This window comes from Photobacterium sp., assembly GCF_057456235.1.
In genome coordinates this window covers 57,672-115,342 of the sequence record NZ_JBVCPH010000011.1, presented here as the reverse complement: position 1 = coordinate 115,342, position 57,671 = coordinate 57,672, and the positions used below count along the sequence as shown (strand labels likewise).

Genomic DNA, 57,671 nt, shown 5'->3' with positions numbered 1-57,671 from the left:
CTGCAATACGCAGGGCTTTCACGTTACCCGCCTCATCACCGATGAACTCTTTAGTCAGAATATTCCAATGACGCTCACAGCCTTCTTCATGTGACGTGGATGTTTTCATTATCATCGGGTAAGACGGCCAGGGTTGGTGAGCTGGACGCTTCTCTGGCGGGATCGGCATGATCTCCACCTGAGTAACACTGACCGCGCCGTGACGGTTAGAGGTTCCGACACAGTCCGAGCCGGTATCACCGCCGCCGATAACCACAACATGCTTGCCTGTAGCGTGAATTTCTTCACCCTTAAGATCCATGTCGTTGGCACGGCGGTTATTTTGCGCAAGGAATTCCATTGCATAATGAACGCCCTTAAGCTCACGGCCGGGAATTGGCAGGTTACGTGGTACGGTTGAGCCGCCCGTTAGCAGGACAACATCAAAATCCTGCCGAAGCTGCTGTGCATTAATCTCAACACCGATATGGGCGTTAACCTCGAACTTAATTCCCGCTTCGGCCATTAAGTCGATTTTACGGTCAATGATATCCATGCCCAGTTTGAAATCCGGAATACCAAAACGCAGCAGACCGCCGACTTTTTCATCGCGTTCAAACACTGTGACGCAGTGACCGGCACTGTTCAGCTGTTCGGCTGCGGATAAACCCGCCGGGCCTGAACCGATAATCGCTATGGTTTTACCGGTACGAGAACGTGGTGTTTTCGGTTTAGCGTATCCTTCGCGATATGCCGTCTCGACGATTGTTTTTTCGATATTACAGATAGTGATCGGGTCTTGGTTAATCCCCAATACACAGCCACTCTCACAAGGGGCCGGGCATACACGACCGGTAAACTCAGGGAAGTTATTGGTAGAACTTAAAATGTTCCACGCTTCTTCCCAGCTGTCACGATAAACCGCATCATTGAACTCGGGAATGATGTTGCCAATCGGGCATGAGTTATGACAGAAAGGCACACCGCAATCCATACAACGTGATGCCTGTTTGTTGATCTTAGCGCCAAACTCCTTATTTAAGACAAACTCTTTATTGTCTTGAATTCGAACGCTTGGATCTAACTTCTGTGGCAGTTCACGGCCAACTTCTAAAAATCCTGTAGGCTTACCCATTTACGGCCTCCAACTCTTCCTTGTTTTCTGCATCAGCTTTACGCTGCTGCAGTACAGCTTTGTAATCCCTTGGCATCACTTTCACCATTTTTTGAAGGTTTACTTCAAAGTTGGAAAGGAAAGTTTCAGCCACTGTACTGCCCGTCAGCTCAATATGCTTGGTAAGCATCTCTTTGAGCAAGTCCTGATCTTCTTGTTCAATCGGGTCAAGATCAACAAGCTCTGGATTCAGCTTGGTTTCGAAATCTTCAAATTGGTCCCAAACATACGCTACACCGCCACTCATACCGGCTGCGAAGTTACGCCCTGTCTGGCCCAGGATAACGGCCACACCGCCGGTCATGTATTCACAGCCGTGATCACCCACACCTTCCACCACGACTCTCGCGCCGGAGTTTCGGACACAGAATCGCTCGCCAGCTAGGCCGCGGATGTAAGACTCTCCCGAGGTCGCACCGTAGAAGCAGACGTTACCCACAACGATGTTATCTTCCGGGATAATGTCGGATTTGGCGTTCGGATAAAGTACCAGTGTTCCACCAGAGAGGCCTTTACCCCAGTAATCGTTGGCATCGCCTTCGACTTCGAAGTTCACGCCTTTCGCGAGGAAGGCACCGAAGCTCTGGCCTGCTGAACCATTGAACTTGACGTTCATGGGTTGTGGTAACCCCTGGTCTTTATAGATTTTTGAAATCTCGTTCGACAGCATGGTACCGGTACTGCGGTCGGTATTGATGATGTCAAATTCAACGTCGACTTGCTTGCCTTCGTAAAGTGCAGGTGCTGCAGCTTTAATCAGTTTACGGTCAAGGACATTTTCTAAGTTATGTTCTTGCTGGCGCTGATTGTAGATCCCGTCGTCTTCACGTGCCGGTTCGTTAAATAGCACAGGGCTGAGATCAAGGTTCTTGTATTTCCAGTGACTGATATCATCACGGATTTTCAGTTTGTGGGATTGGCCCACCATCTCTTCGATAGTGCGGAAGCCTAGCTCTGCCATCACTTCACGCAGACCTTCGGCCATGTACTGGAAGAAGGTAACCACATCATCTACGCGACCATCAAAGCGCTCGCGTAGTGTTTTGTTTTGGGTCGCGATACCGACAGGACAGGTATTCTTATGACACTTACGCATCATGATACAGCCTTCAACAACCAATGCAGCGGTTGCGACACCCCACTCTTCAGCCCCCAGCAGTGTGGCTACTGCAAGGTCGCGCGGTGTTTTCATCTGACCGTCTGACTGGACAACGATACGGTTGCGCAGGCCGTTTTTCAGCAGGGTCTGGTGGGTTTCAGCCAGACCCAGTTCCCAAGGTAAACCGGTGTGGCGAATTGATGAGATTGGCGAGGCGCCGGTACCGCCATCAAAACCGGCAATCAGTACCACGTCAGCTTTGGCTTTCGCGACACCCGAGGCAATCGTACCGACACCGGCTTCTGATACCAGCTTGACGTTTACGCGCCCCTTGCGGTTAGCATTCTTCAAATCGAAGATCAGCTGAGCCAAATCTTCGATTGAATAAATATCGTGGTGTGGCGGTGGTGAAATCAGGCCGACTCCAGGGGTGGAGTGACGGGTAGCGCCGATCCAGTCATCGACTTTATCACCCGGTAGCTGACCCCCTTCACCAGGCTTCGCGCCCTGCGCCATCTTGATCTGAATTTCGTCAGAATTAGTCAGGTAGTAAGAGGTGACACCAAATCGACCTGAAGCGACCTGCTTGATCGCAGAGCGTTCCCAGTCACCGTTGTCTTTCTTCTCGAAGCGATCCGGATCTTCACCGCCTTCACCTGAGTTAGATTTCGCACCGATGCGGTTCATGGCAACGGCCAGTGTTGAGTGTGCTTCGTACGAAATAGAGCCAAAGCTCATTGCACCTGTTGCGAAACGCTTCAGGATGCTTTCAATGGGCTCGACTTCCGCCAGCGGAATAGAACCTGCCGGATTTTTAATGAACTCAAGCTGGCTACGCAGGGTTGCCGCGTGGTCACCCTGAGAATCAACCGCATGGCAATATTCTTTAAACTGGCTGTAATCCTTGCCGCGGGTGGATTGCTGCAGCAGTGAAATCGTTTCAGGGTTGAACAGGTGTTTTTCACCACGCTGTTTCCACTGGTAGACGCCGCCCACATCCAGCATTTGGACTGGGATCTCGCGCGTCGGGTAACCGACACGGTGACGAATTAGGACTTCCTGGGCAATGTCATCGATGGTCAGCCCCTGAATCCGGGACACGGTACCGGTGAAGTATTTATCAACAACGGCTTTGCTGATCCCCAGCGCTTCAAAGATTTGCGCACCGTGGTATGACTGCAGGGTTGAAATACCCATCTTCGAGAAGATCTTAAGCAGGCCGCCATTCACACCTTTACGGTAGTTATTGAATAACTCGTCTGTTGGCAGCTCCGGGTCTAGCTTGCGCTTTTTCTGCAAATCAACCAGCGTTTCTGTTACCAGGTACGGGTTAACCGCGTTAGCACCGTAACCGACCAGGGTGGCAAAGTGGTGCGTTTCACGTGCGTCGCCGGTTTCAACAATGATGTCACACTTGGCTCGCAGGCCTTTGCGGATCAGGTGGTGATGCACCGCGCCTACCGCAAGCATCGCAGGGATCGCGGCATGGTTTGAGTTAACTGCCCGGTCCGTCAGAATGATGATGGAGTAGCCGTCAAGCACGGCATCTTCTGAGTACTGACAAATACGCTTTAGCGCGCGTTCTAATTTGCCCTGCTCACCATTGGCGCGGAATACGATATCCAGCGTTTTAGCCTGCAGGTGCTCTTTATCGATAGCCCGCAGCTTTTCAAGCTCTGCGTTTGAGAGTACCGGTGATTCCAGCTCTACTTTCTGGCAGTGCTCGGGGGTTTCTGTCAGCAGGTTCTGATCTTTACCGAGGTAGGTGTTCAGCGACATCACCATCCGCTCACGGATCGGATCGATCGGCGGGTTGGTGACCTGGGCAAATAGCTGTTTGAAGTAGTTTGACAGATGTTGTGACTGGTGCGAAAGAATCGCCAGTGGCCAGTCGGCCCCCATTGCCCCGAGAGGCTCGTAAGCTGTTTTTGCCAGTGGAACGATGATCTCGTTCACTTCTTCAGAACTCATACCAAACGCTTGTTGATGGTGAAGAAGGCGTTCTGGTGTTGGCTGGTGGTGCATGTTATCAGCTTCAGGCAGCGCTTTGAGGGTCAGCAGGTTGTCTTTAATCCACTGCTCATAAGGCTGTGCTGTTGCAATGCTGTCTTTTACCTCGTCATCGGAAATAATCCGACCTTGTTCCAGATCGGCAACGAAGATACGGCCAGGTTGCAGACGACCACGGAACTGAACGTTTTCCGGTTCGATTTTAACCACGCCTGTTTCTGACGCCATCACCAGGAAGTCATCTTTGGTCACGGTATAACGTGACGGGCGCAGACCGTTACGGTCAAGTGTTGCACCGACCTGAACACCATCGGTGAAACAGACAGACGCCGGGCCATCCCAAGGTTCCATCACGTTAGCGTGGTACTGATAGAACGCACGACGTTTTGGATCCATGTTTTTGTTTTCTTGCCACGCTTCGGGGATCAGCATCATCAATGCATGGGGCAGGCTGCGGCCAGACAGAACCAGAAGCTCCAGCGCCATGTCGAAGTTAGATGAATCTGAACTGCCTTCCTGGCAGATAGGAAGGAGCATGTCGATTTCTTGCTGGCTGAACAGGTCAGATTCAAGGATCGCTTCACGCGCTTTCATCCAGTTCAGGTTACCGCGAACAGTATTGATTTCACCGTTGTGGGCAATATAACGGAATGGTTGCGCCAGGCGCCACCTTGGGAAGGTGTTGGTCGAGAAACGAGAATGCACCAATGCCAGCGCGGTAACCATAGATGGGTTTTGCAAGTCTAAGAAATACAGCGGTACTTGCTCAGTAGTCAACTGCCCCTTATAGACCAAGGTTTTATACGACAATGAGTTGATGTAGAAATCATCGCCGATATTTGAAATGCTTTCGAGGCAAACACGAACGGTATAGTTACGCAGTACATACAGTTTTCGTTCAAGTACGGCGGGGTCTAAGTTGGCACCGCCGGTAATAAAGACGTGTTCAAACTGTGGTTCAGTGCTGAGTGGATCTTCACCGATCATTGAGTTGTCGACTGGCAATACGCGATAGCCAATCACTTCAAGATCAAGGCGTTTTGCATTACGCTCTAAAATATCGCGACATTGCTGGCGTTTGTGCTCGTCTTTAGGGAATAGCACAACACCGACACCGTATTTATCAAATGACGGTAATTTAATGCCTTGTTTTACAGTTTCTTCTAATAAAAACTCATGGGGCTTTTGCAGAAGAATACCGGCACCGTCACCACTGCATGGATCGCAACCCTGGCCACCGCGGTGCTCCATACGCGCGAGCATGTCGAGGGCTTGAGTTACAATCTCGTGAGATTTACGGTTTTTCAGGTGGGCGACAAAGCCGATACCGCAGGCATCGTGTTCCAATTCAGGCACATAGAGTCCCTGGGCGTTAAGCTCTTGATCTGTCATAGATACATCCTTCCAGTTTTCAACAAGCCCTTATCCAAAGGCTTGGTTATCCCTAATATTATTGTCACCTCTTCATCGAGCTTTATAGCGGACAGTCTGTCCGGCTCATTGATGAGATGCTGTTTGCTATGGGATGAAGTTCTTATTCATTAGCAAACTAAATTCTGAAGTGCTTTTGATCTGGTATGCAAAAACACTGCAGTTTTGCCAAAAGGGTGGCATAAATCACTATTTTAAGAGTAGATTTAGTCACATTTGTTGTTCATATTTTGCACACAAGTGTAACTATCCTACATTTTTGATACATTAATTACCAACAAAAATTAGCACCAGAACAGCATTAAATCACCGCCATCTGCATTTAAACCGTTTCAATATGACTGGATATTCGATAATGGTTATTACTATGAATACTGTCCGGCCTGAGTGCACACTAACCCTTATTTTTTTTATGTTTTATCGTGGGGTTGAAGAATAATATCTGTAGTTTTTTATCAACAATAAAAAGGCATTACATTGGTGGTATCAGATATACGTTTTTTCTTGCTTTGGCACAACATTCAGTGGCGGCTGTGATGTTACTCTGCGCGACTTTAAAATGCCCCTGCACAGTGGTTGCAGGTTATTATCGCATGCTCCTTATGGGCTACTGGCGACAATGCATACAGAGATAAAAACGTAGGTGAAATGATGCAGCTGCACGAATTAGTCAATACATTTGGACAAGACCTCCAGCGTCGCTACGGGGAGAAGGTGCATAAATTGACCCTGCATGGCGGCTTTAGTTGTCCAAATCGCGATGGCACGATCGGACGGGGCGGTTGTACTTTTTGTAATGTGGCTTCTTTTGCGGACGAACAGGCCCAGTATTTACCTATTCGCCAGCAACTTGCTCAACGTGCCGCTCAAACGGACAGGGCGAAGCGTTATCTGGCTTATTTCCAGGCCTATACCAATACCTATGCTGAAGTTCAGCTGCTGAAAAACATGTATGAAGAGGCATTACAAGCTGCAGATATTGTTGGTCTGTGTGTGGGAACCCGTCCCGATTGTGTGCCCGATGCGGTATTAGCGTTATTGGCGGGGTACTGTCAGCAAGGGTATGAAATCTGGCTTGAGCTTGGATTGCAAACCGCCAACGATAAAACCTTAAAACGGATTAATCGCGGGCATGATTTTGCTTGTTATGAGCAAGTCACAAAGCGTGCTCGTGCAATGGGGATCAAAGTGTGTACCCATTTAATTGTCGGGCTGCCGGGCGATACGAAAGATGATAATCTCGAGACCATCAGGCGCACAATAGCCGTTGGTGTTGATGGCATTAAGCTTCATCCGTTGCATATTGTGGAAGGCAGTAAAATGGGACAAGCCTGGAAAGCCGGGCGCCTTGAAGCGCTCAGCCTTGAAAAATATGTCGACATTGCTTCTGACATGATCCGTCTGACTCCCCCTGATGTGGTTTATCATCGTGTATCAGCCAGCGCACGCCGCCCCACATTGCTCGCCCCTACGTGGTGTGAAAACCGCTGGTTAGCGATGACTGATATTGGTCGCAACCTGGACCAGCTCGGCGCGCAGGGGACGGCTTTGAACCAGCCTTTCGTGTATCAGCCTGTCACCCCTAAAAAACCGCGACAGGTGTAATGCTTATCTCATCGCGGTCTTCCCGTCCGGTATGCCTTCTCTTTGCTTTTTAATAAAATAGTGGCATAAACATACTGAGTAATTGCAATTATGTTAGATTAGCCTGGTGCCATCAATTAACTGATTAATAACAGCTTGTTATATTCTTGGTTGTTTTAGATTGGTTGTATATGCCTGTTGGTATGATCAGGTGAGTTGTTATTACTGTCCGGGAATGCGCGATGCTTTTGAGTCGTAGTTTGATCATTTTATCCTTATTGCTCAGCCCTTTTTCGGGCTGGGCTGCTTTGTCCGCTGCGGAGATGGCCAGTCCGATCCTTGTTTTTACCCTGACGGTCCTGCTGCTTTTTCTGGGTAGCGCGGTGCTTGTACTCGTCTTGCATAATATTGAAGCCTCTTCATTTAAAAAAATGTATGCCACTCTGACGAATATGCCCGTGGCGGTAGTGATCGTCAGAAGTAAAGACGGCGCGCTGTTATATGCCAATAAAACCTGCAGGGAGCTGACCGGTGCACGTAAAGTCGGCAGCAGCTATTTTTATCCGGATGATATCGACCCCCAGATGATCTGCGATGTGTTACGTCCTTATAGCCATGGTAAAAGGGGGCGGGGCACAAGTGAGGTATTGCAGTTATCGGATCGGATGGCATTGAAGTTACAGGTTTCAGGTCAGCAGGTTCGCTATAAATGGCAGTCTGCCTGGATGCTGTTTTTGTTCAAGCCCCAAGATCAACCGTCAACCCAGACCCAGCTTGAGCAAGAGCAGCGGGTCTTCCAGAGCGTACTTAACTCGCTGTCGGAGTTAGTCTACTTCCAGGATAATGCGGGCAATATTCTCGGAACTAATAAAGCGTTTGACCGATTCTGGCGCGGGCGCGTTAATGAAGGCATGATTGACGGTGATGAAATGTCATCATCAGCCGAAGCGTCATTATCCGACAATAACTCAACCCATACCTGGACGACCTCGCCAGATGGTTCAAGTCGGCTACTGGAAACGAATAAGACGTTACTTATTGATGATCTCGGCGAAACCATCGGTACCTTGAGTATCAGCCATGATGTGACCGACTGGCATGAGATGCAGGAAAGTCTGAAACTGGAAATTGAGAAACGGGAAGTCACAGAGCAAGCACTTGCCCAGCGAAATAACCTATTGGACACGATCTTAAGTGCGAGCCAGGATCCTATTGGTCTGTTTAACGAGCACTGGGTCTATGTCGGTTGTAACGAACCGTTTGCTCAATCGCTCGGTTATACCCAGGAAGAGTTGCTGGGCAAAGTGGCTTCTGATGTGCTTGAACCTGACAAATGGGAAATATTTGAAGGTATCGATCGCGAGGTGATGGAAAAAGGCGTCACCAGTAAAACCGAAGATTACGTTATCTTAGAAGACGGTACACCGATTTGGTACGAGGTCGCCAAGTCTCCCTATTGTGATCCGACGGATGGTTCGGTGGGGGTCTTGATCATGGCTCGCGATGTCACGGAGCGTAAAATGGCGGAGCAACAACTAGCTGATGCGATCATGGAACTCCAGGAGCTCAGCTTTGTTGACAGCCTGACAAAAGTTGCCAACCGACGTAGTTTTGATGAGCTGTTGCGCCGAATGTGGCATGATCATGTCCGTGAGCAAAAGTCGCTGACGTTGATTTTATGCGATATCGACTATTTTAAAGCTTTTAATGATAACTATGGCCATCAGCAAGGTGATTTTGCCCTGCGGGAAGTGGCAAAAGTGCTGCGGAGTGTCATCCATCGTGAAACTGACGAGGTCGCCCGTTACGGCGGGGAAGAGTTTGCTTTCCTGCTGCCAAATACGGATTTAACCGGCGGCGAAGTCGTGGCCGAAAATATTCACCGGCAACTGGCAGCCAAGGGTATTATTCATCACTATTCGGATGTGGGCACGAAACTGACGGTTAGCCTTGGAGTGGCAACGCTTATTCCGCAGCCGTCACAGGACTATGGCGAGCTGGTCGAAATGGCTGATGTTGCGATGTATAAAGCGAAAGCTGCAGGGCGAAACTGTACCATGTCGCTGTCTGAGAACGACAAATGGAACCGTGACAGTAAGTATACCAACGCAATGTAATGTTAAGCGGGACAACTATCCCGAAGGGGATGTCGACATGTGATTTAAAGCCTGCGCATGCAGGCTTTTTTGGGCAGGAATAACAACATTAGAGTATAACTGTGGGGCTTGTCCTTTGGATCGGTCACTGCGCACGATATTATCGAATGAAGCACTTTTGGGTTACGGGTTGAATAATGAAACAAATCAAAGTATTGGCTCAGTTTTATGTCGACTTGCTGGTCAAGTTAGGCATTGTACGGTTCAGTATGTTGCTGGCGCTGGCCTTGGTGGCACTTGCTGTGGTGGTTCAGGTCAGTGTGACCTTAGTGCTTCAGGGGGAAGTGCTTGACATTGATATTGTCCGATCGGTATTTTTCGGTCTGTTGATCACACCATGGGCTGTTTACTTCTTATCAGTGGTGGTCGATCAGTTAGAAGACTCCCGCCAGCGCCTGTCTAAACTTGTGACCAAGCTGGAAGAGATGCGCTCGCGTGATATGCAGCTGCATAAACAGCTACAGAGCAATATCACGCAGCTGAATCAGGAAATTGAAGAACGAGAGAAAGCGGAAGAAGCCCGCCAGCTCGCGATGCAAGATTTAGAAAATGAGGTATACCAGCGTGAAAATGCTCAGCTTGAGTTGGCAGAGCAGAGCGCACTGGTCAAGTCATTCCTCGATGCTTCACCGGATCTGATCTATTACCGCAATGAAAAAGGCGAATTTTCCGGTTGTAACCGGGCGATGGAAGAGCTGACGGGTAAAACAGAAAAACAGTTGGTGGGTTTGACCCCGTGGGATGTCTACAGCCAAGAAGTTGCCACCAAAATCGCTGAAACCGATCAGCAGGTGTTTAAGCAAAATGTTTCTCTCACTTATGAGCAGTGGCTGGAATATCCTGACGGCGGAAAAGCGATATTTGAATTACGTAAAGTCCCGTTTTACAGCCGTGACGGACGCCGGTTGGGATTGATGGGATTTGGCCGCGATATTACCGAGCGTAAGCAGTATCAGGACGCGCAGGAAAAAGCCAGTCGCGATAAGACTGCCTTCATTTCAACCATTAGCCATGAATTACGTACGCCGTTAAATGGTATTGTCGGTTTAAGCCGTATGTTGCTGGACACCAAGCTGGATGACGAGCAGCGCGGCTACATGCGAACCGTTCATGTCAGTGCTATCACCTTAGGTAATATTTTTAACGATATTATCGATATGGATAAGTCGGATCGCCGTCGTTTGGAGTTGTTGCCTAAGCCCTTGGACTTTCATGAATTTGTTGCCGATATGGAAAATATTTCCAGTTTAATGGCAGAGCAGAAAGGGCTGCGTTTTGATTTAGAGCGGCTAACGGAATTGCCTGCATGCATTGAAGTCGACAGTACCCGCCTACGCCAGGTGTTGTGGAACCTGATCGGTAATGCCACCAAATTCACCAAAGAAGGGGGAGTGGTGCTGTCGATCAGTAGCGAGCTCCACGATAACGAGGCGGAGATCATCTTTGAGGTAGAAGATAGCGGCATCGGTATTCCGGCATCAGAGCTGGATAAAATTTTCGCGATGTATTATCAGGTCAAAGAGGGTGACGATAACCTCCATGCGGTGGGCACCGGAATCGGCCTGGCGGTATCGCGTCAGCTGGTGCAGCTGATGGGGGGCGATATTACAGTAACCTCAGATGTGGGTGAAGGCAGTACATTTACCGTCACCATTCGTGTGCCGCTGGTGGAAAGCGCTGTTGAAGAAGAAGCGATGCCAGTGCTTCCGCAAGTCAGCTTAAATATCTTAATGGTTGAAGACATTGAGTTGAATATTACCGTGGCCAAGGCATTGCTTGAAAGCCTGGGCCATGACGTCACGGTTGCAATGCGTGGTGATGAGGCTCTGCGGCTGTTTGATCCTGACATCTTTGACTTGGTGCTGCTCGATATCCAGTTACCGGATATGACCGGTTTTGACATTGCTCAGGCACTGCGTGAAAAGTATGATCATTTGCCAGCTCTGGTGGCATTAACGGCTAACGTCATTAGTGACAAAGCCGAATACCTTGATAAAGGCATGGATGAGGCTCTGAGTAAGCCATTAAGCGTTAAAGCGATCACCGATGTGATCCAACGTCTGGTACTGACCTGCCCTCTTGAGGAACCGGATGAAATTGCGTATGACGATGCGCCGGGCAGCCCGAGTAATGAGATGATTAACCAGCTGCTTGATTTGGAAATGCTCACCTCGTATATCGATATTGTTGGCGCAAAGCCGGTGTATGACAGTATCGCGATGTTTGAAAAAATGATGCCGGAGTACATTACGATCTTAGATTCTAATATGACCGCTAAAGATAAAGACGGGATCAAATTTGAAGCTCATAAAATTAAAGGGGCGGCAGGTTCGATAGGCTTGAAGCATATCCAGCAGGTCGCCCAGAAAGCTCAGTCGCCAGAGCTCCCGGCATGGTGGGAGAACATTAATGATTGGGTTGATGAGATCAAAAATGGTTATCTGAATGATATTCAGGTCTTGAAGGAGTGGCTTGCTCAGCAGAAGTAAGCATAGGCTACAGGTTCGCCGCGACAGCCTGATTATTTACCGCATTAAAAAAGGCTCCCACGGGAGCCTTTTTTCTATCTAACTGGTTGCTGCAGACGGGTAAGAATCTTACCACGGCAGCAATGCCAATTATTCTTCGCCGAGATCACCGCAGAAACGATAGCCTTCACCGTGAATCGTAGCAATGATTTCAGGAGTATCAGCGACGGATTCGAAGTGCTTACGGATACGACGGATTGTTACGTCAACTGTCCGGTCATGAGGTTTGAGCTCACGGCCTGTCATTTTCTTCAACAGATCAGCACGAGTCTGGATCTTACCCGGGTTTTCACAGAAGTGAAGCAGGGCACGGAACTCAGAACGTGGTAGTTTGAACTGATCACCATTCGGACTGACTAGAGAGCGGCTGTTAATTTCCAGCGACCAATCATTGAACTCGTATCGCTCTACCAGTTTCTTGTCTTCAGTTGGCAGGCCTTGATTCATGGCACGAGTCAACAGGTTACGCGCACGAATGGTCAGCTCACGAGGATTGAATGGCTTGGTGATGTAATCATCGGCACCAATTTCAAGACCCAGGATCTTATCAACTTCATTATCACGCCCCGTCAGGAACATTAATGCCATATCACCTTGTTCACGCAGTTCGCGCGCGAGTAATAGGCCATTTTTACCTGGAAGATTGATGTCCATGATCACCAGGTGAACATGGTGCTCTGAAAGCATCTGGTGCATTTCAGCGCCATCGTTGGCTTCGAATACCGTGTAACCTTCAGCCTCAAAAATACTTTTAAGGGTGTTACGTGTTACGTGCTCGTCTTCTACAATTAGAATGTGAGGGGTTTGCATTGGCAGTACCTAATTTCAAAAAACTAAAACTGGTCAAAAATAGAATAGTTAAATTCTATAAAAAAAATTCACATACAGGCAAAGTATTAGACAAAATACTTTCATTTACGCTGTAAAGCAGCCTGTTTGGTATGCCATCCATAAATTCAGTGTGGTTTTGTGTCATCACAAGACTGAAAGGCCCGATATTCTACGGGTATTGGCTACAATCTCCCTGGGATGGCGACGATTGTAAGCACTTAACAGCTCGCTAACAATATAGCGATTTGTTTCAATAACGCTTTCTGGATGTTTCTTGATTTACATCAAGTTGGGTGAAGATGTATTGCGGTCAATCAGGTTGATTAACATACGCGACAACTTAAGACATCATTAACCGGCAGAATCTGCGATGTGTAAAAATACCTTGCTGTGGCGAAGCTATCAAACCATTTCATTCAAAGCTAGGCAACACCCTGTTTACCATTCTTTTGCAATTCTAACAGCATTTAATCCCAGAAGCATTGTTCTTAATAGATTGGACAATCAAAAGCGTAATAAAATATTAGAAAAAGAGTTGGCAATGTTAACTGGGTCATATTTTCCTGTGCGCTGTTGCGCGTCGGATGGGGATTGGGAGGAGGCGGGTTATATCGTCGATATAAGGGCCGAGCAGGCATATCAGTTAGCAAAAAAATGGCAACAAAATGCCATCTACTGGGTTGAGGACAATCAGTTATATTTGGTGCCAGTGTTAATTAAGGGGTTTAAAAAACAAAGACTAGGTAAATTTTCAGCCTTTTTCTACACTTAATGGAATAATCTCTATTTACGGCGTGCTATGTGAAAGCTATTTGTGCTGGAAAGTAGAATTCGAGATTCTTCGCGGGATTGGAACCCGTAACTTTGGGAAGATCAACAAAGGAGTAAGTGAGATGAAAGATCTATTACCTGACTTGTGTGATCACTATGAACAGGATGTTAGCTGGCTGCCTCTTACCTTTCACAATTATGGCGGAAAAAAAATATTCTATGGCGAAGTCGTTACCCTCCGCTGTTTTGAAGATAACAGTTTAGTCCGGGAAATTGTGTCGCAAGATGGCAGAGGAAAAGTACTGTTTATTGACGGTCATGGTTCATGTAATCGGGCGTTATTGGGTGATCAGCTGGCTTTACTGGCCGTTGAAAATGGCTGGCAGGGGATCATTATTAATGGTGCGGCTCGTGATGTTGGAACTCTGGCCACGCTCGATCTTGGGGTTAAAGCACTGGGCGTCTGCCCGTTTAAAACGGTAAAACGTCAGAGCGGTGATAAGAATATGACGTTGATTGTAGGGCACACCATGATTTATCCCGGCGATTACGTCTACGCAGATCTTAACGGTATCTTGCTAAGCCGTCACCCTCTGAACTTGGCAGTGCTGTAAATAATGGTGACGGCGCATCCATCGATCCTGTGCCGTCTTATTCGGAATCAGAAGCGATAGCCAATTCCAAGCAGGTAAATTTGCTCTAAGGCTTCGTAATCAACGGTTGCATGCAGGTTAACCTTCTCCGTCATTTTATACTGACTGCTCAATTCAACGCCGAGTATGGTATCTCGATCAACGGTTTCGGACGTGATAGCACTTTTCAGGCTCACTTTTGGTGTGACTTGATATTTTACCCCCGATAAAACCCCACGGCCTGCAGAGATAAGATCATTACCAGAAGAGAGGCGGGTACTGAGATAAAGCTCGAGATTATTGTTGAGCGAATAGGCATAGCCACTATCAATTTGCCACAGATCGAATTGATCTGCCGCTCGTGAATGTGAAGATATGAACCACCCAGAGGGAGTATTATCACCGATTAAGCTGAAAAGTCCCTTTTCTGCTGCTGTTGTTGGTAAAGCCACGACCAGCAGGGCTAATGTGAGCAGCAATTTTTTCATTACGTCACCATCCCTGTTCTTAATTTTGCTTATGCTTATGCTTATGCTTATGCTTATTCATATTAGGGCACAATTCTAATTATTAAAATGCAATGAGAGACATAATGAGACTTTCTGCATAAAATCCGGCTTTGTTATAAAGTCGACGGTTTTTTTCAGCCTGACACGGTGTGTTAGCTGCCACGAAGATCGGCTGTAATGCATTATTTTCGCAGTCGATGTTCCTTTTTATAGGGATAGACATCTTCATACTGGCCGTGCGTGATATTTTGCTGGAGTTGCTGCCAGTATTTAGCCTCAAATAAGTCACTGTGCAACTCATTAAACAGTGCGCGGACTTTTGGGTTGATCAGCAGAAAGGTACGAAACTCTTCAGGGAAGACGTCGTTGATCCCCACGCTGTACCAGGGCTCTGCGGCCATCTCATCTTCTGGATAACGAGGCGGTGGGATCTTGCGGAAGTTCATTTCTGTCATGTAGCTGATTTCATCATAGTCGTAAAAGACCACTCGCTTATGACGGGTAACCCCGAAGTTCTTAAATAGCATATCCCCGGGAAAAATATTGGCCGCAGCCAATTGTTTAATTGCTTTGCCATATTCATCGACCGCATGACGAAGATCATCATCGTTAGCCTGTTCAACATAAATATTGAACGGGATCATCCTTCGTTCCATATAGAGATGCTTGATAATGACCCTGTCCTTGGTCACTTTAACTATCGAGGGGGCCACCTCGAGCAGTTCAGCCAGTAATTCGTCGCTGAAGCGATGGCGTTCAAAGGTGAAGTTGCGATATTCCTGGGTATCAGCCATGCGCCCGACCCGATCGTGTTCCTTAACCAGCTTATATTTCTCTTTGACCGTGGCATGGCTGATGGCTTTTTGTGGGGCGAACTTATCTTTGATGATTTTGAAGACAAAACCATAAGAGGGCAGGGTAAATACCGCCATCACCATCCCTTTAATTCCCGGAGCTGGAATAAACTTATCGTCAGAATGTTCCAGATGATCTAAAAATTCCCGGTATAGCTCGGTTTTTCCGTGTTTCTGACAACCAATTGCGGTATACAGCTCGGCGGTGGTTTTGTTCGGAATGATATGCGATAGAAAGCATACCAGTGCCGCCGGGGCTGGGGCGTAAACCATGAAGTACGAGCGGGCAAAGCCAAAGATAATACTGACATCGTTGACGTGGCAGATACAGGCATCGATATAGAGCTGCTTGTTGCTGTTGCTCAGTACCGGTAATACCAAAGGAACGGTCTTCTCCTGGTTATTGTGGCGGAGTGTGATGGATCCGATTAAGTAAGCGGCTTTATTACGGTAAAAAGGTTCCCGGATCAGTTCGAGGGAAGTGTCCTGGTTGAGGGCTTCTCCGAATTCGTGTTGTAAGTGGTCAATGATTAATGTGATATCTCGACTCTTATCTTCCCAGTCCAAGGTAAAAGGAGTGTCGTCGAGTACGCGTTCAAATAATGCCGAGAGCCCGGAGTGGGCGGTATAGCGGCGTGTTAGCTGAGTCGGATAGGTCGGAATACGATTTTCTTGTGAACTATGGACAAACAGCTTGTCACGATTGATATTGCGGTGTTCGAAAATTCGGCAATAGACCGAGTTAAAAAAACTTTCGGCGATTTCATAGCGGGGGTAATCGAGCAGCAGATCTTCATAAGCAGATTTAACGGCCATTAAAAAAGAGCGGTTAGCATGACGTTTACCCAGCATAATCTGGATCTGGCTGGTGACTAAGCCGACATGGTGGTCATAAAAGCTGATCCGCTTTTTGAGTGCCAGATGCACCGCTGACCAGTCCTGATGTTCAAATCGTTCCTGGGCACCAGCCGTCACATCAAGGAATCGGCCATACATGGCATCAAAGCCTTGCAAGATAGTATGGGCGACAAGCTGTTCCATTGCTGCAGCCATTCGGGTGTCCCTCCGAATTGATTTTTTATGTCATTACTATTCACTATGCAACGTGGAGAGGTTAACTGCAATAAGTGATGGTTATTTTTTATACTTTTTCCGAATAATATGATTGTATTCCCACCTAGCCCCAGGATGCTCGTTTCAGAGGTCGCGTAGGGATACTCTGCGGGCCAAGGGGCGGTGATTTTATCGGTTAAGCGATAAAACGTGGTTGACTCTGAATCCCGGTTCCGGTAAATGTAAAGTAATACAGAATTTTGAGTAAATCGACAGCACACATGTTTAACGTAATCAGCGCAACCACCACCATTATTATTACCGGCACAATGAGTGCTGGGGCGGGCTGATGCGTATACGATTTATATGAAAAAGCCCGCACTTCACATAGTGCGGGCTTTTTTTTAACTTCACGGAATTGAATGAAATTGTTTATTTTTGCTACCTATACAATGTGGTAGCCAATAAATTAGGAACTTGGGAGTAGGGAATGCGAGTATTTAAGTTTGGTGGTTCATCGTTGGCTGATGCTGAACGATTTTTAAGGGCAGCAGATATCATCGCCAATAATGTCCAGCAAGGGGATGTGTCTGTGGTGCTGTCGGCGCCGGGCAAAGTGACGAATAAATTGGTGTCAGTGGTCAACAGTACAATAAATACCGGCGATGCGGAGCTTCAACTGGCCGATCTTGAAGCGGTATTTACTTCGCTGTTTGAAGGCTTATTGGTTTTGGAGCCTAAATTCGATAAAGCCCTGCTAGATGCCAAGCTGGCCAGTTCGCTGGGACAGCTGAAACAATATGTGCATGGCATGAAGTTATTAGGCCTGTGTCCTGATAATGTTTATGCCAAAGTGATCAGCAAAGGCGAGCGCCTGTCGATTGTCGCGATGAAAGCGCTGCTCGAAGCCAAAGGGCTGGCCGCAAGCCTGATTGATCCGGTTGAATACCTGCTGGCTCATGGTGATTACCTTGAAGCGCATGTCGATATTGAAGTTTCCACTGAAAATTTCAAACGAAATCCCCTCCCACAAGGCCACGTTAATATCATGCCGGGCTTTACCGCAGGCAACAGCAAAGGTGAGCTGGTGACGTTAGGCCGTAACGGTTCCGATTATTCCGCTGCGGTATTAGCGGCTTGCTTACGTGCTGAGTGCTGCGAGATCTGGACGGATGTTGATGGTGTTTACAGCTGTGATCCGCGTATCGTTCCCGATGCTCGCCTGCTGAAATCCCTGAGCTATCAGGAAGCGATGGAGTTGTCTTATTTCGGGGCCTCTGTACTGCACCCTAAAACGATCGCCCCGATTGCCCAGTTCCATATTCCCTGCTTGATTAAGAACAGCTTTAACCCTCAAGGTGCCGGAACCCTGATCGGTCAGGATACCGGCGAAGACAAGCTGGCTATCAAGGGCATTACGACCCTGAAAAACCTGACGATGGTGAATGTCTCAGGCCCGGGTATGAAAGGGATGGTTGGCATGGCGGCGCGCGTGTTTAGCGCGATGTCAGCGTCAGGAATCTCTATTGTATTGATCACTCAGTCCTCATCGGAGTACAGCATTAGCTTCTGCATTGAGAGTGCGGATAAAGCCGCAGCTCAGGAGACGTTACAGAACTGCTTTGAACTTGAGCTGAAAGAAGGCCTGCTGGAGCCAGTTGAGTTTCTTGATGACTCCGCTATCGTTACTCTGGTTGGCGATGGCATGCGGACATCTCGTGGTGTGGCATCACAGTTCTTCACGTCGCTGGCTGAAGTCGACGTCAATGTTATTGCGATAGCCCAGGGATCTTCAGAGCGTGCGATTTCGGCCGTGATCCCGGCGGATAAAGTGTCTGAATCGGTCAAAGCATGTCATGAGAATTTGTTTAACAGTCAACACTTTCTGGATGTTTTTGTCATTGGTGTCGGTGGTGTCGGGGGCGAGCTGGTTGAGCAGATCCACCGTCAGCAGGCGAAATTAGCCCAAAGTGGGATTGTTATCCGCGTCTGTGGGATGGCGAACAGCAAGGGGCTGCTGCTTGATAGTAACGGTTTGCCTCTTGATAACTGGCGAGATCAGATGGGGTCGGCCCATGAGCCACTGAGTCTGGCGAGGATGATCCAGTTAGTAAAGCGTCACCACATCATTAACCCGGTCATTATTGATTGCACATCGGATCAAGGTATCGCCGAGCAATACGTCGATTTTCTGGCTGCGGGCTTCCATGTCATTACTCCAAATAAGAAAGCCAATACTGCGAGCATGATGTATTACCACCAATTGCGTCAGGCGGCACGTTCTAAACGGCGTAAGTTTATGTACGACACGACAGTCGGTGCCGGTTTGCCGGTCATTGAGAACCTGCAAAACCTGATGGCTGCGGGTGATCAGCTAGAACGTTTCTCCGGCATTCTATCGGGGTCACTCTCTTATATTTTCGGTAAACTCGACGAAGGTATGAGCTTCAGCGAAGCAACGACGGTTGCCCGAAGCAATAGCTTTACCGAACCCGATCCCCGCGATGATCTGTCCGGTATGGATGTCGCGCGCAAGCTGCTGATCCTCGCCCGTGAAGCCGGAATGGCACTGGAACTTGATGACGTTGTGGTGGAGCAAGCCCTGCCGCCTGGTTTTGACTCTGATGGTTCGGTTGAAGATTTTATGGCGCGGTTGCCTGAAGCCGATGAGTACTTTAAACAGTTATCAGAAAAAGCTACCAAAGAAGATAAAGTGCTGCGTTATGTCGGTGAAATTGATCATGGCCAATGTTCGGTGAAAATTGCGGCGGTCGATCCTGACGACCCGATGTTCAAGATCAAAGACGGTGAAAATGCGCTGGCGTTTTATAGCCGTTATTATCAGCCGATCCCACTGGTGCTACGTGGTTATGGTGCCGGTACTGAAGTTACCGCCGCCGGTGTGTTTGCGGATTTGATGCGTACATTAGGCTGGAAGCTAGGAGTATAAGATGAGTGTTGTAGTTTATGCGCCAGCGTCGATTGGCAATGTCAGTGTCGGGTTCGATGTCTTAGGCGCAGCAGTTTCACCAATTGACGGCACCCTGCTGGGGGATCGGGTGAGAGTGGCTGACGGCGAACAACCGTTTACCCTCGATTGTGTGGGTGAATTTGTTGCCAAATTACCGCCCGAGCAGGAAGATAATATTGTATATCAATGCTGGCGTGTGTTTGCCCGCGAGCTGGATAAAAAGGGCCTGGCGCTAAAACCCGTTGCCATGACGCTGGAAAAGAACATGCCGATTGGTTCTGGGCTCGGCTCTAGTGCCTGCTCGGTTGTTGCGGCCCTCGATGCACTCAACCGTTTTCATGACTTGCCGCTCAATGAGGTTGAATTACTGGCCTTAATGGGCGAAATGGAGGCGCTGATTTCTGGCAGTCTGCACTATGATAATGTCGCCCCTTGTTATTTGGGCGGCCTGCAGTTTATGGTTGAAGAGCTGGGGATCATCAGCCAGTCGGTACCGTGTTTTGATGACTGGTACTGGGTCATGGCGTATCCGGGGATTAAAGTACCAACCGCAGAGGCGCGTGCCATTCTGCCGGCTCAATATCGCCGTCAGGATGTTATTGCACATGGTCGCTACCTTGGCGGCTTTATTCATGCGTGTTATTCACAGCAGCCGGAGCTTGCAGCAAAAATGATTAAAGATGTGGTTGCAGAACCCTATCGCGAAAGATTATTACCGGGTTTTTCCAATGCAAGGCAATATGCGCTGGAAGCTGGCGCACTGGCCAGTGGGATCTCTGGCTCTGGGCCGACGATGTTTAGTGTCTGTAATGACCTCGAAGTTGCAAAACGTATTGCACGTTGGCTCGAAGAGAATTATGTTCAGAACGATGAAGGATTTGTCCATGTCTGTCGCCTTGACAGCCAGGGCTCAAAAGTAACAGGAAGTGAGCTATAAACTATGAAGTTGTATAACTTAAAAGAACCTCAAGAGCAGGTTTCATTTGGTCAGGCTGTGCGTCAGGGCTTGGGTCGCAACCAAGGCCTGTTTTTCCCATCAGAACTACCTGAACTGGGCGATATTGACGCCCTGTTAGAGATGGATTTTGTTAGCCGCAGCAGTAAAATTCTCTCTGCCTTTATTGGTGATGAGCTTGCTTCTGAGACCGTCAGCCAGATGGTCAGTAACGCCTTTCAATTCCCGGCCCCGATTGCAAAGATTAAAGACGGTGTTTATGCCCTGGAATTGTTCCATGGCCCGACGCTGGCGTTTAAAGACTTTGGCGGCCGCTTTATGGCCCAGTCGCTGGCTGCCGTGTCAGATGGCGACGGTAAAGTGACCATTTTAACCGCCACATCCGGTGATACCGGTGCCGCGGTTGCTCATGCCTTCTATGGTATGGACAATATCAAGGTCGTGATCCTGTATCCGAAAGGCAAAATCAGCCCGCTGCAGGAAAAATTGTTCTGCACCCTTGGCGGTAATATCCATACCGTTGCCGTTAATGGCACGTTTGATGACTGTCAGGCCCTGGTTAAAAACGCATTTGATGATGCAGAGTTGCGCCAGGAAGTCGGTCTTAACTCGGCCAACTCAATCAATATCAGCCGGTTGATGGCGCAGATATGCTACTATTTTGAAGCGGTTTCTCAGCTGCCAAAAGCACAGCGTGATAATCTGGTGATTTCGGTACCAAGTGGTAACTTTGGTAATCTGACGGCAGGTTTATTAGCGAAATCACTCGGCTTACCGGTTAAGCGTTTTATTGCCGCAACGAACGTCAACGATACGGTGCCTCGTTATCTGAAAACCGGCGAGTGGACACCAACCCCAACGATTCCGACTATTTCTAATGCAATGGATGTCAGCCAGCCAAATAACTGGCCACGTATCGAAGAGTTGTGTCAGCTTAAAGGTTGGGGACTGAATGAGCTTGGATATGGCGCGGTTACCGATGAGCAAACGGCAGAAACGTTACGTCAGATGCACACGGAAGGTTATCTGTGTGAACCGCATGGTGCGATAGCCTATCGGGTGCTTAATGAACAACTACAAGACGGTGAAACCGGTTTGTTCCTGTGTACCGCGCACCCGGCGAAGTTCAAAGAAGTCGTTGATGAGATCCTTGGCATCGATGTTGATCTGCCGGCACCATTAGCCAAGCATGGTGCAATGGAGCTGCTGTCACTAGAGCGTGACAATGACTTTGACCAGTTGAAAGCTGTGTTGCAAAGCGTACAGGATTAACCTAGGCCGGATGTGCGCACCATAGTGATCGAAAAGGGAGCCAGTCGGCTCCCTTTTTTGTCTCTTGGTTTACAGAAGCTGCGCGCTATGAGATCACAGGCTTTTAGTAAATGTACGTGCAATAACGTCGCGCTGTTGGTCAGGCGTTAGCGAGTTGAAACGTACTGCGTAACCTGAGACGCGGATAGTTAGCTGAGGATACTTCTCTGGGTGTTTAGCGGCATCTTCTAGTGTTTCACGCTTAAGGACGTTAACGTTCAAATGCTGACCGCCTTCGATTTTAGCCGGCGCTTCGATAGCCAGTTCGCGGTACTCAATCTCACCAAGTTCTGCGGTGGCTACAACTTGATCTTCTTCGTAGCCAGATTGTGCACATACGCAGCGAGCCTGGTTTGTTTCGCTATCCAATAACCAGATAGAGTTCAGTAGTTCGTTGTTTGCTGTTTTCGTAATTTGAATACCGGTGATCATGACTTACTCCTTCGAAGGATGTTGTTAGATTTTTCAATTTCTTGTTGAGTTGCGTATTATATACCCCGAAACTGGTGGGCTGGTATTGACTTAGATCAAGAAACAACTATAAACCTTAATTTTGATAGGGCTGTTTTTTTGAGCTAAATCAACATAACCTTATTTTTTAAGTATTAATGAGAATATTTTATTCTTTAAAAAATATTTTAATAGTTGGATTGTAGTAAAATTACAACAAAAAGAGGGCGATTTTCATTTTTTTAGCGAAGGAATATGGTCTGTGTCTGATCATCTTGTCGTAACTATCGTGGAAACATAACACAATTAAGAGGTGAAAAATGAAGTTAATCGGTGCTCATGTGTCTGCAGCTGGTGGGGTGTTTAATGCGCCGGAAAATGCGGCCAAGATCGGAGCGAATGCATTTGCATTGTTTACCAAGAACCAAAGACAGTGGGCTGCTAAACCTCTTGAGCAAGATGTGATTAAGGCATTCAAAGCGCGTTGCCAGCAATATGGCTTCAGTGCCGATGCCATTTTGCCTCACGATTCTTACCTGATCAATCTGGGGGCACCTGAAACGGATAAGCTGGAGAAGTCTCGCGCAGCCTTTATCGATGAAATGCAGCGCTGTAATCAGCTTGGTTTAACCCTGTTGAATTTCCATCCGGGCAGCCATTTGAAGAAAATTTCACAGCACGATTGCCTGTCGTTAATAGCGGAGTCGATTAATCTTGCCCATCAACAGGTGCCTGGTGTCGTCGCGGTTATTGAGAATACTGCTGGTCAGGGGTCCAATTTAGGCTGGCGTTTTGAGCATCTGGCTGAAATTATTGCGCAAGTTGATGATAAGAGCCGGGTCGGCATCTGTATCGACACCTGCCATACTTTTGCCGCCGGTTATGATTTGCGTACCGAAGCGGCGACAGAGGCAACTTTTGCAGAGTTCGATCAGGTCGTCGGAATGAATTATTTACGCGGCATGCATTTAAATGATTCGAAAGGTGGCCTGGGCAGCCATCTCGATCGCCACCACAGCTTAGGTGAAGGTGAGATTGGCTGGGATTGCTTCCGCTACCTGATGCGCGATAGCCGATTTGACAATATTCCCTTGGTGCTGGAAACCATTAACCCGGATCTCTGGCAGCAAGAAATTATGACGTTACGCTCATTCGTGAATGCTGAGATCTAATGGTGGTTTGCTCCTGATCTTCAGGCTTGATGCAGGTAGAATATAGGGCTTAAAAGTATCAGGAGCATGTAATGGACCATTCACTCACTTGGCATGAGATCATTGAGCAGGAAAAACAGCAATCTTATTTCCAGTACATAGAACAGTTTGTAGCGACCGAGCGCGCCGAGGGAAAAGTCATTTACCCTGCAGAACAAGATGTCTTCAATGCTTTTGACTCCACCCCCTTTAATCAGGTTAAAGTCGTTATTTTAGGGCAAGACCCTTATCACGGTCCCGATCAGGCTCACGGCTTGAGTTTTTCGGTATTGCCCGGGGTTAAAATTCCCCCCTCACTGGCTAATATGTATAAGGAGCTGGCGACTGATATTCCGGGCTTTGAAATCCCGAATCATGGCTGTTTGCAAGGCTGGGCCGGCCAAGGCGTATTACTGCTTAATACAGTGTTGACGGTGGAACGCGGACAAGCACATTCACACGCCAAAATTGGCTGGGAAACCTTTACTGACCGCATTATTGATACGCTGGATCGCCACCTGGAAGGCGTGGTGTTTTTGTTATGGGGCGCCCATGCACAGAAAAAAGGCAGAAGAATAGATGATGAAAAGCATCATGTACTGAAGTCAGCGCACCCATCGCCATTGTCTGCTTATCGGGGGTTCTTCGGCTGCCAGCATTTTTCTCAGACGAACCTGTTGCTAAAGCAGATGAATAAACCGGAGATTAACTGGCAACCCTGAGTACTGGTGTCATTGACGTTTGTTCGCTAATTGAACAATTTGCAACTACGATCAATATGCTTTCTCCGGCTATGGCATACACTTAAAAGGTAACGATTAGGGAAATGTTGCCTGGGAGTGAACTATGATTTTGGAAATTATTCATACAGAACACGGTTATATTAATCGCTTGCTGAAAGTGCTGCAGCAGAAGTTAGCAAGCATTAAAAATGGTCAGTCGGTTGACTACAGTTTGATCAAGGATATTGTTGACTACCTGCACAATTATGCTCAATGCTGCCACCATCCTAAAGAAGATATCTTGTATCACTATTATCAGTCGCATTATGACAAGAATGACGATATGAAAAGTCTGGAGCTGGAGCATCAGGAGCTGGCGCAACTGACCAGTGAGTTTTCCGAGACGGTCGATATGATTCTGATGGATGCGGTGATCCCATTAGATGTGTTTGCGGAAAAGCTGAATACTTTTGTCACCCGCCAGAAAGCCCACCTTGAGTTCGAAGAAAAGCAGGTCTTTCCTCTTATTCGTCGCCATTTTACTGCTAAGGACTGGGTCGCGGTATCGGCTGAATATCAAGGGGAGTATTCCGATCCACTGTTTGGGGATCAGGTTGCGGACCGCTATCTGAAACTGTCGAAGCGCCTCTTGATCTGAATCGCGATAGAAAGAAAAAGCGCCAATGGCCAACAGATTAATTATCTGGCGCTTTGAGTACCAATCGGATCAAATAACAATACGTTAAGTGATTCGATTGGCCTGAAATTAACATTCAGCCATTTCGTCTGAATACTCTCTGAACAGATCAATATCTTCTAATTCTTTGCGCAGTCTTTGCTTGTCCTTTAAAGCTTCAATTTCACGCCATTTACGTTTTTCTGGCTTGTTCCGAGAGCGACGTATCGGGCGTTCTGTTGCAAGAATGTCATCGAATGCATAGCTATCCATAAAGCACCTCTTTCTTACATATTGGGATTAACTAAATATCATATCGGGGTTTAAAATAATATTGAGGTGTTTCACAAATGTTACTTTTTAATGAATTATTTATGTGCCAATAATCACACAAACAACCTTTCCGCTCAAAAAGTAAGCACAATCAGTATTTTGTATAAAGAAGTGTTTAGAGTGCTTCTTATCAACTGTTGGGTTAGGCTCTAAAACGGAATGAGGAATAAATTACAAGAAAGGCATACAGTTAAGTTATTATGTTCACTTCAAATATTGCTATTATCAACTTAAATTCATATTTTCTTGTGCCATTTGTTTCGTGCTACAGAACACACATTTCTTCACTGCATCATAAGAACAGCGACTACTCATTTTATTGTATCTGGCTCGTGAAATGACCGAGGAGATGCAGCTTGTTGACGATTTTTAAGAGGGGGGGTTGCTGTGGCAAGCCAGATTAATTTTTTTAACGATCTGTTGTGGGGCTCAGTACTCATTTACCTCTTGGTTGGTGTGGGCATTTTCTTTACCTATCGCCTGGGGTTTATCCAGTTCAGGCATTTTGGTCATATGTTCAAAGTGATGAAAAACAGCCGCAGATCAGATAAGGCGGGTATCTCCTCTTTTCAGGCACTTTGTACCAGTCTGGCGGCTCGGGTCGGAACGGGAAACATGGCTGGTGTGGCCGTGGCGCTTACTTTAGGTGGTCCAGGAGCTATATTCTGGATGTGGCTGATCGCAATGCTGGGCATGGCCACGGCATTTGCCGAGAGTGCCCTTGCCCAGCTGTATAAAACCCGTGACGATGACGGTAACTACCGCGGAGGGCCTGCTTATTACATGGAAAAAGGCCTCGGTATGCGCTGGATGGGGATCGTTTTTTCGATTTGTCTCATTATTGCATTTGGTCTGGTATTTAACTCGGTACAAGCCAATTCCATTACTCTGGCGATGAATGTCGCCTTTGGCTGGAACCCGACGTATATGGGCGTGGTTCTGGTCGTGATGACGGGCGCGATTATTTTTGGTGGTCTGCGCACCATTGCGCGGACGGCTGAAATTTTAGTTCCGGCGATGGCGTTATGTTACCTGGTATTGGCGCTGTTTATTATGTTCAGCAATATCGAGAAGTTGCCGGAGGTACTGTCGCTGATTTTCCGCAGTGCGTTTGGCCTGGAAGAGGCGGCGTCAGGCGCACTGGGTTATAGCATTGCTCAGGGGATGATCAACGGCCTGAAGCGTGGATTGTTCTCAAATGAAGCGGGTATGGGGTCTGCACCGAATGCTGCGGCATCTGCAACGCCGTATCCGCCGCATCCGGCTTCGCAAGGCTATGTTCAGATGCTGGGTGTTTTTATGGACACGATTGTGATCTGTTCGGCGACCGTCGCGATTATCCTGATGTCTGGCGAGTATGTTCCGCATGGTGAAATTACCGGTATAGAACTCACTCAACGTGCGTTAAGTGCCCAAGTAGGCGGTTGGGGGGCAATCTTTATCGCGGTGGCTATTTTCTTTTTTGCGTTTACCTCTCTGGTGGCTAATTATTCGTATGCCGAAACCAACCTGATCTTCTTAGAGCATAATCATAAAGCGGGTCTGACTATTTTCCGCCTGGTTGTACTGGCTATGGTGATGTTCGGTGCGGTAGCCGATCTGCCAACCGTGTGGGCGATGGCGGACGTGTCGATGGGAGTGATGGCAATCATTAACCTGATAGCGATAGTACTGTTGTCCGGAACGGCGGTTAAGCTGGCGAAGGATTACAATAAACAGCTAGCGCAAGGAAAGGTGCCGACATTTAACAGTAAAGATTACCCTGAGCTGCATGCCCAGCTGGAAGAAGGGATCTGGGATCAGGACAATCGGTGATAGGTTAAGCTTATTGGAACAATACCTAAAGTCACGCGTCAATGCGTGGCTTTTTTTATCGATGATGATAATCTCATATTACACCAATCGGGATTATCATCCGTTAAGGAACAAAGCCTTATGTTAATTGTGGTCTCTCCTGCCAAGACACTTGACTATGAATCGTCTCTGGCGACCCAAACTTATACCCTGCCTGAACTGACGGATCACTCAGCAGAGCTCATTGATGTGTGTCGTAAGCTGACACCCGTGGACATTGCAAGCTTGATGAAAGTGAGTGATAAAATTGCCGGCCTGAACGCCGCTCGTTTTGCTGAGTGGCAGCCGGAGTTTACGATGGATAATGCCCGCCAGGCTATTTTGGCGTTCAAAGGTGATGTCTATACCGGTCTTGATGCGCAGACCATGAATGAAGATGATTATGCTTATGCCCAGCAGCACCTGCGGATGCTCTCGGGCCTTTATGGGTTATTGCGGCCTCTGGATTTAATGCAGCCATACCGTTTAGAAATGGGGACCAAGCTGGCCAATGCCCGTGGTACTAATTTGTACCAATTCTGGGGCGATATTATTACCGATAAACTCAATGCTGCATTGGCAGAGCAAGGCGATAATATTCTGATCAACCTGGCATCGAACGAATACTTTAAAGCGGTAAAAATCAAAAAATTGGATGCACAGCTAATCACTCCGGTATTCAAAGACTGCAAGAATGGTAACTATAAGGTTATTAGTTTCTATGCCAAGAAAGCTCGTGGCATGATGGCTCGTTATATCATTGATAACCGTATCAAATCAGTCGATGAGCTTAAGCAGTTTGATGTGGCTGGCTATTACTTTGTTGCTGCGGAGTCGACTGATAAAGAATTGGTGTTTAAGCGCGAAGAGCCAATGAAATAAAGCGTGAGCAGGCAATAAAGGACTGATTGGTAAAAGAAAGGCAGGGTATTCACCCTGCCTTTTTGGATCTCGTGCTTTTAGAAGCGGTAACCGAAGGATTACGCTTCTTTTTTGCTATCAGTCTTTGGCTGTGAGGCTTTTTTTTGCTTTTTCGCCGCTTTCTTTTGCTTCGCGGCTTTAAGCTTTTTATCGACTTTAACTTTTTTCTTTTTCACTGTTTTCGTTTTCTTGCTTACAGGTCGCAAGCCATTGATAAAACGCTCAGGCACTTCTTCTTTCATGTAACGGCCCACACGTTCGATCATGGCTTGATCATGTGCCTCAATCAAAGAGATCGCGGTGCCTTTTTTACCGGCACGTGCCGTACGACCAATACGGTGCAAATACACATCAGAAGTACGAGGCATGTCGAAGTTAATAACATGGCTAATATCAGGCAAATCGATACCACGGGCTGCAACATCTGTTGCCAGTAAGACGTTCACTTCACCATCACGGAAACGAGCAATCGCGTTGTTACGTGACAGCTGCGCCATCTCCCCTTGGATCCAGCTGCATTTGATGTTCATTGCGGCAAGCTGATCGCGCAACTCGCCAAGACGCTCACGCGTTTTGATGAACACAATACTGCGTTCGGCCTGGTGCTTCAGAATGTTCTCAAGCAATGCCAGTTTGTGGCCCATGTCATCACAACGCAGGTATAACTGATGAATCTTCTTGCGCTCGCGACGTGAAGGCTCAGAGTCAATTTCTACAGGCTCAGTCAGAATCGTTTCAGAGAACTCACGAACACCCTTACCTTCCAGCGTGGCAGAAAACAGAAGGCTCTGGCGACGCCAGCGACACTCATGGTTGATACGCTCAACAATCTTCGTGAAGCCCATGTCCAGCATGCGGTCAGCTTCATCTAAGATTAAGCATTCGATGGCACGGCAATCAAAGCGCTCACTCTCGATGTATTCCATGAGACGACCGGGGGTTGCTACAACAAGATCCTGGGTTTTACCCAGAAGTTCTGCGTGATCGTCGTACGAAATGCCACCGGTGATGGTGAAAATATTCAGCTTGGTGTGTTTCGCCAGGGCACGAGCGTGATCTGCCACCTGAATCGCAAGTTCACGTGTTGGGGTCAGAATTAATACACGTGCAGGACCTGGCTTCTTACGTGGGAAATCAAGTAAGTGCTGGATCATCGGCAGAAGAAATGCGGCGGTTTTTCCGGTACCTGTTGGAGCGGAAGCCAATACATCTCTACCGTCCAGGGCGTGAGGGATAGCCTGCGCCTGAACTTCTGTCGGGCGGGTATAACCGATTTCTTCAATCGCGTGTAATAGTGCGCTATCTAACTCTAATTCGGAAAAGTCTTTCACCAGTCATCTCTCCTCGGACAAGACCAATTCCAATAACAATCGCCACCTCTTTTCCGGTGCAGGATAGTGGATCGATCATTAGTGGTATTCATATAAGGGGCGGCATTATAGAGATAATTGCCGCAAGTATCACCGATTAAAGCATAAAAACTTTAGGAACAATTCATCTCATTGCCATTTTTGATGATCTCTTTATTTATAACTTGCTCTGTCCGTGGCCTATAGCTTCAGATAAAAGTCACGGGTAAGGGCAATGAAATCAGAGGAGTACTGGCCGCGGTCATGAATGCAAAGTTGTTCTTCCTGATAGGTTTCGTCTGCGATTGTCCGAGCGCATCTTACTGGTGATAGTGCGATCAGCAGTCGGCTGGCCGGTTTCTTCTCGGTACTTTTGACGGCACACAAACGCTGGCAGTGTAAGCCATATGCTGCTACTGACTGTAGCAGCTGACGCCCTTCATACTCCGGCAAAATGAGACTTGCTGCTCCCTCGGTGGTTAGCAGGTGCTGGATGGTAGTGAGCAGGACGTCATGGCTCAGGTTATCGGTATGTCGTGCTGTAGCACGGGCCTCGCAGTCTGCCTGCAGCCCCGAATTAAAGTAAGGGGGATTACAGATAATCGCATCGACACTGTGCGCTGGCTGAGTGGCCATCCAATGTACAATATCCTGCTGTATGCAGTGTAAGCGGGCAGGCCAGGGGGAAGCGGCGAAGTTGTGCCTGGCCGCTTTTGCGGCAGCGATATCTAGCTCGATAGCAGAAATGGTGCAGGGCAGTGCCGCGGTACGCTGGGCTGCCATTAATGCAAGCAAGCCGCTGCCCGTGCCAATATCTACGATCTGCCCCTGCCGAGGCAGTTCGGCCCATGCCCCCAGTAGTACGCCGTCAGTACTCACCGGCATGCCGCAGCCGTCGTCATCGACGTGAAACTGTTTAAAAGTAAAACCTTTTGCCATTAGACCTCCTGATATCCCCAAACCATCTTGGTGTGCGGTGTTCTCTCTGAGCACGGCATTTTGAGGTGGCTTGGGTATAAAGGAGCATTATAGCGACAGCTAATACTGGCAGCCAAAAAAGAAATGAACATTTAAATTTGTTGAATTGTTGTTAAATAGGGATAAATGCTATTTCTTATCTTTTACATTAGCCAATAATGCTGGGTTTTAGTTCTGATTGCGAGCTTCATATTGGTTCGATCTACTGGTTTTTAAGGTGCTACGCCAAAGAATGTGGTGTTTTTTGCTGTAAGGTTGCTAATTGTTCTCTTTTTCTTCATTATGCTGCGATAAATGTCACATTAAGAAACAAATATCGTGTGGCGTAAGACTATAAAAATGCATACACATCATATAATCAGATAACGAGTGGGAAGGTGCAGTTTGAATAAAACACTCAAAGTAACAGATGTTTTGGCGTTAGGTTTTATGACCTTCGCATTCTTTTTAGGAGCGGGTAACATCATATTCCCTCCTCAGGCGGGTCAACAAGCAGGGGATCATTTATTACCTGCGATGCTTGGCTTCCTTTCAACAGGTGTGAGCTTACCGCTTATTGCCATCATTGCTGTGGCAGTGGCTGGTGGTTGGAAAGGGCTGACTCAAGATTTACCTTCAAAGGCGGCAACGCTGCTGGCGGTATTGATTTTCATCGTGATTGGTCCGGCATTTGCCGCACCTCGTGCTGGTCTTGTAGCTTACGAGATGGGTGTGAAACCGTTTATTGCAGATGCCGGACAGCTTAGCCTAACTATTTTCTCTATTGTCTTTTTCGCTATTTCGCTGTTCCTTTCTCGCTCTCGTGGCAACCTGGTTGATCTGGTGGGTAAGTTCCTGACACCTATTTTGTTTATTGCACTTGTTGCATTGGCAGTGGCCGTCGTGATTAACCCGCAAGATGCTATTGAAGCGGCAAAAGGCGATTACGTTGAAATGCCATTTATTAAAGGCTTCGTTGAAGGCTATAACACACTAGATGCCGTCGCAGCATTGCTGTTTGGCATGGTTATTGTTGATGCCGTTCGCAGCAAAGGTGTGACAGACGAAGCCGCGACACGTAAATACCTTATCAGCGCGGGCTTGATTGCTGCTGCGGGGCTGGCTTTTGTTTATGTATCACTGTTCTATCTTGGTGCTACCAGTGTTGAAATCGCTGCGAATGCTTCGAATGGGGGGGACATCCTAGCGATTTATGTTGCTGCACTGTTTGGCCCGGCCGGACAGATGATTTTGTCATTAATCGTTCTGCTGGCTTGTTTGACAACAGTTGTTGGCCTGATAAGTGCGTGTTCTGAGTACTTTTCGACGCTGACAAGCTGGTCATACGAGAAGTGGGTAACGGTACTGGCTGTGATTTGCTGCGTCGTGGCCAATGTTGGTCTGAACCAGCTGATCAAGATTTCATTGCCTGCGTTGTTTGCCCTGTATCCGATTGCAATGGCTTTGGTTATTCTGACTTTCATTCGTCGTTGGTTACCTAATCCGGTGTTGTCATACCGAGTGGTAATGTTGGTGGCCTTGTCCTTCAGTATGATTGATGCGGCTAAAGTGTCTGGCTTTGATGTCACAGCATTCAAAATTATTCCGTTATTTGATTACGGCATGGCATGGTTGCTTCCAACCACGATTGCGCTGGTAATCACTCGCTTTGTGGGTGGCAAAGCCATTCAAGCAGAGCGTCAGACGGCTTAATTCATTCTTCGCCAAACAAAAAAACGGGATGCCATGGGCATCCCGTTTTTGTTTGGATTGGTTGTCTGGAGGGTTATAGCGAGTCGCTGTACTCAATCAAAATTTGTTCACACCATTGAGTAATGCGTTCATCGCTCATTTCATACTGGCTGTCTTCATCAAGGGCCAGGCCAACAAAGAACTGCTTATCTTCTGTTAACGCTTTCGATGCTTCAAATTGGTAGCTATCATTATTTGGCCAGTAACCGACAACGTTAATACCGGCTGGCAGCAATTTGTCGTGCAGTATGCCCATCGCATCCTGGAACCATTCGGTATAGCCTTCTTGATCGCCGAGGCCGAAAAACGCAACGGTTTTGCCCGCCAGGTGCAGACCGTCAAGCTGAGTCCATACCGCTTCCCAGTCTTCTTGCAACTCACCAAAGTCCCACGTTGAAATGCCAAGGATCAGCATGTCAAAGCGATTCATGTCGCTAATATCCGCTTCTTTGATGTTATGCAGTTCAATCAGCTCGTCCCCGATACAGTCGCGGATTTTCTCTGCCGCCATTTCGGTATAACAGGTGGTCGAGCCGTAGAAGAGGCCAATTTTCATGCTGATAATCCAGTTGGTTTTTGCGATGGCAGAGAGTTTACCTAGCTTCGCATCCGGACACTATATTTTATCTCCATTTAGCGTCTCTGACCGTAACATGACAAGTTACTTTTTATCTCAAATAGACTACCATGGCTAAAGTACTGTATTTATATCCATATGTTTTTTGAGTGGTTTAGAGGCTGTTGTGGAAAACGACGAAATTATCATTGAGCGCTTTCTTGATGCGATGTGGATGGAACGTGGCTTGTCGGAAAACACGTTGACATCCTACCGTAATGATTTAATGAAGCTGTACAAGTGGATGGAAAACCAGCGTCTGAGTTTGGTTGCTGTTTCTGTCGATGATTTGCAGCGCTACCAGCAATGGCTGTTTGATGCTGATTATATGCAGACATCCCGTGCCCGTATGGTGTCTGCCATTCGCCGCCTGTTTCAGTATTTATATCGCGAGAAGCTGCGTGATGATGATCCGAGTGCAATGATGGTAAGCCCAAAGCTTCCCAAGCGTTTACCGAAAGATCTCAGTGAAGAGCAGGTGGATGCCTTGCTGGATGCCCCCGATCCTAACGATCCGGTAGAATTACGCGACAAAGCGATGCTCGAGCTGCTCTATGCCACAGGGCTGCGGGTGACTGAATTAGTGAGCCTGACGATGGAGAGCATCAGTTTACGCCAGGGCGTTGTGCGGGTGACGGGTAAAGGCGATAAAGAGCGGCTGGTACCGATGGGCGAAAATGCGGTTGACTGGATTGAACAATTTCTGACCAGCGGCCGGCCTCAGTTGCTCGGTGAAAAAAGCTCCGATGTCTTATTTCCCAGTAAGCGGGCAAGACAAATGACCCGGCAGACATTCTGGTATCGTATTAAGCACTATGCCGTACTGGCAGGCATTGATAGTGATAAGCTTTCACCTCATGTGATGCGCCATGCCTTCGCGACCCATTTGTTAAATTACGGGGCGGATCTACGGGTTGTTCAGATGCTATTGGGTCACAGTGATTTATCAACGACGCAGATCTATACTCATGTAGCGACGGAGCGATTGAAACAGCTTCATCAAACTCACCATCCCCGCGCTTAATTTCAATGGCTTAGGTGAAATTGCTTTACTGTTAGAGGACGAATACATATAAGGTTACTTGGGTATTCATAGTTCCTGTGAACTTTGAAAGTATTTCGAACTCTTACAGGTCTTACTCTCTAACTCATAATAATGCTTAAGGAAATAGTCGAATGCACTTTTTTGGCCGTACGTTACTTGCTACAGCTGTTGCGTTTACCGCTTTTACCGCAATGGCAAAGCCTGACAATGCTGCAATTGAAATGAAATTGAGCGCGATTGGCTTAGCACCAAGCTCTATTTCGCCGTCTCCGGTTTCAGGCCTGAATGAAGTCGTGACTGAACGCGGTATTGTCTATGTTTCTGACAATGGCAGTTATTTCCTTGCCGGTCATCTGTATCAGAATGATGGTGCAGAGCCAATGAACCTGACTGAGCAGAAGATGGCGAAAATCAACAAAGACAAACTGCAGGGCATGGAAGATGAGATGATCATCTACCCGGCCAAAAATGAGAAATATGTGGTGACTGTCTTTACCGATACCAGCTGCGGTTATTGCCGTAAACTGCACAATGAAATGCAAGCGTATAATGATGCGGGTATCACCATTCGCTACCTCGCTTTTCCTCGTGGCGGTGAGCGTTCAGGCAACTTTGGCCAGATGAGTGCGGTTTGGGGGGCGAAGGATCCCGCAAAAGCGATGGACGAGGCGAAGAATGGGAACTTTGACGAAAGCGGTATTACGCTTCGCGAAGATCTTGTTCGTAAGCATTATCAGCTGGGTGTGGCAATGGGCGTCAATGGTACACCGGCGATGGTATTGGAAGATGGCACTATGTTGCCAGGTTATCAGCCAGCCGCCAGATTGCGCCAGATGCTAGACAGCCGCAGCTGATTTTGAGTTTGCTCGATAGCGAGATTCGCGCAATATAGAAATTTAATGCCCGCGACCTGACGGGATCAGGTCGCGGGCTTTTTTCATGGCTTGTGCCGTGAATTGAGATAGAATGCTATCCATTCAGCCCCCCCAAAGTATGCCAGTAATTAGCTAATATGATTGAAATCAAGCGCCGACCTCAAGCCGGGATATCCGGTTTTTCCAATACTGTCCCCCCCCTGTTACAACGCATTTACGCCAGCCGGGGAATTCGCTCGGAAGCGGAGTTAGAACGCAGCGCGAAAGGATTGCTGAGTTATGAGCAATTGTACGGTATTGCGCCGGCGGTACAGTTACTGGTGAAGGCCCTGGCTGACAATCGACGTATCATTGTGGTCGGTGATTTTGATGCCGATGGCGCAACCAGTTCCGCCCTGTCGGTGTTGGCATTACGAATGCTTGGCTGTAACAACGTTGATTACTTAGTACCGAACCGATTTGATGATGGCTACGGCCTGAGTCCTGAGGTCGTTGAGCAAGCCGATGCCCGTGGGGCCGAATTAATCATGACGGTGGATAATGGAGTGTCTTCGATCTCTGGTGTTGCCGCGGCCAAAGCCAAAGGCATCCAGGTGCTGGTCACCGATCACCACTTGCCTGGCAGCGTATTGCCAGACGCCGATGCTATCGTTAACCCTAACTTGTATGAATGTGAATTTCCGTCAAAAGCACTGTGCGGGGTTGGGGTCGCCTTTTACTTGATGCTGGCGCTGCGGGCTGAGTTACGTAAGATCAACTGGTTTGCTGAGCAGGGCATTGCTGAGCCGAACTTAGCCGAACTGCTAGATTTGGTGGCTTTGGGTACGGTGGCGGATGTGGTGGCCCTGGATGGCAACAACCGTATTCTGGTCCATCAGGGCTTGCAGCGTATCCGGGCGGGAAAATGTCGTCCGGGTATTCAGGCGTTGATAGAAGTCGCCAACCGTGATGCTTCACGCTTAGTCACCAGTGATTTAGGGTTTGCATTGGGGCCGCGAATCAATGCCGCCGGGCGATTGGATGACATGTCGTTCGGGGTTGAGTTGCTAATGTGTAACCATATCCAGGCGGCACGGCGAATGGCGTCTGAGCTTGATGCCTTGAATCAGACCCGCAAAGAAATTGAACAGGGTATGAAGGAAGAAGCCCTGGCAATCTGCGAGCGCCTCAAATTCAACCAGCAAGAGATGCCCTATGGTTTAGCGCTGTTTCAGCGTGACTGGCATCAGGGCGTGATTGGTATTCTGGCTTCCCGTATTAAAGAGTTGTACCACCGTCCGGTGGTTGCATTTGCTGACGCCGGTGATGGCGAAATTAAAGGTTCTTGCCGTTCAATCCCCGGTCTTCACATGCGTGATGTACTGGATCTGATTGACACCAAAAATCCGGGCATGATTTTAAAGTTTGGTGGCCATGCCATGGCGGCAGGCTTGACGATCCCGGCAGAAAAGCTGGCCGCCTTTAGCGAAGCTTTTGATTTGGCGGTACGTAACGAGTTGGATGAAGATGCGCTAAAAGGGGTGTTGTTAACCGATGGCGAGTTGGCCAGTCATGAGCTGAATTTGGATACCGCAGAAATCCTGCGGGCTGGTGGGCCGTGGGGACAGCAATTTCCGGAGCCGTCATTTGATGGCATGTTCAGGTTATTGCACCAGAAGCTGGTCGGGGGTAAGCACCTTAAAATGATGGTCGAGCCGCTCAGTGGCGGCAGTGTGATTGATGCGATTGCTTTCAACATTGATCTGAAGCGCTGGCCTGATGCGTCAGTACAGCAGATCCGGCTGGTCTACCGTCTCGATGTCAACGAATACCGTGGCAACCGCAGTGTTCAGTTGATGATAGAACACATGGCTGCGATGTAAGGCCCAGGAAAGTCTAACCGCTAAGGCGAGACAGAAGACGGTCCCGCCTTTCAGCTATATTGAGTGAAAATGCATAATTAGTGATCCTTTGCGGATTTTATTGCCACCACCGGATGTGGATAAATAATTGCAACCGGGCTACGAATCTCTTTTTGTGATCTGCTTAATAAAATAAATTCATCGATAACCTTTCTGCGCCACTGTATATTCTATCTACAATTCGATAGAATCCTTCCGTTATGTCCATTTCGGCGGTGAAGAGTGGCAATGTTCGAGATTAATCCTATTAAAAACCGACTTGAGGATGTATCAGCACGTACTGACATTCTTAGGGGGTACCTTTGACTATGATGCTAAGAAAGAGCGTCTGGAAGAGGTAAATGCAGAGTTAGAACAACCTGAAGTGTGGAATGAGCCAGAACGTGCTCAAGCTTTGGGCAAAGAACGCGCGGCATTAGAAGCTGTGGTCGATACTATCGATCAATTGGATCAAGGCGTTGAAGACGTTGAAGGTCTGCTTGAATTGGCGGTGGAAGAAAACGACCAGGAAACCTTCGATGAAGTCGATTCAGAGCTGGCAGAGCTGGAAACGAAGCTAGAGAAGCTGGAGTTCCGTCGGATGTTTGCCGGTGAGCATGATGCGTCTGACTGTTATATCGACCTGCAAGCAGGTTCCGGTGGTACGGAAGCGCAAGACTGGACGTCGATGATGCTACGCATGTTTTTGCGCTGGGCGGATGCCAAAGGCTTCAAAACTGAAATTATCGAAGTGTCTCCAGGTGATGTGGCGGGTCTGAAATCGGCAACAGTCCGGATCAGCGGCGAATACGCCTATGGCTGGTTGCGGACAGAAACCGGTGTTCACCGTTTAGTGCGTAAGTCACCGTTTGATTCCGGTGGTCGTCGTCATACCTCATTTGCATCTGCGTTTGTGTATCCTGAAATTGACGACAATATCAGCATTGACATCAATCCGTCAGATCTGCGTATCGATGTATACCGAGCCTCGGGTGCGGGTGGTCAGCACGTAAACACCACCGAATCGGCGGTACGTATTACCCACGTACCAACCAATATTGTCGTGCAGTGTCAGAATGACCGTTCTCAGCACAAAAACAAAGATCAGGCGATGAAGCAGTTGAAAGCAAAACTGTTCGAGTTTGAGATGCAAAAGCAAAATGCTGAGAAGCAAGCCAGTGAAGACTCGAAGTCTGACATTGGCTGGGGCAGCCAGATCCGTTCATACGTCCTGGATGATTCCCGCATTAAAGATTTACGTACAGGGGTGGAAAATAGAAACACCCAAGCTGTACTTGACGGCGATTTAGACCGTTTTATTGAAGCCAGCCTGAAATCAGGTCTTTAACCGAATTTGGTTACAAAATTAAAGGGTCAACCCATGACTGATCAATTACAAGATGAAAATAAGCTGATTGCTGAACGTCGTGCGAAGCTAGAAAAAATTCGCCAACAGTGTCAAGCAAATGGCCACCCGAATGATTTCCGTCGCGACAGCCTGGCTGCCGACTTACAGGCTGCATTCGGTGACAAGACAAAAGAAGAGCTGGAAGAAGCCGGCAACGTTGTCGCGATTGCGGGCCGTCTAATGGCCAAACGAGGCCCGTTCCTGGCTATTCAGGATGTTTCTGGCCGTATTCAGGCATATGCAGCGAAAGATGTTCAGCAAGAGCTGAAAGAAAAGTATTCAGGTTTAGATATCGGTGACATTATCGGTGTTAAAGGCCAACTGCATAAGTCAGGTAAAGGTGATCTTTACGTGAATATGAGTGAGTACGTGCTGCTGACTAAAGCGTTGCGCCCGTTACCGGAAAAATTCCACGGTCTGACTGATCAGGAAATGCGTTACCGTCAGCGTTACGTCGATCTAATCGTTAATGAAGACTCACGTAACGCCATGATGATGCGTTCAAAAGTCGTGAGTGCGATTCGCCTGTTCATGACCACGAAAGGTTTCATGGAAGTGGAAACGCCAATGATGCACGTGATTCCAGGTGGTGCATCAGCGCGTCCATTTATCACACACCATAATGCATTAGATATCGATATGTACCTGCGCGTGGCTCCAGAGCTATACCTTAAGCGCTTGGTGGTCGGCGGCTTTGAGCGCGTGTTCGAAATTAACCGTAATTTCCGTAACGAAGGTCTGTCACCTCGTCATAACCCTGAATTCACCATGATGGAATTCTACATGGCGTATGCTGACTATAACGATCTTATGGATCTGACCGAAGAGATGCTCAGCAGCATTGCGATTGATCTGTGTGGCTCACCAAAATTACCGTATGGCGATGAAATAATCGACTTTGGTGGCCCGTATACTCGTATGAGCATGCTGGACGCGGTGAAGCAGTATAATCCGGACAATGCAACGATTCAGGCGCTGACTTACGAGCAGGTCAAAGATCGTGACTTAATGGCAAATATCGCAAAAGAGCTGCATGTCGAAGTCGAACCCTTCTGGACATGTGGCCAGCTGTTAGAAGAGATCTTTGGCGAAACGGCCGAACCTCAGTTGCTTCAGCCTACTTTCATTACTGAATACCCAGCCGACATCTCGCCGCTGGCGCGTCGTAATGATACCAACCCATTCATCACGGATCGTTTTGAATTCTTTGTTGGTGGCCGTGAAGTGGCAAATGGTTTCTCTGAGCTTAACGACGCAGAAGATCAGGACCAGCGCTTTAAGGCGCAGGTTGATGCGAAAGATGCCGGTGATGACGAAGCAATGTTCTATGATGCCGATTACATCACGGCACTGGAGCACGGTCTGCCACCGACTGCGGGCCAGGGCATTGGTATTGACCGTCTGGTCATGCTGTTTACTAACACCCATACTATCCGCGACGTTATTCTGTTCCCGGCGATGCGTCCACAAAGCAACAATTAATTGTTGTCTTAATCGCGGTTATTTTGAAGGCCACCATTAGGGTGGCCTTTTTTATTGCTAGCAACTTGCTGACTTCTGCTCCATATCGTCAACACAAAGTGTTGTTACCAGAGACCAATTTTTGCTGTCAGGCCCCTGATTTTTATGAAATAGCATGAAGCTTACCGCGATTTATACTAAATGAGTTGCATTTGTTTTATTGTGCCATATATCATCAAGTTATTAGTGGCACTGTATATTATACCAACCACGGAGTAACTGAACGCGCTTAATACCTTGGTTCGCAGCAGTGATCGGGGGTTATTTGTCGGACGGTTCGCTCGATCATTTAGGGCTGACGGTTAACCGATTGAAGGGCGATATAGGATGAGGAGAGATTTAAGTACGGGATCTGCACCTGGAGCACTGGTTGTTTTGGGCGGGATTGAGGAACCATGGTTAGCTTCACTGGAGCAAGCCGGTTGGTCATGCCATCGCTGTTATGATCTCAGAGCGGCAGAGTCTTTGTTACTGGATCTTGGTCCTTGTATAGGCGTAATTGATCTGAGCCAGGATGATTTTAGCCTGCAAGGGATAGCGGCACTGGTGAACCGCAATAAGCAGGTTCGCTGGCTTGCGATGGTACGTGAAGAGCAGCTGGACTTCGGGGCGATTAGCCAGTTTATCGTCAGTTTCTGTCTTGATTATTTTACTTCGCCGGTACCGGCTTCCCGGTTGCAGGAAACGATCGGGCATCAGCTGGGTATGTTGCAGCTTGAACGTAAGGTCTGGCCTCAGTTAGGTCAATTGGGTCAGCAGGGATTGCAGGGTACAACCGATGTAATGAAAAAATTACGCAACCACGTTAAACGGATGGCGATGACGAATGTGCCTGTTTTTATTCAGGGCGAGATCGGAACCGGAAAAGAGTTAGTTGCCCGTGCTATTCATCAGGCCTCAACCCGCGCTAAATATCCCTTCATTCAGTTGAATTGTGAAGCCATCAGTGCCGTATGGCAAAATGAAGCGGCTGTTATGGCAAGTGACAAAGATAAAGGGCAGTGCTGTTTTGCTGCCGCCGATCAAGGCATATTGTACCTCCATGATATTTCAGCTCTAACGGATGCCAGGCAACAAGAGCTGTTATTATTCCTGCAAGATGGAATGTTTACCGCCCCTGACGGTCAGCAGATCCAAGCGGATATCCGGCTGATTGTCTCCACGAACTACCCGGTAGAAGCATTAGTGGCCGAAGGTAAACTCCGTCAGGACTTGCTCTATCGCCTTAATGTACTGAGTTTAACCGTACCATCATTGCGTGAGCGGGGATCTGATATTTTGTTGCTGGCTGAGCTCTTCTTACTGAAGTTTGCCCGGCAATATAACAGTGCAGCGAGGCAATTTTCTGCAGACGCGCAAAAAATGCTGCTCAGTTATCCCTGGCCAGGCAATGTACGGGAATTGATCAGTCAAATGAAACGGGCAGTTTTGCTGACTGAGCAACCGTGTATCGAAGCCGATCATCTCGATATCCCGCGCTTTGGCGATGATAAGCAGAGTCTTAAGAGGATCCGCGAAGAGTCGGAGCGAAGCGCGCTACTGGCCGTATTAGAAAATAATAAAGGTCAGATCTCGGCGGCCGCCCGTGAGTTAGGCATTTCCCGTGCGACCATGTACCGACTGCTGAGCAAGCATGATCTGGACTCTGCCCAGAGAAATTTCCGTTGATACCGTTTCTAATTTTAATGGAAGCGGTTATTGCGTCGGGAATAGCTTATCGTAAGCATCTGTAAGATGCGTTTATTCGATCTGGATTTCTGTTAATTGGTGCCCTTACAAGTGGCACATTCTTCTATTCTGTGCTTACTTTGCCGTGATTTTATCTTATGATTAAATTTTGTACTTTTTGGGTTAATGAAAATGAATGGACAAGCAATGCGATAAGCCTGATCCAGGCATAGAGATCCGAGTTAAAGGCAGGGTTCAGGGGGTGGGTTTTCGCCCTTATATCTGGCAAATAGCACAAGAGCTGGCGGCTGTCGGCCATGTATTAAATGACAGTAAAGGGGTGCTGATACGCTTAGCTCCGACGACGGATGTGGCCCTATTTCTCCAGTTAATCCGGGATCGCTGTCCGCCGTTGGCTTTTATCGAAAGTGTTGAGACGGCGGTTTATCACTGGCTGGAGATCCCTCACGGCTTTGAGATCATTGCGTCGCAGCAAGTCGAGATGGAGACTCAGATCATCCCCGATGCGGCAACGTGTAAAGCGTGTCAGCAAGAGCTTTTTGATCGGCATGATCGCCGCTACCGCTATCCATTTATAAACTGTACTCATTGCGGTCCCCGTTTCACTATTATCTCTGCCATGCCTTATGACAGACCTTCGACAACGATGGCTGGCTTTCCTCTTTGTGATTGCTGTTTAACCGAATATAAAAATCCGGCCAATCGCCGTTTTCACGCCCAGCCTGTAGCGTGCCCTGTCTGTGGTCCGGTTATGTGGCTGATTGATCAGCAAGGAGATCAACATACTGAAGATGCGCTTTTACTAGCCGCTCAGGCTATTGAGCAAGGTAAAATTGTGGCGATGAAAGGTCTGGGGGGCTTTCACCTTGTCTGCGATGCCGGCTCTGACCAAGCGGTTAGTAAATTAAGGGAGAGAAAGCGCCGTCTGACCAAGCCGCTTGCGGTCATGGTGCCCGACTTAGCCTGGGCGAGCCAGATTGCGGAAATGAATGAACATCAAACTGCTCTGCTGGTATCCAGTGCAGCCCCGATTGTTTTAGTGACCAAAAACAAACAGTCTGTCGATTATATCTCAAGTCAAATTGCCCCCGGATTGGTCGAAGTCGGCTTGATGTTACCGGCTAACCCACTGCAGCACTTGTTAGCAAAGCAACTGGCAATACCGGTTGTGATGACATCGGCTAATGCGACGGGGTATCCGCCCGCGATGACCAACCAGCAAGCTTTATCTCAGCTCTCAGAGATTGCCGATCTCTTTTTATTGAATAATCGTCCCATAATACAAAGAGCAGATGACTCGCTTGTTCGGGTTAATGGGCAGAACCAATTAGAGATGCTGCGTCGAAGCCGAGGTTATGTCCCTAATGCGGTACCCGTTCCCGATGATTTTCCGTCCGTTAACAAGATATTAGCCGCTGGTGGTGATTTGAAAAACAGTTTTGCCTTCGGGCGGGATAACGATGTCATTGTCAGTCAGTTTTTTGGTGATCTGGAACAAATTGAAATTCAACAACAGTACTTGCAAAGTCTTGACCACTTTACGGAAGTGTATAACTGGCAGCCGGAAAGGCTGGTTATAGACTGCCATCCCTATTATTCAACTCGCTTACTTATTCAGGCCCATTATCCGGAGGTTCCCGTCAGTCAGGTTTTTCATCATCATGCACACGTGGCGGCGTGTCTGTTTGAGCATGGTTGGACGCTTTCGGATGGAAAAGTATTAGCACTCGCATTGGACGGTATCGGAGTGGGGCCGAATAAGGCGCTATGGGGGGGGGAAGTACTCCTGGCTGACTATCAAGACTGCCATAAATTGGGGGGACTGCCTGAATGCCCACTTCCTGGCGGTGATATGGCAGCGAAACAACCCTGGCGAATCTTACTTTCTCAGCTTGAAACATTTATACCAGAGTGGCAAGAGCATATAGGTATTACCCTATTTCAGGACAAACCCTGGCCGTTATTATTGAAAGTGATCCAACAAAAAACGTATGCACCGGCTACCAGCTCTGCCGGACGTTTGTTTGATGGCGTAGCGGCATCTCTTGGAATTTGTTTTGACCAGATTAACTATGAAGGAGAGGCGGCTTGTCAGTTGGAAAGTCTGGCATGGCAGGCTGATACGTTTCGTTTAAACGAGCAGTTAGATATACCATTGAACAATAAAGGCAATTCATTGAATTTAAATGTCTTTTGGTTGCAGTGGTTTAAATTAAATTGCTCAAAGGAACAAAAAGCCTGGTTGTTTCATGACGCTCTTGCTCGCGCTTTTGTCAAACTGGTATTGATGAAAAGTCGAGAACATAACATTACGACATTAGTTTTGACCGGAGGTGTTTTCCATAACCGGCTCTTAACCAAGCTGGTGATGAGTCACTTTGATAATCGCTTGAATATATTACAGCCCAGTCTTTTTTCATGCGGTGATGGTGGCCTAGCATTAGGACAGATAGCCATAGCGGCTGTGGATAATAACCGTTCAAGTTGTTCTCTTTAATAACAAATAACGGTCATTTTTCCAAAGGCTTATTTTTAGATCATTCCATGCTCATTTCGCTTTTATTTTAAATTAACGTTTTTCATCAACGTTTTATTTTGTATGGATCCCATCGCTTAGCTAAGCTTCTTCTAACAGCAAGTTGAAACTCGGGCTACCGACCTGTGAGTCTCTATTGGTCGCCGTATACGATCCTGGCGCGGGGTTTGTGAGCCTCCTTTTGTGGGAAGCAACGTATTAGTCTGGGGCAGTCAGATGCATGAAATGTCATTATGCCTCGAAACAGTCAAATTATTAGACCAGCAGGCACATATCAAGGGATTTCGGAACGTCACCGCGGTTTGGTTGGAGGTCGGTGCCTTATCTTGTGTGGATCCGGCAGCATTGCAATTTTGTTTTGCATTTGCCGCGAAAGACTCCGTTGCGGCAAATGCAAAACTGCATGTGATCTGTCAACAAGCGATAGCGTGGTGTCTTGACTGCCGGCAAGATGTTGAAATAGCGCAGCGCGGTGATAGTTGTCCGCATTGTAAGGGCTATCAGCTGACAGTGGCCCAAGGTGACGCTTTGCGTATCAAAGAAATTGAGGTGGAATAAAAATGTGTAGTGTTTGCGGCTGCGGCGAGCCCCGTATAGAAGGGGAGCAACAAGGTGAGCATCATGTTCACTCTGATCATCACCGTGATCACCACCACCATGGCCATGATACGGCTCAAGATCGTGGCAATGAGCAAAGAACGGGATCGGACTATGGAGCAGGACAAACTGTCGTGATCCACCATTACCATCATCAGGGCGATGTACACCATCACCATCACCATCACTATCATGGCGCTGCTCAAGAAAATTCGACGGCCGTAGAAAAACAGGCCGGCCATTCTCACGAGCTAGCACCGGAGCACTCGGTACAAGGTGATCTGCATTATGGCAAGGGCGAAGCGGGCACACATGTTCCCGGACTCAACCAGCGTCAACTTATTCAAATAGAGATGGATGTCCTGGGTAAAAATGATCAGCTGGCAGAGCATAACCGCGAACATTTTTCCGCGGCCCGGCAATTAGTGCTTAACCTTGTATCTAGCCCCGGTTCAGGGAAAACAACATTACTGGCCGAGACGCTCAAGCAATTGCGACAACGGCGGGCGTGTGCCGTCATTGAAGGTGATCAGCAGACAACGCATGACGCCGATCGGATCCGGGCCACAGGGGTACCAGCCATTCAGGTTAATACCGGCAAAGGGTGTCACCTTGATGCGAAAATGGTACATGATGCATACCACCAGCTTTCCCTGGATAACGAAGGGATCCTTTTTATTGAAAATGTCGGCAACCTGGTTTGCCCGTCAAGTTTTGATCTTGGTGAAAACTACAAAGTTGCGATTTTATCAGTCACGGAAGGTGAAGATAAGCCGTTGAAATATCCTAATATGTTTGCCGCTTCCCCGCTGATGATCATCAATAAAATCGATCTCCTCCCTTACGTTAGTTTTGATATTGATAACTGTATTGCAAATGCGCGCAGGGTGAATCCTGATATTCAGGTGATCCCGCTGTCAGCCACCACCGGTGAAGGAATGAGTGCCTGGTTTAATTGGCTGGAGACGGCCTGATGTGCTTAGGGATCCCGGGCAAAATTATTGCACTCGATGAGCATAGCCAGACGGGGGCGACAATCGACGTTTGTGGTATTAGTCGCAGGGTCGATATTTCCTGTCTGTTAGCGCCCGGCATTTCGCCTGAGCAACTTATCGGACAGTGGGTTCTTGTTCATGTCGGGTTTGCAATGGCAGTGATTGATGCACGGCAAGCGCAGCAAACCTTACAGGCATTACAGTCAATGCAGGCACTTGAGCACGAAATTTCAGATTTTAGCCAGCTTGATAATCAGAAACGGAAATAATAATGCAACTTGTCGATGAGTTTCGTGATCCCCTGTTGGTTAAAAAAGTCGTTGAGCATATTAATGCTGTTTTTGCCGAGCTTGCTTATAGCCGTGAGCGCCCTTTGCAAATAATGGAAGTCTGCGGAGGACATACCCACACCATTTTTAAGTTTGGTCTTGATCAGCTCTTACCTGACGGGATCGAGTTCGTACACGGCCCGGGTTGTCCGGTTTGTGTCTTGCCGATGTCACGGTTAGATGACTTTATGGCGTTAGGTGGGGCGGAAAAGACGATTTTATGTACTTTTGGTGATGCAATGCGAGTTCCCGCAACCAATGGCTCTTTACTCGATGCCAAAGCCCGCGGGTATCAGGTCAGGATCGTCTATTCGCCGCTTGATGCATTGAGCATTGCTAGAGAAAACCCGGATCATGAAATTATTTTCTTTGCCCTGGGCTTTGAAACGACGATGCCGTCGACCGCGATGACGCTTAAACAAGCCAAACAGCAGGGGGTGACTAATTTTAGTCTTTTCTGTCAGCACATTACTATTGCGCCGACATTGAAAGCGCTGCTTGAACAGGCTGATATCCGCATCGATGGTTTCTTATTGCCCGGCCATGTCAGCATGATTGTGGGCTCGGAACCCTATCAGTTTATAGCTCGCGATTTTTATAAGCCTTCTGTCATAACGGGGTTTGAACCGCTGGATATTTTGCAATCAATCTTAATGCTATTGGAGCAGTTCCGTGATCAGCGTTGTGAGATCGGAAACCAATATCAACGTGTGGTTATCAAGCAAGGCAACCCCGTGGCTCTGAAAGCGATGGCAGAGGTGTTTACCGTTAAGCACTCAAGCCACTGGCGTGGCTTGGGACATATCGCTGATTCCGGCATTCAATTGACCCCGGATTATGCTGATTTTGATGCTGAGCAAAAATTTACGATTGATCATTCCACGGCCGTCGAGCCTGAAGCATGTCGTTGCGGGGATGTGTTAACCGGGCGCTGTAAACCTTATGACTGTCCGTTGTTTGGAAAGCGGTGTACGCCGACCAATGCCATTGGCGCGTTGATGGTTTCCTCAGAAGGCGCTTGCGCGGCCTATTATCAATATCGTCTAGAGACCAATTAGCTAATGAGTGGATTAATAACCCTTGCCCATGGCAATGGCGGCGGGGCAATGCAACAGCTTATTCAGGATGTTTTCGTCCAGAGCTTCAGCAATACCGAGCTGGATAAGCAAGAAGATCAGGCCCGGATCTCGATTTCTGAGTTACAGCAAACAGGTGACCGACTGGCATTTTCCACCGACTCTTATGTTATAGACCCGATTTTTTTTCCGGGAGGAGATATAGGTAAAATTGCGGTATGCGGAACGGCAAATGATGTCGCCATGAGCGGTGCAAGGCCGGAGTACCTATCATGTGGTTTTATCTTAGAGGAGGGATTGCCGATCGCGGTACTGAAGCGGGTGGTGCAATCGATGGCTGATACCGCCGCTCAGATCGGGATTAAAATCGTGACGGGGGATACCAAGGTTGTCCCTAAAGGGGCGGCAGACAAACTGTTTATCAATACCTCAGGCCTTGGCGTGATCCCGCAAGGGATTGATTATGGCGCTGATAAGATCCTGCCCGGCGATCAGGTGATTGTCTCCGGAACCATTGGCGATCATGGTGCCACCATCTTGAACCTGCGTGAAAATCTGGGGATAGAAGGGAGCCTGAGCAGCGACTGTCAGTCCTTATATCCGCTTGTCGCTGCCCTCAAGAATATTCAAGGGGTAAGAGCGTTACGCGATGCAACCCGCGGCGGGGTTAATGCGGTACTGCATGAGTTTTGCGCGAGTTCTGGCTGTGGTATTACGGTCTCTGAGAGCCAGTTACCGATTTCCAGCCAGGTACGTGGTATCTGTGAGCTGTTGGGGCTGGATCCGATTAACTTCGCCAATGAAGGAAAGCTGATTGCGGTGGTGACCAAAGAAGATGCCAAGGATGCTTTAGCCGCAATGAAGACCACGGCAGAAGGGGCGAATGCGGCCATTATCGGGCAAGTCAACGATCAGCGTCGGGTGACGCTTTCAGGTTTATTTGGAGGAACACGACGGCTAGATCTTCCCTCATTTGAACCGCTGCCCAGAATTTGCTAAGTCACGAACAGCAACTCAGAGCGAAGACTTCGTGCATAGCGCTAAAAGTCTTCAGGATGGTTACAGGCTCGAGCGACGCCGGCTGAGCGTAAAGGTTATCTTCTAAGGCGAGAATATCTTTTCAGATCAGTTACGTAATCCTAGTGCCCCACACTCTTGTTTAATGAGTGGGGCACCATAACCATCGAATGGAAACTACTTAGTATTCTGAACTTAACGCAACGACTATTATGGGCACGGGTTAGAATAGCGGATTCCGGCTTGTTCCAAGTCGCTCAACACTTCTTCGGTCAGGTCAAGATCGATACTGGCAATATTGGCTTCCAGCTGAGTCAGGGTCGTTGCCCCGATAATATTAGAGGCAACAAAAGGACGCTGATTGACAAAAGCCAATGCCATTTGGGCGGGATCCAATCCGTGCTTGTTGGCAATGTCGACATAGGCTTGTGTTGCGGCCACGCCTTGCGGGTTGAAATAACGAGAGAAGCGCTCAAATAAGGTGCAGCGGGCACCTTCAGGACGAGCGCCATGCAAGTATTTACCGCTGAGTGTACCGAATGCCAGCGGTGAATAGGCGAGTAGTTCTACTCCTTCATGGTGGCTGATTTCAGATAAGCCGACTTCAAAACTACGATTCAGCAAGTTATAGGGATTTTGGATAGTGACGACGCGTGGTAAATCGTGTTTAGCGGCCAGGTTCAGATAAGACATCACTCCCCAAGGCGTTTCATTTGAAAGGCCGATATAGCGGATCTTACCGGCACGGACTAACTCAGCCAGCGCATCAAGGGTATCAGCCATCGTGACACCAGAATGATCTTCTTTGTATTGGTAGTTTAACTGGCCAAAACAGTTAGTTTCACGTTGTGGCCAGTGCAGCTGATACAGATCGATATAGTCGGTTTGTAACCGGTTGAGACTGGTTTCGACGGCATCGTGAATATTCCGGCGATCAAGTGCCATATTGTCACGGATATAAGGCAGGTTGCGAGGCCCTGCGACTTTTGTCGCGAGAATAACTTTATCGCGTTTTCCGGATCGTTTTAGCCAGCTGCCGATGTAAGTTTCCGTCAGCCCCTGAGTCTCAGACTTCGGCGGTACGGGGTACATTTCGGCGGTATCGATAAAGTTGACCCCGCGCTCGAAGGCAAAATCAAGCTGGTTATGCGCATCGGCTTCCGTGTTCTGTTCACCAAATGTCATCGTACCCAGGCATATCTTGCTTACTTCCAGCGAAGAGTGGGGGATTTGATGGTATTCCATGAGCCCTCCTTGGACTGTCAGTCATATCTTGCAGTAATAACATAGTCATGGGGCTCTGAAAAGGTAGCAGTTCGATGTATTGTGGCTTCTTGGCCATGCGGTGTAGGGAATGTGACGGGTAACTTGATGAGATGCCCATCATGACACATAGTTATAGTTCAGGGGTGTCAGTTAAAGATAACGACGGAAGGGGCTGCGATGAAATTATCTCAATTGAAACACTGGCTGAAATCGGGGCATGGGGCGGCTCCTAAATGTATTATAACCAGTTACGCCAGCTGCTCGGACTATCTGATGGAAGTGGAGTATAAGCATCATCTGGAGCCGTTGAAAGATGATCACGACGAGATGTTACGTTTTCAGTCGATAGAACAGATCAAAGAATTTTTACGACCGTTAGGGATCACGTCTGTCGTGTTGCGGGTGATCGATCCCTATGATGAGTTTTCTACAGATGGTCAAGTGTCGCAATGCCGGGAAGATATGCAGATATCTCTGTAATACAGCAACGTACTGTTCAGATATTACAGAATGAAATAACGTTCGAGGATCTCTGCGGTAAAGGCGGTTTTCAGATAAAAGCCTCGGGGTAAGGTTTTTATTGGTTGGCCATTGGCACCGTAAGCTTCTGTCAGTGCTTTACTGTTAGCCGCTTTAGGGCGTAACTGCAGGATCTCGCCATGTCGGGCCGTGATCTGTTCGACCTGTCCCAGCACTATCATATCCATTAACTCTTCCCAGTCCTGGCGTAAACGCTGTTCTTCTTGTGCCGATGGACTCCAGAGCAGAGGAGAGCCGACATGACGATCTGCCAGGGGGATATCTCGCTCACCTTCCACGGGGATCCACAGAACCCGCGACAGCTTATGGCGAATATGGCTGTTTTCCCAATTCAGACCATGCAGTCCGATCAGCGGGGCAACGCAGACAAAAGTCGTTTCAAGCGGTTTGCCGCTATATCCAATCGGGATCGTTTTTAACTCAATACCCAGTTCAGCAAAATCAGGAACCGGTTTGCTGCCAGCCGTTGCCCCGAGATGCCATTCTAGCAGTTGGCCGACCCAACCTTTATCTCGCTTGAGATCGGGCGGGGTGATCATATCGGCCTGCTGTGCCAGCTCTTTTAAGGTTAAACCGGCCAGTTCTTCGGCACGGGCCAGCAGTTCTTGTTCTGATTGAGGTGTTGGGCGCATAGCAATTAAGGCATATAAAAGTGAGAGGGGGGTTGTAAGGCACGAAATATTGTCATCTGACCGATATCGTTGTTGATCATAGTAAGGCATGAGCAACGTAAGTCACAGTATTTTATCACAGTGGTATTGAGGAATCTGCTGGTTAGCTGTTCAGTCTTGTTCACGACCAAAATGGTCAACATCTGTTCGATCCTTCGGTTTCAGGGTTAAACATGACGGTAAATGGTAGGTTGTATTTGCTGTAAGGGTTTGATTATAGTTGTTATTTTTCCATTTTTTCGGTTGTTGATGAGCAATGTATAATGATATTTTTTGTTATTCAGAATAAATGCAAGGATCTTTCACAAAGATATCCACAGGATGTTTGGATAAATATTTTAACTCCCGCCGTGCTGGTTAAATAAACAGGGGTGTGTCGGTTATTTAGGCGGTTTATTTGTCGGACTTTTGGCTGTTGATGATTTCAAGTGTGGATAATTTCAATATTGGTGGATCTTTGACCGATCTTGTTACGGTCACAATAATGATCTCGGAAATTAATTTTTAATGATAATTTTTAATTTATATCATGTTGATTTTTAAGTTTAATTTTTTTATTTTTTGAGAGGTGAAGGTTTTTTATAAGATCGTGAAATTGTTGAAACAGCTGTTTATCTAAGCTTCTTCACAAATCTATCCACAGAAAGAGTGAATAAATGTGGCGTAGGTCTCACTTGTCTGTTTATAAATTGGTCTGAGCAAAAAAGTTATCCCAAAATTGGGTGCTAGGTAGTAAAAAACGGTTATTAATTAGAATGTTTGTTTACCGCTCCCCACGATCTGTGAAAAAATCACTGTTAATAGAGATTTATACTTGAGGTCGTCCAGTGATAGATGGCGATGGATACCGTCCTAATGTTGGGATAGTCATCTGTAATAGCCACGGCCAGGTCTTCTGGGCTCGACGATATGGACAACATTCTTGGCAATTTCCACAAGGTGGCATCGATGAAGGGGAAACCCCTGAACAAGCCATGTACCGAGAATTGTATGAGGAAGTGGGACTTACCAAAAAAGATGTCAGGATTTTAGCTTCTAGCCGTCATTGGCTACGTTATAAGTTACCCAAACGTCTTGTCCGGTGGGACTCCAAACCTGTTTGTATCGGGCAAAAACAGAAATGGTTTTTGCTCAGCCTGGAATGCGATGAGTCAAAGGTTAATATGCAGCGAGGCAAGACGCCTGAGTTTGATGGTTGGCGCTGGGTCAGTTACTGGTACCCAGTTCGTCAGGTTGTGTCTTTTAAGCGCGACGTATATCGCCGTGCCTTAAAAGAATTCGCCGCAATGGCGATGCCGTTCAAAGAACGAAAACTTAAGCGTAAAGGCAAGTGAGGGTCAATGAGGATCTATCCTTAATCCGTTTGGTATAGCAGATAAGGCAAACTATGCTGACACAGCTAAGAGAAATCGTTGAGAAAGTCGCCAGTGCTCAAAATTTGATTGAAGCGCTCGATCTGCTCGTAGTCAGCACATGTCAGGCGATGAAGACAGATTGTTGTTCTGTTTACATCGCCGATGATGAACGACAAATATACACATTAATGGCAAGCCAGGGGTTGAATAAGCCCCGTCGTCAGGTCGGATTACGGTTTGATGAAGGGCTGGTGGGGCTGGTGGGTCGCCGCGCCGAGCCGATCAATGTGGCTGATGCTCGAACCCATCCTCATTTCAAACACCTTCCCGGCACCGGGGAAGAGTTATTTGGATCTTTCTTTGGTACCCCCATTATTCATCAGCGTCAGGTACTCGGCGTGTTGGTTATCCAGCAGCGTCAGCGACGTGAGTTTGATGAAAGCGAAGAATCTTTCATGGTAACGCTGGCTGCTCAGCTGGCGGTCATTCTGGCTCATGCAAAAGCGCAAGGTATGTGGCCTGATAAGCATGACGGCCTGCATCTTGTCGGTTCAGCGGCGTCTTCCGGCGTTGCGGTGGCAAAAGCCTGGTGGGATGATAATCAGTTGCAGCTGGAGCAGGTTTTACCCGCATCCTGCCTCGATATTGAAGCCGAGCAAGAGCGTCTGAGCATTGCAATTGAGCTCGCGAGTGCGGAGTTTCGGCGTTTACGGAAGCGATTTGACAGCGATCTGCATAAGGAAACGCTGGCGATTTTTGATCTGTTCAGCCACCTGTTAAACGATCCCATGTTGCGTAAAGACCTGTTTGCCAAAGTATTGGCAGGGGATCAGGCTGAGTGGGCAATTCGCCAGGTCGTAGAAGCCTATTCCGCGCGTTTTGCCAAGATGAAAGACGAGTACCTGAAAGAACGCGCTCGGGATCTTCGTGAACTGGGTCAGCGTCTGCTCTTTTTCTTACATCATGACGATGTCACCGAACAGCTGTGGGATGAACCCATCGTCTTGCTCACCCGCGAGTTGACCGCGGCGATGTTAGCGACTATTCCGCCGGGGAAACTGGCGGCCGTCGTCGCGCAGGAAGGGGCGGCAAACTCTCATGCTGCTATTCTATCGCGGGCATTAGGTATACCTGCACTGATGGGCGTCGATTTTATCCCGGAGATGGTCCACAACCGCCTGGTTATCGTTGATGGCTATCGGGGGGATTTGCTGGTGACGCCTAATCCTCATGTGCTGGCGGAATACCGCCGTTTACTTAAAGAAGAAAATGAGCTGGCTAAAATCGTGGAAGGGGAGCTGGACAAAGCTTCTTATACCAAAGATAACCAGCGCATTTATATCCATCTCAATGCCGGACTCAGTGCTGATACCAGCATTGCCGTCAATAAAGGGGTCGATGGGGTCGGCCTTTACCGTACCGAAGTGCCGTTTTTGCTGCAGCGCAGCTTTCCCTCAGAAGAAGAGCAAACCTCACAGTATCGGGCCATTTTAGCCACTTACCCGGATCAGCCGGTGGTAATGCGTACCCTTGATATCGGTGGTGACAAACCGCTGCCCTATTTGTCGATAGAAGAAGACAATCCGTTTTTAGGCTGGCGCGGCATCCGTTTTACCCTCGATCATCCTGAGATTTTTTTGATCCAGGTACGTGCCATGTTAAAAGCCAGCATGGGGCTGGATAACATGGATATTTTGCTGCCAATGATCTCCGGGATTGCCGAGTTGGATGAGGCCAAGGGCCTGATTGAACGCGCGTATTGCGAGGTTGCGGCATACGCTGAAGAACAGGGTGTTGAGCTTAAACGTCCGCGGCTTGGCATCATGATTGAAGTACCTTCTATTTTGTATCAGTTAGCGGCATTAAAAGGCCGGGTTGATTTCATTTCGGTTGGCAGTAATGATCTTACGCAGTATTTACTCGCGGTTGATCGCAACAATGCGCGGGTCGCGAATATCTACGATTCATTACACCCTGCTGTTTTAAACGCGTTAAAACACATAATCGATACCGGAAATCGACTGGAGATCCCGGTTAGTGTCTGCGGAGAGCTGGCGGGAGATCCTGTCGGGGCCTTATTGCTGGTCGGTATGGGGTATCGTTCATTGAGTATGAATACCCGTAATGTTGCCAAGATCAAATATATCTTACGGCATATAACACTGGCTGAAATGCAACAGCTGACTCAGTTTGCATTGACGGCAACATTAGCCGATGATGTGCGTAGCAAAACAACAGACTTCGTCGAAGAACGCGGTTTAGGTGGCTTTATCAGAGCTGGTAAGTAGGTAGTCGGATGTTAGAAAGCACGCTATGGCTGTTTGCCATGTGTCTGGTGTTAGGAAGCGGGGTCGGGCTGTTAGCCGGGTTATTGGGGATCGGTGGAGGGCTGGTAGTCGTACCTGCGCTGTTATGGTTACTGCCCGAAGCGGGGATTGATGGCCGTTTAGTCATGCATATCGCGCTGGCCACATCGCTGGCCAGTATTGTATTAACCTCTGGTGCTTCAGCTCGTAACCATATCAAACTGGGTAATGTGGATTTTTCGATTGTAAAAAGCATGGCCCCCGGGGTGGTGTTAGGCGGCCTAGGCGGCAGTGTCATTGCTGAACTGGTACCTACGGAACTGTTACCTAAGATATTTTCCGTTATTGTGTTGTTACTGGCGGTACAGATGCTGGTATCAATGCGGATGACCCGTCGCCGGGAATTACCAGGTTCGGTGGCCTGCGCCTGTAGTGGTGGAATGATTGGGGTTATCTCCAGCCTGGCGGGGATTGGTGGCGGCTCGTTAACGGTGCCGTATTTAAGTTGGCACGGGGTCGAAATGCGGTGTGCTATCGGCAGCGCTTCACTGTCCGGTGCGATTATCGCGGTTGCAGGAATGACCGGCTTTATTGCTGCCGGTGTCGGGAATGAAACCTTACCGGCAATGAGTATTGGTTATGTTTATCTGCCTGCATTGTTAGGAATAGTATCGACGTCAATGCTGACAACACGTTATGGTGCGGCGTTAGTGAGCCGTTTGCCGACGATGACATTAAAGAAATTTTTTGCGGTTTTTCTGCTCTTCATTGGTAGCAAAATGTTTTTGGGATAAGTGATGACGGGATGGACTAAGTCGAAGAGTGACTCGAGATATTTACCCGCCATACAAGTATGAATATGAGAATGCATAATGAGCCAAAGCTTTTTAACCTTTCCAAATATTGACCCGATCTTAATTGAAATCGGTCCTCTCGCGATCCGCTGGTATGGCCTGATGTACCTGCTTGGCTTTGCCTTTGCGATGTGGCTGGCTAATCGGCGAGCGAGTAAGTCGAACAGTGGCTGGACCCATGAACAGGTTAGTGATCTGTTATTCGCTGGCTTCCTGGGAGTGGTAATAGGAGGGCGCATTGGCTACGTGTTGTTCTACAACTTCGATCTGTTTTTAGCTAATCCGCTCTATCTGTTTAAAGTCTGGACCGGTGGTATGTCGTTCCATGGCGGGTTACTGGGCGTGATCGCTGCCATGTTCTGGTACGGCCATAAAAACGGCCGCACTTTCTTCTCGGTCGCGGATTTTATCGCGCCGCTGGTGCCTTTTGGTTTAGGCGTTGGCCGGTTGGGTAACTTTATTAATGGCGAGCTATGGGGGCGTGTCAGCGATGTGCCCTGGGCGATGGTCTTCCCTACCGGCGGTCCGTTGCCTCGTCACCCGTCGCAGCTTTACGAGTTCTTCTTAGAGGGGCTGGTACTATTGCTGATTTTGAACCTATTCATTCGTAAGCCGCGTCCGGCAGGCGCGGTGTCGGGCTTGTTCCTGACGGGGTACGGTAGCTTCCGCTTTATTGTCGAATATTTCCGTGAGCCAGATGCCCACCTGGGACTGTTTAGCGGCTGGATAAGTATGGGGCAGATCCTCTCTCTGCCAATGGTCATCGGTGGTTTGCTGATGGTGCTATGGGCGTATAAAACGCAGCCTAAAGGCAAAGCGGCGTAAGTTTAAGTCCGATTAATAGGTAACGCACAAAGGCAGTATCGAAAGATGCTGCTTTTTTTTGATTCTGGTAAAATCGCCGCCATCAGGGGCAAGCGCAGCTTGTCGCCGGCGAGATTTAGTTAAATTAGCGAGTAGGACGATGAAACAGTATTTAGACCTATGTCAGCGGATCGTTGACGAGGGTGTTTGGATTGAAAACAAGCGAACGGGGAAACGATGCCTTACCGTCGTCAATGCCGATTTAACCTATGATGTGGCAAACAACCAGTTCCCACTCATTACAACGCGCAAGAGCTTCTGGAAAGCGGCGATTGCTGAGCTTCTGGGTTATATCCGCGGTTATGATAATGCGGCGGACTTCCGTGCTCTGGGTACCAAGACCTGGGATATGAATGCCAATGATAATGAAGCATGGTTAAGCAACCCGCACCGCAAAGGCCAAGACGACATGGGCCGCGTGTATGGGGTTCAGGGCCGAAGTTGGCAGAAGCCGGATGGTTCAACCATTGATCAGCTGCGCAAAATTGTTGATGATCTGAGCCAGGGAATAGATGACCGTGGTGAAATTCTGACTTTCTACAACCCGGGTGAATTTGATATGGGTTGTTTGCGCCCCTGTATGCACACTCATACCTTTTCTTTGCTGGGTGATACGTTGTATCTGACGAGCTACCAGCGTTCGTGTGACGTGCCGTTGGGGCTCAATTTCAACCAGATCCAAGTCTACACGCTGCTGGCGCTGATGGCACAAATCACGGGTAACAAACCCGGTCAGGCTTATCACAAGATCATTAATGCCCACATCTATGAAGATCAGCTGGATCTGATGCGGGATGTACAGCTTAAACGTGAACCGTTTGAGTCTCCGCAATTGATTATCAATCCGGAGATTAAGAGCCTGGAAGATCTGGAAACCTGGGTAACGATGGATGATTTTGAAGTGGTCGGTTATGAGCACCATGATCCTATCAAATATCCATTTTCTGTATAATTGATAGTATTTAGCGATTAAACAGAAATAAATAAACCGAAATAAAAAGCCCCGCGCCCTCTGTTACCAGAGAATGCGCGGGGCTTTTTTATGTCAGAGCGATACGTCAGGCGTTAGTTTATTAAACTGTGAACGCCAGAATAGAGCCCGGAATAACAATAAAGACGAGACCAATGTAACCAGCAACGGCTGTTTTACTCTTCGTTGCGAGTTCGCCTAAGTAGAATGCACCTTTTAGCGGAAGCTCACGCAGTACAGGGATGCCGAAGATGAGCAGTGTAGCCATCAGGTTAAATGATAAGTGTACAAGAGCAATTTGCAGGGCAAAGACTGCGAATTCACCAGATATCGCGGTTGCCGCCAATAGCGCCGTGATACACGTACCAATGTTTGCACCCAATGTGAATGGGTAGACATCGCGTACTTTCAGGACACCGGTACCGACTAGCGGTACCATCAGGCTGGTGGTCGTAGAAGAAGATTGAACCAGAATCGTTACAATAGTACCTGATGCAATACCGTGTAGCGGACCACGGCCAATCGCACTCTTTAGGATTTCACGCGCACGGCCAACCATCAGGCTGCGCATTAGCTTACCCATTGCGCTGATTGCGATGAAGATAAGTGCAATACCGATAAAGATAAGTACGATGCCGCCCATGTTGCCCATCGCTTCCAGCGGGCCTTTCACCAGTTCAACGGCAGGCTTTGTTAACGGCTTCATGAAGTTCATACCCTTCATGCTCATATCACCCGCATCCAGCATTGGTGAGACTAACCATGAAGAGACTTTATCTAGCAGGCCAAACATCATTTCCAGTGGCAGGAAGATCGCAACCGCGAGCAAGTTAAAGAAGTCATGCACGGTTGCACTGGCAAATGCCCGGCGGAATTCTGTTTTACAGCGAGCATGACCTAGGCTTACAAGAGTGTTGGTCAGGGTTGTACCGATATTGGCACCCATTACCATTGGAATCGCCGTTTCTACCGGCAGACCACCCGCCACAAGACCAACAATGATCGAGGTAACAGTACTGGACGATTGAATCAGCGACGTTGCCACCAGGCCAATCATCAGGCCAGCTATCGGATGGGATGCAAATTCAAATAAGGTTTTAGCTTGTTCACCTACAGACCATTTAAATCCGCTGCTGACCATAGATACAGCAACGAGCAGTACATAAAGCATGAACGCCAGGTTTGCCCAGCGGACCCAGCGCATAGAGCTGTTTGTTGATTCAGCAGTCG

45 protein-coding genes and 1 other annotated feature (2 of these 46 cut by a window edge) are annotated in these 57,671 nt (G+C 48.0%); of the genes, 32 read left to right on the top strand and 13 right to left on the bottom strand.

Annotated elements, in window-relative coordinates; all coding sequences use genetic code 11:
* Together AC2204_RS13635 and gltB are read right to left on the bottom strand one after the other, a co-directional pair.
* On the bottom strand, positions 1-1,114 hold the 5' portion of the coding sequence (locus tag AC2204_RS13635; protein WP_318926218.1) for a glutamate synthase subunit beta. Its footprint begins 359 nt before the window's first position; the window shows 1,114 of its 1,473 coding nt (coding positions 1-1,114); it begins with the start codon at positions 1,112-1,114; its stop codon lies off the left edge, out of view.
* Positions 1,107-5,654, bottom strand: coding sequence for a glutamate synthase large subunit (gene gltB / locus AC2204_RS13630; protein ID WP_318926217.1), 4,548 nt, complete (start codon positions 5,652-5,654; stop codon positions 1,107-1,109). The genes AC2204_RS13635 and gltB overlap by 8 nt, the downstream gene beginning before the upstream one ends.
* 690 nt (positions 5,655-6,344) lie before the next feature.
* On the opposite strand from gltB, the gene mnmL reads away from it, so the two are divergent.
* From mnmL to arcB, 3 genes are all read left to right on the top strand, one after another.
* Positions 6,345-7,298: a tRNA modification radical SAM protein MnmL/YtqA gene (gene mnmL, locus AC2204_RS13625; RefSeq protein WP_318926216.1), complete on the top strand. Its 954-nt coding sequence runs from the start codon at positions 6,345-6,347 to the stop codon at positions 7,296-7,298.
* A 221-nt stretch (positions 7,299-7,519) separates the two neighbouring features.
* Entirely contained in the window at positions 7,520-9,394 is a 1,875-nt protein-coding gene (locus AC2204_RS13620) for a sensor domain-containing diguanylate cyclase (RefSeq protein ID WP_318926215.1), read from the top strand.
* A 176-nt stretch (positions 9,395-9,570) separates the two neighbouring features.
* The gene (arcB, locus tag AC2204_RS13615) at positions 9,571-11,922 is read left to right on the top strand and encodes an aerobic respiration two-component sensor histidine kinase ArcB (RefSeq protein ID WP_318926214.1); all 2,352 of its coding nucleotides are present in this window, start codon (positions 9,571-9,573) and stop codon (positions 11,920-11,922) included.
* Positions 11,923-12,051: 129 nt separating this feature from the next.
* Here arcB and arcA read toward each other — a convergent pair whose 3' ends face one another.
* Entirely contained in the window at positions 12,052-12,771 is a 720-nt protein-coding gene (gene arcA / locus AC2204_RS13610; RefSeq protein WP_107284110.1) for a two-component system response regulator ArcA, read from the bottom strand.
* A gap of 391 nt (positions 12,772-13,162) precedes the next feature.
* Between arcA and AC2204_RS13605 the strand changes: the two genes are divergently transcribed.
* Complete coding sequence (locus AC2204_RS13605; protein WP_318926211.1) at positions 13,163-13,564, top strand: DUF3293 domain-containing protein; 402 nt, start codon at positions 13,163-13,165, stop codon at positions 13,562-13,564.
* Between the two features lie 121 nt (positions 13,565-13,685).
* A complete protein-coding gene (locus AC2204_RS13600; protein ID WP_318926210.1) occupies positions 13,686-14,177 on the top strand; it encodes a putative 4-hydroxy-4-methyl-2-oxoglutarate aldolase in 492 nt (163 codons plus the stop codon).
* 47 nt (positions 14,178-14,224) lie between these two features.
* On the opposite strand, the gene AC2204_RS13595 is transcribed toward AC2204_RS13600, so the two are convergent.
* Both AC2204_RS13595 and aceK read right to left on the bottom strand, forming a co-directional pair.
* On the bottom strand, positions 14,225-14,683 hold the full coding sequence (locus AC2204_RS13595) for a hypothetical protein (protein WP_318926208.1): 459 nt from the start codon (positions 14,681-14,683) through the stop codon (positions 14,225-14,227).
* Between the two features lie 203 nt (positions 14,684-14,886).
* Entirely contained in the window at positions 14,887-16,611 is a 1,725-nt protein-coding gene (aceK, locus tag AC2204_RS13590; RefSeq protein ID WP_318926206.1) for a bifunctional isocitrate dehydrogenase kinase/phosphatase, read from the bottom strand.
* A gap of 291 nt (positions 16,612-16,902) precedes the next feature.
* Positions 16,903-17,018 (top strand) — a sequence feature (Thr leader region).
* An 83-nt stretch (positions 17,019-17,101) separates the two neighbouring features.
* Here aceK and thrA point away from each other — a divergent pair.
* From thrA to thrC, 3 genes are read left to right on the top strand one after another with little or no spacing between them, the layout of a single operon-like run.
* Complete coding sequence (thrA, locus tag AC2204_RS13585; protein WP_318926204.1) at positions 17,102-19,561, top strand: bifunctional aspartate kinase/homoserine dehydrogenase I; 2,460 nt, start codon at positions 17,102-17,104, stop codon at positions 19,559-19,561.
* A 1-nt stretch (position 19,562) separates the two neighbouring features.
* Positions 19,563-20,519, top strand: a complete 957-nt coding sequence (gene thrB, locus AC2204_RS13580) for a homoserine kinase (protein WP_318926202.1) — start codon at positions 19,563-19,565, stop codon at positions 20,517-20,519.
* Positions 20,520-20,522: 3 nt separating this feature from the next.
* The gene (gene thrC / locus AC2204_RS13575; RefSeq protein ID WP_318926201.1) at positions 20,523-21,809 is read left to right on the top strand and encodes a threonine synthase; all 1,287 of its coding nucleotides are present in this window, start codon (positions 20,523-20,525) and stop codon (positions 21,807-21,809) included.
* Between the two features lie 93 nt (positions 21,810-21,902).
* Here thrC and grcA read toward each other — a convergent pair whose 3' ends face one another.
* A complete protein-coding gene (gene grcA, locus AC2204_RS13570; protein WP_107284102.1) occupies positions 21,903-22,280 on the bottom strand; it encodes an autonomous glycyl radical cofactor GrcA in 378 nt (125 codons plus the stop codon).
* Between the two features lie 338 nt (positions 22,281-22,618).
* Between grcA and nfo the strand changes: the two genes are divergently transcribed.
* The 3 genes from nfo (at position 22,619) to AC2204_RS13555 (ending at position 24,868) form a co-directional block, all read left to right on the top strand.
* Positions 22,619-23,470 (top strand): deoxyribonuclease IV, encoded by an 852-nt coding sequence (nfo, locus tag AC2204_RS13565; protein WP_318926199.1) that lies wholly within the window; start codon positions 22,619-22,621, stop codon positions 23,468-23,470.
* A 71-nt stretch (positions 23,471-23,541) separates the two neighbouring features.
* Positions 23,542-24,210, top strand: a complete 669-nt coding sequence (gene ung, locus AC2204_RS13560; RefSeq protein ID WP_318926197.1) for a uracil-DNA glycosylase — start codon at positions 23,542-23,544, stop codon at positions 24,208-24,210.
* A gap of 124 nt (positions 24,211-24,334) precedes the next feature.
* Entirely contained in the window at positions 24,335-24,868 is a 534-nt protein-coding gene (locus tag AC2204_RS13555; RefSeq protein ID WP_318926195.1) for a hemerythrin domain-containing protein, read from the top strand.
* Between the two features lie 108 nt (positions 24,869-24,976).
* Here AC2204_RS13555 and AC2204_RS13550 read toward each other — a convergent pair whose 3' ends face one another.
* Positions 24,977-25,159 (bottom strand): DUF3545 family protein, encoded by a 183-nt coding sequence (locus AC2204_RS13550; RefSeq protein WP_318926193.1) that lies wholly within the window; start codon positions 25,157-25,159, stop codon positions 24,977-24,979.
* 447 nt (positions 25,160-25,606) lie between these two features.
* Between AC2204_RS13550 and AC2204_RS13545 the strand changes: the two genes are divergently transcribed.
* Together AC2204_RS13545 and yaaA are read left to right on the top strand one after the other, a co-directional pair.
* The gene (locus tag AC2204_RS13545) at positions 25,607-27,034 is read left to right on the top strand and encodes an alanine/glycine:cation symporter family protein (protein ID WP_318926192.1); all 1,428 of its coding nucleotides are present in this window, start codon (positions 25,607-25,609) and stop codon (positions 27,032-27,034) included.
* Positions 27,035-27,154: 120 nt separating this feature from the next.
* Positions 27,155-27,934, top strand: a complete 780-nt coding sequence (gene yaaA, locus AC2204_RS13540) for a peroxide stress protein YaaA (RefSeq protein WP_318926190.1) — start codon at positions 27,155-27,157, stop codon at positions 27,932-27,934.
* A gap of 98 nt (positions 27,935-28,032) precedes the next feature.
* Here the strand turns inward: yaaA and srmB are convergent, their stop codons facing one another.
* Positions 28,033-29,304, bottom strand: a complete 1,272-nt coding sequence (srmB, locus tag AC2204_RS13535) for an ATP-dependent RNA helicase SrmB (protein ID WP_318926188.1) — start codon at positions 29,302-29,304, stop codon at positions 28,033-28,035.
* A 219-nt stretch (positions 29,305-29,523) separates the two neighbouring features.
* Positions 29,524-30,261, bottom strand: a complete 738-nt coding sequence (locus AC2204_RS13530; protein ID WP_318926187.1) for a tRNA1(Val) (adenine(37)-N6)-methyltransferase — start codon at positions 30,259-30,261, stop codon at positions 29,524-29,526.
* Positions 30,262-30,684: 423 nt separating this feature from the next.
* Between AC2204_RS13530 and brnQ the strand changes: the two genes are divergently transcribed.
* Positions 30,685-31,992, top strand: a complete 1,308-nt coding sequence (gene brnQ, locus AC2204_RS13525; RefSeq protein WP_318926186.1) for a branched-chain amino acid transport system II carrier protein — start codon at positions 30,685-30,687, stop codon at positions 31,990-31,992.
* Positions 31,993-32,065: 73 nt separating this feature from the next.
* On the opposite strand, the gene fldB is transcribed toward brnQ, so the two are convergent.
* Entirely contained in the window at positions 32,066-32,587 is a 522-nt protein-coding gene (gene fldB, locus AC2204_RS13520; RefSeq protein ID WP_318926185.1) for a flavodoxin FldB, read from the bottom strand.
* Between the two features lie 187 nt (positions 32,588-32,774).
* Here fldB and xerD point away from each other — a divergent pair, with 187 nt between their 5' ends.
* From xerD to hypE, 12 genes are all read left to right on the top strand, one after another.
* Positions 32,775-33,671 (top strand): site-specific tyrosine recombinase XerD, encoded by an 897-nt coding sequence (gene xerD / locus AC2204_RS13515; RefSeq protein WP_318926183.1) that lies wholly within the window; start codon positions 32,775-32,777, stop codon positions 33,669-33,671.
* 152 nt (positions 33,672-33,823) lie between these two features.
* Positions 33,824-34,546 (top strand): bifunctional protein-disulfide isomerase/oxidoreductase DsbC, encoded by a 723-nt coding sequence (gene dsbC, locus AC2204_RS13510; protein ID WP_318926181.1) that lies wholly within the window; start codon positions 33,824-33,826, stop codon positions 34,544-34,546.
* 158 nt (positions 34,547-34,704) lie between these two features.
* The gene (gene recJ / locus AC2204_RS13505) at positions 34,705-36,429 is read left to right on the top strand and encodes a single-stranded-DNA-specific exonuclease RecJ (protein WP_318926180.1); all 1,725 of its coding nucleotides are present in this window, start codon (positions 34,705-34,707) and stop codon (positions 36,427-36,429) included.
* A gap of 267 nt (positions 36,430-36,696) precedes the next feature.
* A protein-coding gene (gene prfB, locus AC2204_RS13500; protein ID WP_318926178.1) for a peptide chain release factor 2 occupies positions 36,697-37,795 on the top strand; the annotation gives its coding sequence in 2 pieces (ribosomal slippage) (positions 36,697-36,771 and positions 36,773-37,795; 1,098 coding nt in all).
* 33 nt (positions 37,796-37,828) lie between these two features.
* Positions 37,829-39,337 carry a lysine--tRNA ligase gene (gene lysS / locus AC2204_RS13495; protein WP_318926177.1) on the top strand — a complete coding sequence of 503 codons (1,509 nt, stop codon included), beginning with the start codon at positions 37,829-37,831 and terminating at the stop codon, positions 39,335-39,337.
* A 366-nt stretch (positions 39,338-39,703) separates the two neighbouring features.
* Complete coding sequence (locus tag AC2204_RS13490) at positions 39,704-41,044, top strand: sigma-54-dependent transcriptional regulator (protein WP_318926176.1); 1,341 nt, start codon at positions 39,704-39,706, stop codon at positions 41,042-41,044.
* Between the two features lie 196 nt (positions 41,045-41,240).
* Positions 41,241-43,562, top strand: coding sequence for a carbamoyltransferase HypF (gene hypF, locus AC2204_RS13485; protein ID WP_318926174.1), 2,322 nt, complete (start codon positions 41,241-41,243; stop codon positions 43,560-43,562).
* A gap of 222 nt (positions 43,563-43,784) precedes the next feature.
* Positions 43,785-44,159 (top strand): hydrogenase maturation nickel metallochaperone HypA, encoded by a 375-nt coding sequence (gene hypA, locus AC2204_RS13480; protein WP_318926172.1) that lies wholly within the window; start codon positions 43,785-43,787, stop codon positions 44,157-44,159.
* Positions 44,160-44,161: 2 nt separating this feature from the next.
* The gene (hypB, locus tag AC2204_RS13475; protein ID WP_318926170.1) at positions 44,162-45,172 is read left to right on the top strand and encodes a hydrogenase nickel incorporation protein HypB; all 1,011 of its coding nucleotides are present in this window, start codon (positions 44,162-44,164) and stop codon (positions 45,170-45,172) included.
* Positions 45,172-45,462, top strand: a complete 291-nt coding sequence (hypC, locus tag AC2204_RS13470; RefSeq protein ID WP_318926169.1) for a HypC/HybG/HupF family hydrogenase formation chaperone — start codon at positions 45,172-45,174, stop codon at positions 45,460-45,462. The genes hypB and hypC overlap by 1 nt, the downstream gene beginning before the upstream one ends.
* A 2-nt stretch (positions 45,463-45,464) precedes the next feature.
* A complete protein-coding gene (gene hypD, locus AC2204_RS13465) occupies positions 45,465-46,580 on the top strand; it encodes a hydrogenase formation protein HypD (protein WP_318926168.1) in 1,116 nt (371 codons plus the stop codon).
* Positions 46,581-46,583: 3 nt separating this feature from the next.
* A complete protein-coding gene (hypE, locus tag AC2204_RS13460; RefSeq protein WP_318926167.1) occupies positions 46,584-47,597 on the top strand; it encodes a hydrogenase expression/formation protein HypE in 1,014 nt (337 codons plus the stop codon).
* Positions 47,598-47,825: 228 nt separating this feature from the next.
* On the opposite strand, the gene AC2204_RS13455 is transcribed toward hypE, so the two are convergent.
* Positions 47,826-48,860, bottom strand: a complete 1,035-nt coding sequence (locus tag AC2204_RS13455; RefSeq protein WP_318926166.1) for an NADP(H)-dependent aldo-keto reductase — start codon at positions 48,858-48,860, stop codon at positions 47,826-47,828.
* Between the two features lie 198 nt (positions 48,861-49,058).
* On the opposite strand from AC2204_RS13455, the gene AC2204_RS13450 reads away from it, so the two are divergent.
* A complete protein-coding gene (locus AC2204_RS13450) occupies positions 49,059-49,361 on the top strand; it encodes a DUF6482 family protein (RefSeq protein WP_318926164.1) in 303 nt (100 codons plus the stop codon).
* A 23-nt stretch (positions 49,362-49,384) separates the two neighbouring features.
* Here the strand turns inward: AC2204_RS13450 and mutH are convergent, their stop codons facing one another.
* Complete coding sequence (mutH, locus tag AC2204_RS13445; protein WP_318926162.1) at positions 49,385-50,053, bottom strand: DNA mismatch repair endonuclease MutH; 669 nt, start codon at positions 50,051-50,053, stop codon at positions 49,385-49,387.
* Between the two features lie 866 nt (positions 50,054-50,919).
* Here mutH and rppH point away from each other — a divergent pair.
* The 5 genes from rppH (at position 50,920) to AC2204_RS13420 (ending at position 56,423) form a co-directional block, all read left to right on the top strand.
* The gene (gene rppH, locus AC2204_RS13440) at positions 50,920-51,426 is read left to right on the top strand and encodes an RNA pyrophosphohydrolase (protein ID WP_318926161.1); all 507 of its coding nucleotides are present in this window, start codon (positions 50,920-50,922) and stop codon (positions 51,424-51,426) included.
* Positions 51,427-51,479: 53 nt separating this feature from the next.
* Entirely contained in the window at positions 51,480-53,735 is a 2,256-nt protein-coding gene (ptsP, locus tag AC2204_RS13435; protein ID WP_318926160.1) for a phosphoenolpyruvate--protein phosphotransferase, read from the top strand.
* Between the two features lie 8 nt (positions 53,736-53,743).
* A complete protein-coding gene (locus AC2204_RS13430) occupies positions 53,744-54,547 on the top strand; it encodes a sulfite exporter TauE/SafE family protein (protein WP_318926158.1) in 804 nt (267 codons plus the stop codon).
* A gap of 78 nt (positions 54,548-54,625) precedes the next feature.
* Positions 54,626-55,432: a prolipoprotein diacylglyceryl transferase gene (gene lgt / locus AC2204_RS13425; RefSeq protein WP_318926157.1), complete on the top strand. Its 807-nt coding sequence runs from the start codon at positions 54,626-54,628 to the stop codon at positions 55,430-55,432.
* 139 nt (positions 55,433-55,571) lie between these two features.
* Positions 55,572-56,423 (top strand): thymidylate synthase, encoded by an 852-nt coding sequence (locus AC2204_RS13420; protein WP_318926155.1) that lies wholly within the window; start codon positions 55,572-55,574, stop codon positions 56,421-56,423.
* Between the two features lie 121 nt (positions 56,424-56,544).
* On the opposite strand, the gene AC2204_RS13415 is transcribed toward AC2204_RS13420, so the two are convergent.
* Positions 56,545-57,671 carry the 3' portion of a Na/Pi symporter gene (locus AC2204_RS13415; protein WP_318926154.1) on the bottom strand. Its footprint extends 16 nt past the window's final position, so 1,127 of the gene's 1,143 nt are visible here — the last part of the coding sequence; the start codon falls outside the window, past its right edge — the gene reads right to left on this strand; the stop codon is at positions 56,545-56,547.

Coding starts and splice junctions, on each gene's coding strand:
- thrC (WP_318926201.1), top strand. CDS start 20,523: ATGAAGTTGTATAACTTAAAAGAACCTCAAGAGCAGGTTTCATTTGGT.
- hypD (WP_318926168.1), top strand. CDS start 45,465: ATGCAACTTGTCGATGAGTTTCGTGATCCCCTGTTGGTTAAAAAAGTC.
- AC2204_RS13555 (WP_318926195.1), top strand. CDS start 24,335: ATGATTTTGGAAATTATTCATACAGAACACGGTTATATTAATCGCTTG.
- fldB (WP_318926185.1), bottom strand. CDS start 32,587: ATGAAAATTGGCCTCTTCTACGGCTCGACCACCTGTTATACCGAAATG.
- grcA (WP_107284102.1), bottom strand. CDS start 22,280: ATGATCACCGGTATTCAAATTACGAAAACAGCAAACAACGAACTACTG.
- ung (WP_318926197.1), top strand. CDS start 23,542: ATGGACCATTCACTCACTTGGCATGAGATCATTGAGCAGGAAAAACAG.
- AC2204_RS13595 (WP_318926208.1), bottom strand. CDS start 14,683: ATGAAAAAATTGCTGCTCACATTAGCCCTGCTGGTCGTGGCTTTACCA.
- AC2204_RS13550 (WP_318926193.1), bottom strand. CDS start 25,159: ATGGATAGCTATGCATTCGATGACATTCTTGCAACAGAACGCCCGATA.
- gltB (WP_318926217.1), bottom strand. CDS start 5,654: ATGACAGATCAAGAGCTTAACGCCCAGGGACTCTATGTGCCTGAATTG.
- mutH (WP_318926162.1), bottom strand. CDS start 50,053: ATGCGCCCAACACCTCAATCAGAACAAGAACTGCTGGCCCGTGCCGAA.
- thrB (WP_318926202.1), top strand. CDS start 19,563: ATGAGTGTTGTAGTTTATGCGCCAGCGTCGATTGGCAATGTCAGTGTC.
- arcA (WP_107284110.1), bottom strand. CDS start 12,771: ATGCAAACCCCTCACATTCTAATTGTAGAAGACGAGCACGTAACACGT.
- lgt (WP_318926157.1), top strand. CDS start 54,626: ATGAGCCAAAGCTTTTTAACCTTTCCAAATATTGACCCGATCTTAATT.
- AC2204_RS13600 (WP_318926210.1), top strand. CDS start 13,686: ATGAAAGATCTATTACCTGACTTGTGTGATCACTATGAACAGGATGTT.
- aceK (WP_318926206.1), bottom strand. CDS start 16,611: ATGGCTGCAGCAATGGAACAGCTTGTCGCCCATACTATCTTGCAAGGC.
- AC2204_RS13620 (WP_318926215.1), top strand. CDS start 7,520: ATGCTTTTGAGTCGTAGTTTGATCATTTTATCCTTATTGCTCAGCCCT.
- thrA (WP_318926204.1), top strand. CDS start 17,102: ATGCGAGTATTTAAGTTTGGTGGTTCATCGTTGGCTGATGCTGAACGA.
- lysS (WP_318926177.1), top strand. CDS start 37,829: ATGACTGATCAATTACAAGATGAAAATAAGCTGATTGCTGAACGTCGT.
- AC2204_RS13490 (WP_318926176.1), top strand. CDS start 39,704: ATGAGGAGAGATTTAAGTACGGGATCTGCACCTGGAGCACTGGTTGTT.
- hypF (WP_318926174.1), top strand. CDS start 41,241: ATGGACAAGCAATGCGATAAGCCTGATCCAGGCATAGAGATCCGAGTT.
- yaaA (WP_318926190.1), top strand. CDS start 27,155: ATGTTAATTGTGGTCTCTCCTGCCAAGACACTTGACTATGAATCGTCT.
- AC2204_RS13530 (WP_318926187.1), bottom strand. CDS start 30,261: ATGGCAAAAGGTTTTACTTTTAAACAGTTTCACGTCGATGACGACGGC.
- AC2204_RS13420 (WP_318926155.1), top strand. CDS start 55,572: ATGAAACAGTATTTAGACCTATGTCAGCGGATCGTTGACGAGGGTGTT.
- hypB (WP_318926170.1), top strand. CDS start 44,162: ATGTGTAGTGTTTGCGGCTGCGGCGAGCCCCGTATAGAAGGGGAGCAA.
- AC2204_RS13450 (WP_318926164.1), top strand. CDS start 49,059: ATGAAATTATCTCAATTGAAACACTGGCTGAAATCGGGGCATGGGGCG.
- mnmL (WP_318926216.1), top strand. CDS start 6,345: ATGCAGCTGCACGAATTAGTCAATACATTTGGACAAGACCTCCAGCGT.
- hypC (WP_318926169.1), top strand. CDS start 45,172: ATGTGCTTAGGGATCCCGGGCAAAATTATTGCACTCGATGAGCATAGC.
- nfo (WP_318926199.1), top strand. CDS start 22,619: ATGAAGTTAATCGGTGCTCATGTGTCTGCAGCTGGTGGGGTGTTTAAT.
- ptsP (WP_318926160.1), top strand. CDS start 51,480: ATGCTGACACAGCTAAGAGAAATCGTTGAGAAAGTCGCCAGTGCTCAA.
- hypE (WP_318926167.1), top strand. CDS start 46,584: ATGAGTGGATTAATAACCCTTGCCCATGGCAATGGCGGCGGGGCAATG.
- arcB (WP_318926214.1), top strand. CDS start 9,571: ATGAAACAAATCAAAGTATTGGCTCAGTTTTATGTCGACTTGCTGGTC.
- dsbC (WP_318926181.1), top strand. CDS start 33,824: ATGCACTTTTTTGGCCGTACGTTACTTGCTACAGCTGTTGCGTTTACC.
- AC2204_RS13455 (WP_318926166.1), bottom strand. CDS start 48,860: ATGGAATACCATCAAATCCCCCACTCTTCGCTGGAAGTAAGCAAGATA.
- AC2204_RS13430 (WP_318926158.1), top strand. CDS start 53,744: ATGTTAGAAAGCACGCTATGGCTGTTTGCCATGTGTCTGGTGTTAGGA.
- AC2204_RS13605 (WP_318926211.1), top strand. CDS start 13,163: ATGTGTAAAAATACCTTGCTGTGGCGAAGCTATCAAACCATTTCATTC.
- recJ (WP_318926180.1), top strand. CDS start 34,705: ATGATTGAAATCAAGCGCCGACCTCAAGCCGGGATATCCGGTTTTTCC.